This window comes from Streptomyces sp. NPDC058457, from assembly GCF_042720695.1.
In the GTDB taxonomy this organism is placed as follows: Bacteria; Actinomycetota; Actinomycetes; order Streptomycetales; family Streptomycetaceae; genus Streptomyces.
Window position 1 is genome coordinate 60,581 of record NZ_JBHXLU010000029.1, and the last position, 51,386, is coordinate 111,966.

Below are 51,386 nucleotides of genomic sequence, written 5' to 3' on the forward strand. Positions count from 1 at the left end.
GGTCAGCGTGGACTGGCCGGAGGAGGGCTGAGCGAGGGGGCTGGGGCCTATACGACCAGGGCGGCGGCGCACAGGGCGAGGGCGACCGTGCACAGCACCGCCCCGGTCGCCTGCCGGGGGGCCAGCGCCGTGGGGCGGTCGGTGGCCGCGAGGGCGCGGATACGGCGGTTGGCGATCAGGAGGAAGCCCAGCCACAGGGCGCAGCAGGCGGCGCAGGCGAACACGCCGGCGGCCGAGGTGCTGCCGTGCAGTGCGGTCTTCGCCGCGAGTACGCCGACGACGGTCGCCGAGAGGGTCGTACGGCGCCAGGCCAGCCGGGTCCGTTCCGGCTGGAGCCCCGGGTCGCGGGGCGGCTCCGTCATCCCTCCCACCCGACGAGCACGACGACGACCATCGCGACGGCGACCACGGCGACGACCACGCTCAGCAGTGCCGGGAACCGGGAGACCGGCAGATCCTCGCCGCGCCGCATCGCCCGCTCGCAGCGCATCCAGTGGTTCACGGCGCGCAGCGAGCAGAGCACGCCGGCGGCGAGGAGCGCGAGTGCGAGGCCGACGCGCCAGCCCCAGCGGAGGTCGGGCAGGAACTGGTCCACGGCGAAGCCGCCGCCGATGAGGGCGAGGGCGGTGCGCAGCCAGGCCAGGAAGGTCCGCTCGTTGGCGAGGGAGAAACGGTAGTCGGGGGTCTTGCCTTCCTGCCGCACGACCTCGGGGGAGAACCACAGGCGGACATTCCGTACGAGTTCGATCACGTGTAGGGAGCCTACCGGGGGCTGGGAGGCCGTTGTCGTTCGGCTGCGGGCGGGTGGGGGCCGGTCGCGGAGTTCCCCGCGCCCCTGACGGGGCGCTTCCCAGCCGTGCCCCGCATAGCCGCAGGCGCTGGTCGCGCCCACGCGGCGGAGCCGCAAATCAAATTCAGCCCCGCGCCCCTGAAGGGGCGCTGCCGTGCCGTGTCCTACATAGCTGCGGGCAGGCGTGCCGCAGGGCGGCACGGGTGGGCGCTGGGGGTCCCCCCGGCCGAAGGCTGGGGGAGGCACCCGGCAAGCGCCGGTGAGCGTCCCCACCCCCACCTCAGCCCCGATGCACCCGCAGCCGCTCCCACGCCGCCACCCCGTCCGGCACCCACTCCCACTCCCCGAGCCGGGACACCAGTTCCTCCTCGCTCAGGAAGGCGTGCCACGCGACCTCCTCCACCTGCGGCCGCACCGGCAGCTCGCAGCGCACCTCGTACACCGCCGACCACCAGCTCTGCCCGGCGCCGTCGTCGTACAGGAACTTGAAGAGGAACGCCGGCCGGGGGAGACCGCTCACGCCCAGTTCCTCCTCGGCCTCCCGCAGTGCCGCGTCGTCGTAGGACTCGCCCGCCCCCACCACGCCCCCGACGAACATGTCGTACAGGGAGGGGAAGACCAGCTTGGTCGCCGTGCGGCGGTGGACGAAGACGCGGCCGGTCGCGTCGCGGGCCTGGACGAAGACGCAGCGGTGGCGCAGGCCTCGGGCGTACGCCTCGCCGCGTGGGGACGTGCCGGTCACCTGGTCGTGCTCGTCGACGATGTCGAGGATCTCGTCAGCAGCGCTCATACCGCCATCCAAGCAGGCGGACGGCCGTCGGCGTCAGCGCGGCTGGAGGTCCAGCGAAGGCTCCTTCGGCGCCGCACCGCGCGGCATCGCGGGATGCAGCCCCAGCAGCACGATGCCCGCCACGATCGCCGCGAGCCCCGCCGCCTCCCAGGCCAGCGCCCCGGTGTCGGTGCGCAGCCGGTCCCCGAGGAAGCCGACCCCGCAGAGGATCCCGGCGAGCGGCTGGGCCGCGGTGAGCGCGGGCAGCGAGTTGCGCAGCTCCGCCGTCTCGAACGCGCTCTGGACGAGGATCAGCCCGGTGACCCCGAGGACCAGCACGCCGTACGGCTGCCAGCCGGTCAGCACCTCCATGATGCCGCCCTCGGAGAAGCGGGTGCCGGTGACCCGGGTCAGCGCGTCCTGGACGCCGTAGAGCAGGCCGACGGCCAGGGCGAGGAGGGTCGGTCCCGCGCTGAGGCGGGAGCGTTTGGCGTAGGTGGTGAGCAGCAGGGCTATGCCGACCATCACGCCGATGATCAGCCAGTGCCGCAGCGGGTTGGCGATGGCGTCACCGCCGCGTGGCTGGCCCGCCAGGATGAACGCGGTGACGCCGCCCGCGAGCAGGATGAGGCCCGCCCAGCCCTGGTGGCTGAGGGGATGCCTGGTCTGGTGCCGGGAGAGCGCGAGGGCGAACAGCAGGTTCGTCGCGAGCAGCGGCTCGACGAGGGAGATCTCGCCCTTGCCGAGGGCGATCGCGCCGAGGATCATGCCGGCCACCATGAGGCCGATGCCGCCGAGCCAGCGCGGCACCCTCATCAGGTCGAGCAGCAGCCGGGGCGAGAGGAAGTCGCTGAGCGGTGCCTTCTGGGCGACGTTCTGCTGGAGCACGAACCCGAAGCCCAGGCAACAGGCCGCGCTCACGGCGAGAACCAGAACCAGAACGGACACGCTGCGTACCTCGATCTGCGGCCGGGTTACGGAGTGCGTAGTGGCCGACTGTAGCGCTCCCGGGTGGGGATTGCTCCGGGGGTTCCCGGAACCGGGCGGTTGACTCGGTCACGCTGCCCGGGTCGATCACGCTGAGCGGGATCGGGGCGGCGGCGGGACCCTACGGCCATGGTCCGACGCCCGGGCGGCCGGCGCCATGGCGTACGCCACAGCCGGAACCCGAAGCCCCACGGCCACGGTACGCCAACCGGGCCCCGGCGCGCGTCAAGTTCCGCTTTGCGCAAGGTAGTTGAACGGAGTACCAGCCCCGTTCGGCTTGACGCAAAGTCTTGGCTGGGGGTTTGCTGTGCGTGATCGGCCGATGGCAGCCCGACAACCAGGAAGTTCCGCGGTGCCCCCAACCCCGCCCCTCTTAGGCCCGAACCCGGCCGTCTCGGACCCAGGCCCGGCCGTCGCCCGGGGTCCCCGCGCGGCAGCGCACACCAGGTGCGAACACTGTCCCGACGACGCCCTCGACGACGCCGAACTCATCTCCGCCCGGGCCGCGTTGGCCCAGGGCCGCTGGCAGTCCGCCCGCTCCCTGCTGCTCCATACGGGTGATGACTGGGACCGTCGCGGCCACCGGGCCACCGTCCTCGCCCGCGAGCCCTACGCCATCGCCTGGGCCCGCGAGTGGCTGCTCGCCGAGCCCGGCTCCGCCGGCGCCGCCACCCTGTACGCCCTGACCCTGGTCCGGCGCGCCCTGCGCGGCAAGGAGGACCCGGAGCGGGCCCGCGAGGCCTGCGCCGGCGCCGCCGCGCTCGCCCCCGCCGACCCCACCCCGTGGCTCGGCCTGCTCCTGCTGGCCCGCTACCTGGGTACCGACGAGGAGACGCGCCGGACCTTCGCCGAGGTGCGCCGCCGCCATCCCGAGCACCACCACGCCCACCACCTGATGGCGGCCCGGATCGCGGAGACCGAGACCGGGGGGACGTACGAACTGTGCGCCTTCGCGGAACGCGCCGCGGCCGAGGCCCCGGCCGACTCCCCGCTCGCCGTCCTGCCGGTCGTCGCCTACGCCGAACGCCACCGGGTGCTGGCCGCCACCGGCCGGGCCCCCGCCGACCCGGCCGCCGCCGGGCACTGGACCGAGCCGTCCGCGCTGCGTGCCCTGGGCGCCGCCTTCGACTGGTGGCTGGAGTGGGGGATCGAGGAGCACCCCCGCCGCCACATCGACCTCAACCACCTGGCCCACGCCACCTCCGGCGCCGGCCGGTACGCCGAGGCCGCCGCCCTGTTCCAGCGGATCGGCCGCCATGCCACCCCGGCCCCCTGGTCGTACCCGGACCGCGACCCGTGCGAGGCGTTCCGGGCGGCCCGGGAGCGGGCGCTGGGAGGTTGAGGGGAGGTTGATGAGAAGAGGTTGTGGATTCCTTACGGCCGCCGGATTTCGTGGCCGAGCCCGCTCCGATGGTGTTCGAATGAGTACGTGAACTCTGAACAATCCGAGGAGCCACGGCGCACCGAGGGGGGCAGCCCGGTCGGCCGCCGGGTGTTCCTCGGCACCATCGGCCTGGGCGCGCTCGGCCTGGTGACCGCGCCGGTGCTGCAACGCGTCACCGAGTCGGTCCTCGGCACCTTCTCCGGCAAGGACCCCACGGGCCTGACCGGACTGCTCCCGAACGGCGGCGGCTTCCGCTACTACTCGGTGACCGGGTCGGTGCCGGACAAGACCGCCGCCGACTACCAGCTGAAGATCGACGGGCTGGTCGACAAGCCGCGCACCTACACCCTGGCCGACCTGCGGGCCCTGCCGCAGACCAAGCTGGTCAAGGACGTCCAGTGCGTGACCGGCTGGCGGGTCCCCGACACGCCCTTCGAAGGCGTCCGGCTCTCCCATCTCCTGGACCTGGCGGGCGTCCGGGACACCGCCAAGGCGATCCACTTCACCTGCTTCGACGGCGCGTACACCGAGAGCCTCACCCTCGACCAGGCGCGCCGCCCGGACATCCTGGTCGCGCTGCGCATGCAGAACAAGGCCATCACCCACGACCACGGCGGCCCGGTCCGCCTCTATGTCGCCCCCATGTACTTCTACAAATCGGCCAAGTGGCTCTCCGGCATCACAGTCAGCGACAAGGTCGAACCGGGTTACTGGGAGAAGCTGGGCTACGACGTCGACGCCTGGGTCGGCCGCTCGAACGGACGTGACGATGAGCCTACGAGCTGAGGCCCCGGCCGCCACGGACCGGCTGCACCGCTTCACCCCTGCCGCGCGCTGGGTCCACCGCACCACGGCGCTGCTGATGGGTCTCTGCGTGGCGACGGCCGCCTGCCTCTACATCCCGCAGCTGGCGGTCCTCGTCGGCCGCCGTGAACTGGTCGTCCGCATCCACGAGTGCGCGGGCCTCGCCCTCCCCGTCCCGGTCCTCCTCGGTCTGGCCTCCCGCGCCTTCCGCAGGGACCTCGGCTTCCTGAACCGTTTCGGTCCGCACGACAAGATCTGGCTGCACGCCGCCCTGAGCCGCGACAAACGCCGCTCCTCCCGCCCGGCGGGCAAGTTCAACGCCGGCCAGAAGATCTACGCGAACTGGATCGCCGGCGCGACCCTCGTCATGCTCGGCACCGGCCTCCTCATGTGGTTCACCCACCTCACCCCGCTGATGTGGCGCACCTCGGCCACCTTCGTCCACGACTGGCTGGCCCTCACGATCGGCATCGTCCTGGCGGGCCACGTCGGCATGGCCCTCGGCGACCCGGAGGCAAGGCGCGGCCTGCGCACGGGCACGGTGAGCAGAGAGTGGGCCAAGCGCGAACACCCACTGTGGCGACCGTAGCGTCCTTGCGGGCCCGCCGAACGCACTCCGACGGCGCGTCCGGCACCCGCCGGACACCAGCGTCGTGGCTGACCGCCGTTGCGGCGGAGAGAACAGTGCGGGCCGCCGACTCAGCCCCACAATGGCCGTCGGAAGCACTCTGGCGGCGCGTCGGGCAGCGGTGAGAGCCGCCGTTCCCCTCATTCCGCCGCAACGGTGATCAGCCGAGACGGCGGAGTCCGGCGGTGCTGGGCGACGTACCGCCGGACTCCGGTCCCGTACCGTCCCTAGATCACCAAGGACAGCAGCAGGACCAGGCCGCCCGCGACCACCGAGATGATCGTCTCCATGACGGACCAGGTCTTGAGGGTCTGGCCGACGCTCAGGCCGAAGTACTCCTTCACGAGCCAGAATCCCGCGTCGTTGACATGGCTGAAGAACAGCGAGCCGGCGCCGATGGCCAGGACCAGGAGGGCCGTGTGGGCTGTCGACATGTCGGCCGCGAGAGGAGCCACCAGGCCCGCCGCGGAGACCGTGGCGACCGTCGCGGAGCCGGTCGCGAGACGGATCGCGACCGCGATCAGCCAGGCCAGCAGCAGGGCCGGGATCGACCAGTCCTTGGAGACGTCCAGGATCATCTGGCCGACACCGCAGTCGATCAGCGTCTGCTTGAAGCCGCCGCCCGCGCCGACGATGAGGAGGATGCCCGCGATGGGCATGAGGCCCTTCTCGACGGTCTGCGAGATCCGCTCCCGCGAGAACCCGGCCGGGCGGCCCAGCGTGAACATGCCGACGATCACGGCTGCGAGCAGGGCGATCAGTGGGGAGCCGATGACGTCGAAGACCCGCTGGACGGTGTGAGCCGGGTCGTCGACGACTATGTCGACCAGCGCCTTGGCCAGCATCAGGACGACCGGCAGCAGGATGGTGGCGAGGGTGGCGCCGAAGCCGGGGCGGTTCTCCAGTTCCTCGGACGGGCGCTGCGGGAGCATCCGGTCGGGGGCCCGGACGTCCACCCAGCGGGCCGCGACCTTCGAGAACAGCGGACCGGCGATGATCACGGTCGGGATCGCGACCAGGACGCCGAGGGCCAGGGTCACGCCCAGGTTCGCGTGGACCGCGTCGATCGCGACCAGCGGGCCCGGGTGCGGGGGCACCAGACCGTGCATCACCGACAGACCGGCGAGGGCCGGGATGCCGATGCGCATCAGGGAGTAGTTGCCGCGCTTGGCGACCATCAGCACCACCGGGATCAGCAGCACGATGCCGACCTCGAAGAACAGCGGCAGCCCGACCACGGAGGCGATCAGCACCATCGCCCACGGCATGGCACGCCCGCCGGCCTTGGCGAGGATCGTGTCGACGATCTGGTCGGCGCCGCCGGAGTCGGCCAGCAGCTTGCCCAGGATCGCCCCGAGCGCGATCAGGACACCCACACCGGCGACGGTGGCGCCGAGCCCGGTGGTGAAGCTGGTGATGACCTTGTCGAGCGGCGCCCCGGCGAACGCGCCGAGCGCGAGCGAGCCGATGGTCAGCGCCAGGAAGGCGTGGAGCTTGAACTTGGTGATGAGCAGGACGATGACGGCGAAGCCCAACAGGACGGCGATGCCCAGCCGGGCATGTCCGGCCGAGGTGATGGGCGCGACGGTGTCCGCTGCCAGCATCTCGACGCTGAGTCTGGTCACGGGGGTTCCTTGCAGTGATGGGGACAGGTAAGGGAGAGGGGGGTGGCTTACCGCGGGGTGAGGCCGGGCAGTGTGTCCAGCGCCCGTACGGCCCGTGCGGTGATCTCCTCGGGGGTGCCCGAGACGTCCACGGCGACGCCCGGCTCGTCCGCCGCCAGCGGCTGGAGCGTGGCGAACTGGGAGTCCAGCAGCGCGGTCGGCATGAAGTGGCCCTGCCGGTGCGACATCCGGTCCTCGATGAGCCGCCGGTCGCCGGTGAGGTGCAGGAACACGATGCCGGGGGCCGCGGCCCGCAGCCGGTCGCGGTAGGACCGCTTCAGCGCGGAGCTGCTGACCACCCCGCCCAGCCCCTCCCGCCCGTGCGCCCAGGAGCCGATGGCGTCCAGCCACGGCCACCGGTCGGCGTCGTCGAGCGGGTGTCCGGCCGACATCTTGGCGATGTTGGCAGGCGGGTGGAAGTCGTCGCCCTCGGCGTACGGGACGCCGAGCCGGGCGGCGAGCAGGGGACCGATCGTGGTCTTGCCCGTGCCGGCGACGCCCATCACCACGACGACGTGAGGGGTGTGCATCAGTGCCTCGCTGTGTCTTCCTCGGAAGGTGTCGGCCTCACTGAAACCCATTAGGTACGACGAATTCAAGAGTGTGTGACATATAAGTCTGACTTTTTGGCTGGGTGATCCACTCGGTACGCTGAGTGCATGAGCACACCGGGCCGGGGCCTGCACGGCCGAGTACTGGACGCCCTCGGCCCCGCCATCACCGCGGGTGAGTACCCGCCGGGCAGCGTTCTGCGCACGGACGAGCTGGCCCAGCACTTCGAGGTGTCACGCTCCGTGATGCGCGAGGCGGTCCGGGTCCTCGAATCCATGCACCTGGTCGAGTCCCGCCGCCGGGTGGGCGTCACCGTCCGCCCCAAGGCCGAGTGGAACGTCTACGACCCTCAGGTCATCCGCTGGCGCCTGGCCGGCGCCGACCGCCCGCACCAGCTGCGCTCGCTCACCGTGCTGCGCTCGGCGATCGAGCCGGTGGCGGCCGGCCTGGCGGCGCGGCACGCCACGGCCGCCCAGTGCGCCGAGCTCACCGAGTGCGCGCTCGGCATGGTGGCCCATTCGCGCGGCCACGAGCTGGAGGAGTACCTGTTCCACGACGTGGCCTTCCACCGGGTGATCCTGGTGGCGTCGGGCAACGAGATGTTCGCCCGGCTCGGCGACGTCGTGGCCGAGGTCCTCACGGGCCGTACCCACCACGAGGTGATGTTCGAGGACCCCGACCCGGCCGCCGTCACCCTCCATGTCCAGGTCGCGGAGGCGGTGCGGGAGGGCGACGCGCCCCGCGCGGAACGACTGACCCGCGAGATCACCACGGGCGCCCTCCAGGAACTGGACGTCCTGGCGCCCTAGTCCAGGAACTCCCCGTCCAAATACACCCAGGCGCCCTCGACCCGCTCGAACCGGCTGCGCTCGTGCAGCGAGCCGCCCCTGAAGGACGCCCGGAAGGTCACCGTGCCGGTGGTGTGGAAGGCCGAGCCGTCGGCCGTCGCCAGGATCTCCAGGCCGGTCCAGCGCATCCCGGGGTCGAGGTCGACCCGGGCCGGGCGGGTCCGGGGATGCCAGGTGCGCAACAGGTACGGCTCGTCACGCTTCACGAAGGCGCTGTAGCGCGAGCGCATCAGCGTCTCGGCCGTGGGCGCGGCCGCCTCGCCCCGGTGGAACCGGCCACAGCACCGCTCGTACGTCTCCGCGAGACCGCACGGGCAGGCGGCGGCAGGCTGCTGCCGGGAGGAGCGCTTCGGTGTCACGGACCCGCACCCTACGCCGACTCGGCGTTGGTGGGCGGCTGGGCCGGGCGTGCCGGGAGGGCCAGGGTGGGCAGTTCGGGCAGCGCCGTCCGGTGCACCCACGCGTCGAACAGCCCGTCCAGCGGCTCGTCCGCGAACCGGTTGACGTGGGCCGTGAACGTCGCGGTGGTCACGGACCCGCCCCGGTGCAGCCCCGCCCACGCGCGCAGCATGTGGAAGAACCGCTCGTCGCCGAGCGCGCAGCGGATCGCGTGGATCGTGACACCGCCGCGCTCGTAGAGGCGGTCGTCGAACATCGCCTTCCTGCCCGGGGCCGCGATCCGGATGTCCTTGGGCAGCCCGGAGAGCAACCGGTGTGCGAGGGCGGCCAGTTGCTGGGCGCTACGGCCCCCGGACCGCTCCGACCACAGCCACTCCGCGTACTTGGCGAGCCCCTCGTTCAGCCAGATGTGCCGCCAGTCGGCGATGGACACGCTGTTGCCGAACCACTGGTGGGCGAGTTCGTGCGCCACCAGGCGTTCCGAACCCCGCGCCCCGTCCACGTGGTTGACGCCGAACAGCGACAACCCCTGCGCCTCGACGGGGACATCGAACTCCTCGTCGGCGACGACCACGGCGTACTCGTCGAACGGGTAGGGCCCGAACAGCCGTTGGAACAGGTCCATCATCGCGGGCTGCCGCGCGAAGTCCCTGGAGAACTCGGGGAGCAGATGCGCCGGTATGTGCCCGTGCATCGGCACCCCGCCGAAGCCCGGGTCGCCGAGCAGCACGGTCTGGAACTTGCCGATCGCGAGGCTCACCAAATAGCTCGACGTCGGTGCCGCCTGCTCGTACACCCAGGTCGTAGTGGACGCCTTCGTGGTACGGGTGAGCAGCCGCCCCCCGGCCACCACCGAGTACGCCGACGGGCAGGTGATCGAGAGCAGGTACGACGCCTTGTCGGCCGGCCTGTCGTTGCACGGGAACCAGGAGGGCGCACCCGTCGGCTGGCTGGCCACCAGGGCGCCGTCCGTCAGCTCCTCCCAGCCGATCCCGCCCCAGGGGCTGTTCACCGGCTTCGGGTTGCCCGACCAGTGGATCTCCACGGTGAAGGCGGCCCCGGCGCGCAACGGCTTCGCGGGCTTGATCCGCAGCCTGCCGCCGCGGTGCGTCCAGTGCGGCTGGCGGCCGTCCACCCGGATCCGGCCGATCTTGAAGTCGGCCAGGTTCAGCTGGAACTCGGGCAGCGCGGCCCGGCCCGCGATCGCGTTGATCCGGGCCATGCCGGCCAGGCGGTTGGGGCCTGGCCGGTAGTCCAGCGTGAGCTCATAGCGATGCACCCGGTACCGGGGATCGCCGTTGTCCGGGAAGTACGGGTCCGGACCCGCTGACTGCTGCACTGCCACTTCCGCGTTCGCTCCCTGCGCTGTGCTCGAACCGTCTCTCGGTGCACCGATGCCCGCGGCCACCGAGCGGCCCGCGCTCAGGGACGCCATGCCTCGATCGGATTGCCGAGCCAGCGGGTGTCGTCGGGAACCGACTCCGCCGCCATGACGAGCGACGCGGGACCCAGGGTCGTACGGGCCCCGATCGTGCTGCCGGGCAGCACGATCCCGCCAGGACCCAGTGTGGCGCCCTCACGGAGAACCACAGTATCCGTCCGCAAGATCCGGTCGTGGAAGAGGTGAGTTTGCAGCACACAGCCGCGGTTCACGGTGGCCGCGTCCTCCAGGGTCACCAGATCGGTCTCCGGAAGCCAGTAGCTCTCCACCCAGACGCCCTTGCCGATGCGCGCGCCGAGGCCGCGCAGCCAGGCCGTCAGCACCGGGGTACCCGGCACCGAGCCGGCCAGCCACGGCACCGCCAGCACCTCGACGAAGGTGTCCGCCAGCTCGTTGCGCCACACGAACGAACTCCACAGCGGGTGCTCACCGCTGCGGTGCCGCCCGACCAGCGTCCACTTGGCCAGCACGGACACCAGGCCGGCGACCGCACCGGCACCGAGCAGCACCAGGCCGGACAGCAGCGGCGCCCAGACCCCCAGCGCGCACAGCGCGGCCACCGTCAGCCCGGCCAGCGCCACCGAGCACAGCACCGGCACGATCCGGCACGTCTCCACCAGGGCTCGCGCCCACAGCATCCGCGCCGGCGGCTCGTAGGTCCGGCTCTGGTCGCCGTCGGCCGCGCTGCGCGGCAGCTTCACCGGCGGCAGCCCCAGGTACGACGTGCCCTTCTTGGCCTTCTTCGGCGTCGCCGACAGCACCCCGACCAGACCGCCGTCCGGCACACTGCGGCCCGGCGCGGTCATCCCGGAGTTCCCGAGGAACGCCCGCCGCCCGATCTCCGCGCGCCCGATCCGCACATAGCCGCCGCCGAGCTCGTACGGCGCGGTCAGTGTGTCGTCGGCCAGGAACGCGCCCTCGCCGACCGTCGTCAGGCTCGGCAGCGCGAGCACGGTCGACACCTCGGCGCCCTTGCCGATCCGCATCCCGAGCAGCCGCAGCCACACCGGCGTGACCAGACCCGCGTACAGCGGGAACAGGGTCTCGCGGGAGCGGTCCATCAGCTGCGAGACCGTCCACGCCTGCCAGCCGATCCGGCTGTGCGTCGGATGCGTGCCGACCCGCAGGCGCAGGCTGAGCAGCCGTACGGAGACGAGAATCAGCAGGGCGTACGCGAGGCCGAACGCCAGCGTGGCCGGGACCAGCGCGACCGCCGCGCCCCGCAGGGCCTCGGCCAGGCCGTCCCCGGGGGTCACGAAACGCCCGGCGACCAGCAGCGCGGCTGCACCCGCCAGCACCGGAAGCGCACTGAGCCCGAGGCCCGTCAGGCCGTACATCACCCGCCAGTACGTGCCCCGCTGCGGCCGCTGCTTGGGCCAGTTCCGCTTGGCCTTGCCCAGCTTGACCGCGGGGGCGCCGGCCCAGCGCTGGCCGGTCGGGACCTGCCCGGTGACCGCGGAGCCGGGGGCCACCTCGGCGCGCTTGCCGACGCGGGCGCCCGGGAAGAGCATGCTGCGCGTCCCGACGACCGCGTGGGCGCCGATCCGGACCGGGCCGATCACCAGCCGGTCGCCGTCCAGCCAGGAGCCGGACAGGTCCACCTCGGACTCCACGGCGGCGCCCCGCCCGATCCTGAGCAGCCCGGTCACGGGCGGCAGCGAGTGCAGGTCCACCTCGGGACCGATCTTGGCGCCGAGCGCCCGCGCGTACCGCTCCAGCCAGGAGCCGGTCAGCGTGGTCGCCCCGGTGAACTCGGCCAGCCGCTCCGCCGCCCACAGCCGCAGGTGGACGGAGCCGCCGCGCGCGTATCTGCCGGGCTTCACGCCCCGCAGCAGCAGCCGGGCGCCACCGGCCGCGACCGCGATCCGGCCGGGCGGGGTGAACAGGACCAGGGCCCCGAGGCCGACCAGCCACCAGGGTGCGGTGGGCAGCCAGCCGTAACCGCTCAGCACATTGCCGAGGGCGGCCAGGACCACCGTCCAGCGCAGTCCGAGGAGCGTGAACAGGGGCAGCAGGAGCAGCAGCTGTACCGACTGGGCGCTGCGCGGGACGGGTGCGATCGTCCGTTCGGCGCCGTCGTCCTGCGCGGACTCCTCCAGGTGGCGGGCCAGCTTGCGCAGCACCGGCTGCTGGTAGATGTCGAGGACGGCCGCGCTCGGGTAGCGGGTGCGCAGCCGGGTGGTGAGCTGGGCGGCGGACAGGCTGCCGCCGCCGATCGCGAAGAAGTCGTCGGAGGCGCTGCCCACCGGGATGCCGAGGACCTCGGTCCACTGCTCGGCGAGCCAGGCCTCGGTGCCGTAGAGCTGTTCGGCCGGGCCGCCGGTCTCCAGGCCCTCCAGGGGCCAGGGCAGGGCATTGCGGTCGACCTTGCCGGAGGTGCGGGTGGGCAGCTCGGCGACCGGCGCCAGCAGCGGGACGAGGGCCGCGGGCAGCTCGGTGCGCAGCTTCTCGACGGCGGCCGCGTGGTCCCAGCCGTCCTGGGTGACGACATAGCCGACGAGGAGCTGGTTTCCGCTGCGGGCCGTCCGTACGGCCGCCGCGGCGCCCGCGACGCCGGGGAGCGCCTGGAGGGCCGCGTCGACCTCGCCCAGCTCGATACGGCGCCCGCCGAGCTTGATCTGCTCGTCGGCGCGGCCGAGGAAGACCAGCCCCTCACGGTCGGCGCGCACCAGGTCACCGCTGCGGTACGCGCGCGCCCAGCCCAGCGACTCCAGGGGCGCGTACTTCTCCGCGTCCTTCTCGGCGTCCAGGTACCGGGCGAGGCCGACCCCGCCGATCACCAGCTGGCCGCTCTCGCCCATGGCCACGGGCACGCCCGCGTCGTCCACGACGGCCAGCTCCCAGCCGTTCAGCGGCAGCCCGATGCGGATCGGCTCCCCGCCGGTCATCAGGGCCGCACAGGCGACGACGGTGGCCTCGGTGGGGCCGTAGGTGTTCCAGACCTCGCGGCCCTCGGTCACCAGGCGCTGCGCCAGCTCGGGCGGGCAGGCCTCGCCGCCGAAGATGAGGAGCCGGACGTCGTTGAGGGTCTCGGGCTCCCAGAGGGCGGCCAGGGTGGGCACGGTCGAGACGACGGTGATCTCCTGGTCGACCAGCCAGGGGCCGAGGTCGGCGCCGCTGCGCACCTGGGAGCGGGGCACGGGCACCAGGCAGGCGCCGTAGCGCCAGGCCAGCCACATCTCCTCGCAGGAGGCGTCGAAGGCCACCGAGAGGCCCGCCATGACCCGGTCGCCGGGCCCGATCGGCTCCTCGGTCAGGAACAGCGCGGCCTCGGCGTCCACGAAGGCGGCGGCGCTGCGGTGGGTGACGGCGACGCCCTTGGGCTTGCCGGTGGACCCGGAGGTGAAGATGATCCAGGCGTCGTGCTCGGTGCCGGGGCGGCCGGAGGGCCTTTCGGACGCGCGGCGGACGTCGATGTGCAGCCCCTCGCCGAGGACGGCCGCCACCTCCGCCTCGCCGAACACCAGTGCGGCCCGCTCGTCCGGGTCCTCGGCGTCGACCGGGACGTAGGCGGCGCCGGCCGCGAGCACGCCGAGAACGGCGACGTACAGGTCGTTGGTTCCGGACGGCACCCGGACGCCCACCCGGTCCCCGAGCCCGATGCCGGCCTCGGCGAGCCGCCGCCGCAGCCGCGCCACCTCGATGGCGAGCCCGCGGTAGGTGAGCTGGACGGTGCCGTCGTCGAGCGCGGGCTCATCGGGATGGGCCCGTACAGTTGCTTCGAACACGTCCACGAGGGTGCGCGGCGAGGCCGCCGCCCCGGCCGAGAAACGTGCGGTGTCCCCGAACTCCTCGCGGATCTCTTCGTCGAGCAGGCCGAGAGCGCTGCTCTCGTCAATGGCTGCCATCCGGTCCTCGCGTCTCGTTCCCGGAACCCTCCGGGGCGCCGGCGGGCCCGCAGGTGTGCCTGGGGTTGTCCGGCTCCGACTAGGTAACAAGCCGGAAATATTAGTACGACGCTAGGCTCCCGTTCATCTGACGGCCACCTGGAAGCAGCCGTTCGGAGCAGTCCATTGAATCTTAAGCGACCTCTGACCAGGGATTCTCCGTGGACGGCGAGAGATGGGCCACACAGCGTGAGGCAGGCCAACTCCATGTGTCCGGCGGCCTGTACGGCAACGGCCGGCGCCGCGGCAGGGAGGGGAGAGGGGGTGCCGCGGAACCGGCCGTCGCCGTGGGGGGCGGAGGAAACGTCACGAAGCGCCGGACCTCACACGGCGCTGACCTCGGCCCAGATGGACTTGCCCCAGGGCAGGTTGCCCACGCCCCAGCGGCCCGAGCAGAGCGCGTCGAGGATGAGCAGACCGCGCCCGCGGTCCCGTTCGACCGAGATGGGCCGCAGCCGGGGATGACGGCCCAGCGGGTCGTGCACCTCGACCCGGGTCCGGGAGCCGTCCGTGTCGATGAGGAGACGGACCGGGTCGTCCGGGTCGGTCTCGTAGCGCAGGGAGTTGGTGACCAGCTCGCAGGTGACCAGGGCGACCGCGTCGATGTGGTCACGGGAGGCGTCCGGGGTGTGGTGCGCGATGAAGTCGCTCACGAACAGCCGTGCTGCCTTGGCCGATTGGGGCTCGCTGGCCAGTAACAGGACCGGCGGTGGGGCGACTTGCAGCGCGCGGGGTTCGGTGGTGGTGCTCCGCTGGCGTTCGATCATGTGCATCCCCTCACGGGCATGTCCCAACGCAGGCACGGTAGTTCGCCATGCGAGTGCGGTCACTGTCGTATTTCCCGGATTCATGGTGCCTTCACGGCGCAGTCGATCGCAATACGTCCCACGAGATGTGAAAAATTGCGCATCGACGCGAGAGACTTGCGGCACAAGTCGTCAGTCGGTGGCGAGGGCCCGGGCGGCACGGGCAGACTGTCGGGCAGTTCACCGGACAGAAGGGGGAAGCCGTGAGCACGCCCACGGTGCGCCGGCGACGGCTCGGTGCGAAGTTGCGCGAGCTGCGCGGCGAACTCACCCTCGACGAGGTCGCCGAGCACTCCGAAGGCGCGTTCGTCTCCTCCAAGCTGTCCCGGATGGAGACCGGCAAGACGGCCCCCAAGGCAGCGGACATCCAGGCGCTGCTCCATCTGTACGGCGACCTCGGCCGCGACGTCAGTGACGAGCTGCGCGCGGCCCTGATCACGCTCACCAAGGAGGGCGGCCGGCGCGGCTGGTGGCACTCGTACCGGGGTGTCCTCACCCCGGTGTACGAGGACCTGATCAGCCTGGAGGCGGAGGCCGAGACGGTCTCCACCTGGCAGCTGGGCATGGTCCCCGGACTGCTCCAGACCGCCGAGTACGCCCGCGAGATCATCCGGGCGACCGCCATGTCCGAGGCGGTCGAGGCACGGGTCGACGCGCTCGTCGAGGTACGGCTGGCACGCCAGGCCGTCCTCACCCGGGACAGCGACCCGCTGGCACTCTGGGCGATCATCTCCGAACAGGCCCTGCGCTCCACCACCGAGGATCCCGCCCTGATGTACGAGCAGTTGGGGCGCCTGCTTACGATGGGGCGGCGTCCGAACATCAACATCCAGGTGTTGCGCTCGGACGCTCCCCTGCACGCCGGGCTCACCGGCACCTTCAGCATCCTGGGCTTCGGTCCGCACACCGATCTGGACGTCGTCCACCAGGAAGGGCTGACCTCCGCCCTGTACATCGAGGAACGTGATCGGGTCTCCACGCACCGGGCCGCGTGGCAACGCCTCACGTCTGCCGCCGAGTCCGTCGAGGCGTCGGTGGAACTGATCACCCAGATAAGGAAGAACGAATAAGGAATGAAGCACGCTGACGACGCGTCGACTCTGCCGGTGACCTGGTGGAAGTCCTCGGCGTCCGCATCACAGTCCGACTGCGTGGAATGCGGGATCGTCGACGGGGCGACGGTCGCCGTCCGCGACAGCAAGTGGCCCGACGGGCCCGCGCTCCTGCTGGACCGCACCGCGCTCCGCGCGTTCACCTCCGCCGTGGCTCACGGTGACGGCCGAATAGCCGGCCTCGACTGAGAGCGTGGCGCCCACCGGAAGGTGGTCGCCGACGGCACCCTGTGTCCAGAAAAACCAAGAAACCCCTGCTCAGCAGGGGTTTCTTCGTGGTGTCCGAGGGGGGACTTGAACCCCCACGCCCGATAAAGGGCACTAGCACCTCAAGCTAGCGCGTCTGCCATTCCGCCACCCGGACAAGGTGTCTGTCGTGCGAAGTCTTCCGTGTGGGTTTCCCTCGCGGCGACGAAGGAAACACTACCAGGCTTTCGGGAGCGGTCGATCACACCCTGTTTCCGGGCCTGCGGGCATGAACGGCGTGTGACGGGCCGGGACCGGCCTTGGGCCCGGAGCGGGAAGGGAGAGAGGATGGCGGGGACCGGGCGGCAGTGACAGCGGAAGGAAGCAGCGTGAGCGAGACGGGCACGGCCAGGGGCGTCACCGGCGAGGACGAGGTCGTCGACCTCTGCCGCGAGCTGATCCGGTTCGACACCAGCAACTACGGCGACCACTCCGGTCCCGGCGAGCGCAAGGCGGCCGAGTGGGTCGCCGAGAAGCTCGCCGAGGTCGGCCTGGAGCCGAAGATCTTCGAGTCCCACCCGGGCCGCGCCTCGACGGTGGCCCGCATCGAGGGCACGGATCCGTCCAGGCCCGCCCTTCTCATCCACGGCCACCTCGACGTCGTCCCGGCCAACGCCGACGACTGGACCCACCACCCCTTCTCCGGCGAGGTCGCGGACGGGTGCGTGTGGGGCCGGGGCGCCGTCGACATGAAGGACATGGACGCCATGACCCTGGCGGTCGTACGGGACCGGCTGCGCAGCGGCCGGAAGCCGCCCCGGGACATCGTGCTCGCCTTCCTCGCCGACGAGGAGGCCGGCGGCACCTGGGGCGCCCGGCATCTGGTCGACAACCACCCGGACCTCTTCGAGGGGGTCACCGAGGCGATCAGCGAGGTGGGCGGCTTCTCCTTCACGGTGAGCGAGCAGCGGCGGCTCTACCTCATCCAGACGGCCGAGAAGGGCATGCACTGGATGAAGCTGAAGGTGGCCGGCACCGCCGGGCACGGCTCGATGATCCACCGCGACAACGCGATCACCGAGCTGTCCGAGGCCGTCGCCCGGCTCGGCCGGCACAGGTTCCCGGTGCGGGTCACCAAGACCACCCGGGCCTTCCTCGACGAACTGGGCGACGCGCTCGGCACCGAGCTGGACCCGGAGGACATGGAGTCGACGCTGGCCCGGCTCGGCGGCATCGCCAAGCTGATCGGCGCGACCCTGAGCAACACCGCCAACCCGACCCAGCTGAACGCCGGTTACAAGGTCAACGTCATCCCCGGCGAGGCCACCGCGCACGTGGACGGGCGCTTCCTGCCCGGGCACGAGGAGGAGTTCCTCGCCGACCTCGACCGGATCCTCGGCCCGAACGTGGTCCGCGCGGACGTGCACTCCGACAAGGCGCTGGAGACCAGCTTCGACGGCGCCCTGGTGGAGGCCATGCAGTCCTCGCTGCTCGCCGAGGACCCGACCGCCAAGGCCATCCCCTACATGCTCTCCGGCGGCACCGACGCCAAGTCCTTCGACGACCTCGGCATCCGGGGCTTCGGCTTCGCGCCCCTCAAGCTGCCGCCGGAGCTGGACTTCGCGGGCATGTTCCACGGCGTGGACGAGCGGGTGCCGGTGGACGGGCTCCAGTTCGGCGTGCGTGTGCTCGACCGCTTCATCGACGCGTCGTAAAGCACGCGTCGTGAAGCAATGGCTTCAGGTAATCGGGCGGCTGTGCGAAGTCGACTGAGAAGAGTGAATGCGACGATAAGCTCGTAGCTCCATTACTCCCTCCTCGTTACTCCAGATGCGATCCGCTACTTGGAATCGCATTGCCAACAAGGAGGAATAATGCTCAAGAAGGTCGTCGCTGCTGCGGCTGCCACTGGTGGTCTGGTTCTCGCGGGTGCGGGCCTGGCCGTCGCCGACTCGGGTGCCCAGGGCGCTGCCGTGGGTTCCCCGGGTGTCGTCTCCGGCAACGTGATCCAGGTTCCCGTGCACGTCCCGGTGAACGTCTGCGGCAACACGATCTCCGTGATCGGGCTGCTGAACCCCGCCTTCGGCAACACCTGCATCAACAAGTGACGCCGACTCCCTGAGGGGCGTCTTTCCGTCGGCCCCGGAGCGCGCGCCATGCGCTCCGGGGCCGACCGGTTTTTCCGCAGGTTTTCCCTGCGGTGAATGCAAGGTCAGGATCCAAGGCAGGGGGGAATTCAGAAATGCGACAGGGCACCCGCAAGGGCCTTATGACAGTGGCCGCGGCGACCGGCGTGATCGCTGCGGCGGGCGGTTACGCCCACGCCGACTCGGGGGCCGTCGGCTCCGCCGCCGACTCGCCCGGCGCGCTCTCCGGCAACACGGTGCAGGCGCCGGTGCACGTGCCGGTGAACGTCTGCGGCAACACCGTGAACGTCGTCGGCGTCCTCAACCCGGCGATGGGCAACAAGTGTGCCAACCATGGCGGCGTGGGCGGTGCTTCGACGGGCTACGGCCACACCGGAGGCCACGGCGGTCACAGTGGCCACGGCGGTCACAGTGGCCACGGCGGTTCGCACGCCGGGGGACACACCGCAGGTTCGCCCGGTGTCGGCTCGGGCAACACCGTGCAGGCGCCGGTCGACGTTCCGGTCAACGTGTGCGGCAACAGCGTCAACGTCATCGGCGTGGGCAACACCGCCGTGGGCAACGAGTGCGCCAACGACGGGGGTTCCGGACACGTCGGACACCCAGGACACCCGGGGCACCCCGGGCATCCCGGCGGTGGTCACCCCACGCAGCCGCCCGGCCACGGCGGGCACGGCACGCCTCCCGGGCACGGCGGGCACGGGAGCACGCCGCCCGGGAAGCCGGGGAACCCCGGAACGCCGGGCCGGCCGGGGAACCCGGGGACTCCGGGACACCCGGGCAATCCGGGCCGGCACCCGGGCACGCCCCCCGCTCACTCGGGGAGCAGGACCGTCCCGACCGGTGCCCACGGCTCCACTCTCGTCGACCCGCTGGGCAGCGCCTCAGTGAGCGGGCCCGTCACCGCCGCGCAGCTCGCGCACACGGGCAGTGACCTGCCGCTGGGTCTCGCGCTCCCGGCCGGTGCCGGTGCGCTGCTCGCGGGCGCCGTGCTGTACCGCAGGGCGCGCGCCGCGGCGTAGCGCACGGACGGTGACGCACCGCGATCGGTGCGTGGAACGGGACGGGCCCCGTCGACGCGGGGCCCCTTCCGTCAGTCGGAGAGTCTCACCATGTGGCACGCACCTGGCGGATGATCCGCCGGCGCAACCGCACCTTGCGGCTGCCGTCGCGCATGAGGCTCAGTCGGTCCAACTCCCAGTGTCCGTACTCGGCATGGTCCGTCAGCAGACGTGTGGCGTCCTTGCGGGACACCCCGCGCGGTACGTACACGTCGACAAATTCGTATTCCGGCATCGCATCTATTGTGCGGGCTGGTGCCCTGTACGGATAGCGTCTGCACTATGTCTGATGCTGTGCAGCCCACCGCTGCCGAGGTACGCGCCGCCGCCGAGGCGGTCAAGACCGCGCTCGACCGCCATCTGGCCGCGGTCGAACGCAGGTCGGGGGAGGACGACCCGGCTGTCTACGAGGCGTTCAACCAGCTGGCCGCGGCCGCCGAGGTCTACGACGAGCTTCTCTACGACCGCTACGACGAGGTCACGCCCTTCGAGATCCCCGGTACGGACGACTCGCTGCCACCGTACGCGGGCCCCGAGGAACCGAACGCGATCAGTGTGCTGATCCGCCGCGACTACGCCGTGGCGGAACCACAGCGGCTGCTGGCCCAGGCCCAGCGGGTCGAGGCGGCGGAGTACGACGACGGTCCCGGCGCGGACGAGGACGCCGCCGGCACCATCCACGGGGCGCTGGGCGTTCTGTTCGGCGAGTTCGAGCCGGACGAGATCGCCTCCCGGCACAAGGAGTTCGGCCTGGAGGAGGGCGACTCCACACTGTGGGTGACCGCGGCGGACGAGCCGGCCGAGCCCGGCGAGTGGCTGGAGCTGCCCTTCGAGGGCGTCGATCCGCAGCGGGTGGTGTGCCGCTTCGACGTCAGCGCGGTCTTCGACGACGAGGACACGGAGGACGGCGAGGACGCCGGGGAGACCGACGAGCTGGACGACCTCGACCTGGACGAGGACGAGGATCTGGAGCCATTGGACGCAGAGCGCTGATCCGCCGGCCGGCGGTGCCCTCCGGGGGTTGAGACCGGACGGGCACCGCCGGCCGACGCCGTTGCAGCTGATCGCCGGCGCGGCGGGAACAAGTCCGGCGGTGGGACAGGGATCGCGCGGCGGGGTCGGCTCATGCCCGGACAGGGCCGCCGGCGGAGCCGGTCAGTTCGCTGCGGGGAACTGCGTCTTCAACAGCAGCGGCAGGCGGGTCGTCCGCGGCTTCGGCAGGGACTCGGCCACCGCCCTCGCCAGGGCCTGTTCCACGCCGTGGACCACCGACAGGTGGCGCTCCGCCCGGCTGAACGCCGTGTACACCCAGGGACGGCTCAGGGACTGGACCGCGTCTCCGGGCAGCACCACGACCGCCGCCGGCCAGCGGCTCCCCGCCGCCTGGTGGGCGGTCAGGGCCCAGCCGTGGCGGACTGACTGCTCCACCCGCTCCTTCGGTACGACCACCGGCGCACCCGCGCACGACAGGTGCAGCCCGTCGGCGTCGGCCTTCACCACCTGGCCCCAGGCCGTACGGCCAGGCGCGGGGGAGTGGACGATCCGGTCACCGGGGTCGAAGCCGCCGAAGCGGCCGGGGCCGGGATTGAGCCGTTCCTTGAGGGCGGCGTTGAGGGCGCGGGTGCCGGCCGCTCCGCCGTGGCCCGGGGCGATCACCACGGTCTGCTCGGCGGGGACGCCGATCGCGCGCGGAACGGAGTCGGCGACCAGCTGCACCGTCCGGTGCACCGCCTCGCCCGCGTCCCGCACCGGCACGATCACGACCTCCTTGCCGGGCGCCTCGACCTGGGTGAGCTCGCCGACGCCGATCCCGGAGACCAGTTCGCCGAGCGGACCGGGGTCGGGCGTGCGGGAGGCGATCTGCGGGCACGCGCGGGCCGCCAGCAGGTCTGCGAAGACCCGCCCGGGCCCCGCGGACCACAGCATCGCCGGATCCCCGCTCAGCACCAGTCGGGCCCCGTCGGGCAGCGCCTCCACGAGCATGGCCGCGCCCTCCACGTCCAGCTGGGGCGCGTCCAGCACGACGAGCAGGTCGAGGTCCAGGGCGCCGTCCGCGTCCCGGCCGGGGCCTGTGACGCCGGCGAGCAGGTCGGCGATGGTGCCGGCGGCGCCGTCGCCGCCCGGGAGGCGCCGGCTGCCGTCGGGGGCGTGGGCGGCCGCGAAGGCGCGCAGCCCGGCCGCACGGGCGGCGGTCACCAGGGCCGCGGGTTCGGCGCGGGCCGCCTCGCCGCCCGTGTGCAGCACCAGGCCGTGCCCGGCGACGGCACGCGCCAGCTCGGCCGCGCCGCCCGAGGCCGCCGCGGCGGCCGCCTCCCAGGACTCCGCGGCGTCCTTGGCAGGCGAGTTGACGAGCCGGGCCAGCGCGTCGGCGAGGCTCTCCTCGGCCAGCGCGTACCGCTCCAGGGCGACCAGGACCCGGACCGGCCGCTCCTCCTCGTCGTCCTCGGGCTCCGGGGCGCCCGGATCCAGGGCGTCCTGGAAGACCAGCGCCTCGCCCTCCGCGAGCGCGTCCTGCACGGCGGCCTCCGGGTCGGGCACCGCCCGCTGGGCCAGCGCGGCGGTCAGCGCGGGCATCTCCAGCGCGGTGTGCCCGGCCACGGCGGCCTGCTCGAGGAGCCAGCCGGTCACCGCCCGGCCGCGCCGCTCGTCGTCCGGACCGCACTCCGCGCCGAGCAGCGCCCGCGCGAACCCGTCGGCCTGGTCCGGCCGTACGCCGGTGACCCGGAGCAGCTGCCAGGGGTCCTCCCGCAGCAGCGTGTCCGCGCCCTCGCCGAGGGCGGCGGCGACCTGAGGGGCGAGCGACTCGGGCGCACCGCCGTCGGCCAGCACCCCGCGTACCGCCGTGACCGCCTCCGCGGCGGGCGCGGCGGGCATGGCGGGTGCGGCGGTGACAGGCGCCGACTCGGGCCTGCGGGCGGGCTCCGGTGCCGGGGCCCGGTGCGGGGCCGGCTCGGGGTCCGCGAACACGGTGGCCGCAGGCTTCTCGCCGCTCTCCACCGCCCGGATCGCCGCGAGCAGATCCGCGGCCGTCCCGCTGAGCTTGGTCCCGCTCTCGATGTGCCCCTTCTTGTCGGCCTTGCGCTGCGCGATCCGCTCCCGCTCGACCCGCTGAGCAGCCAACTCGGCCGCGGCCTCGGACAGCTGAGCCGCGCTGTCGCCCTCGGCGGCTTCACCGTTCCCCGCGTCCGGCACCCCACTTCCCGGTCCGCCCACGCCAGCCGCACCGGTGTCGCTGCCCGCCCCGGATCCGGTGGTCTCCGCGTCGTCGCCGCCGTCCGCTCCGTCGGTTCCGGGCGCGCCGGTCCCGGCAGCCGTCGTGTCGCTCGCTGCGGCCATGTCGGCGACGGGGCCGCCGGTTTCCGCCGTACCCCCGGCCGTCGTGTCCTCGTCGGCCTCGGGCTTGGCGCCCAGCCCCGGCTCCGTGCTCACAGCGTGCTCCAGTCGTGATCGGGATAGCGGTGCACGGGCGCCGACACGTCGTCGAGAGCCCGGCAGATCTCGTCAGGAAGAGTAAGCGCCTCCACTGACAATGCCCCGGCGAGCTGCTGCGCGTTGCGCGCGCCGACGATCGGCGCGGCCACCCCCGGCCGGTCCCGCACCCAGGCGAGCGCCACCTGGAGCGGGGTGACCGCGAGCCCGTCCGCCGCCGTCTGCACCGCGTCCACGATCCGGGTGGCGGTGTCGTCGAGGTACGGCTCGACGAACGGCGCCAGATGCTCGGAGGCACCGCGCGAGTCCGGGGGAGTGGAGTGCCGGTACTTCGCGGTCAGCACACCCCGGCCCAGCGGGGAGGACGGCAGCAGGCCGATGCCCAGGTCGAGGGCGGCGGGCAGCACCTCGCGCTCGATGCCCCGCTGGAGCAGCGAGTACTCCAGCTGCGTACTGGCCAGCCGGGTGCGCGCGCCCGGCGCCGTGAGCTGCCAGGTCGCCGCCTTCGCCAGCTGCCAGCCACAGAAGTTGGAGACCCCGGCGTACCGGGCCCGGCCGCTGCCGACCGCCAGGTCGAGGGCCTGGAGGGTCTCCTCCAGCGGGGTGTCCGGGTCGTAGGCGTGCACGTGCCAGACGTCGACGTAGTCGGTGCCGAGGCGGGCCAGGGAGGCGTCCAGCGCGGCGAGCAGATGACCGCGCGAGCCGTTGAAACGCCGGTCGGGGTCGGGGACGCTGCCCGCCTTCGTCGAGATGACCAGGTCCCGGCGTGGCACCAGCCCTTCTATGAGCTGCCCGAGCAGGTACTCGGCCTCGCCGTCGCCGTACACGTCAGCGGTGTCGACCAGGGTCCCGCCGGCCTCCCAGAACGCCTTCAGCATGTCCGCGGCGTCGTGCTCGTCGACGTCCCGGCCCCAGGTGAGGGTGCCGAGCCCGATCCGGGACACGCGCAGGCCGGTGCGGCCGAGATGCCTCTGCTCCATGCCCGCGAGATTACTGGCCAGAGCTGGTGCGTTGGGTTGCCTGTGGATAACCGATTTCCATGGCACGGAGGGGTGAGAACGGTTTCGCCGTGGGGACTTCGGCCGTCCCCGGACTGCAGGTCGTGTGTGGCTGGTCGCGCCCACGCGGCGGAGCCGCACATCGACGACGCCCCGCGCCCCTTCGGGGCGCTCCCGCGCTAAGGTCTCCGCAACAGCGACGTTACTGATCGGTAAGGGGAACGGCCATGCAGCTCGGGATCAACCTCGGCTACTGGGGTGCCGGGATGGACGGGGACAATCTGGCCGTGGCCCAGGAGGCCGAGCGGCTCGGGTACGCCGTGTGCTGGGCCGCCGAGGCCTACGGCTCCGACGCCGCCACCGTGCTCAGCTGGGTCGCCGCCCAGACCGAGCGCATCGACGTCGGCTCGGCCATCTTCCAGATCCCCGCCCGGCAGCCCGCCATGACCGCGATGACCGCCGCGACCCTCGACTCCCTCTCCGGCGGCCGCTTCCGGCTCGGCCTCGGCGTCTCCGGACCGCAGGTCTCCGAGGGCTGGTACGGCGTCAAGTTCGACAAGCCGCTCTCCCGCACCCGCGAGTACGTGGAGATCGTGCGGCGGGCGATGAGCCGGGAACGGCTGTCGTTCGAGGGCGAGCACTGGACGCTGCCGCTGCCGGGCGGCCCGGGCAAGCCGATCAAGCTGACCGTGCACCCGGAGCGCGAGCACATCCCGGTCTACATCGCCGCCATCGGCCCGAAGAACCTGGAGCAGACCGGCGAGATCGCCGACGGCGCGCTGCTGATCTTCCCCTCCGCCGAGCACCTGGAGGAGACGGCCGTGAAGTACCTGCGCGCGGGCCGGGAGAAGGCGGGCAGGACCCTCGACGGGTTCGACATCTGCCCGACGCTGCCGCTCGCCGTCGGCGACGACAAGGACGTGGCCACCCTCGCCGACACCTTCCGGCCCTACACCGCGCTGTACGTCGGCGGCATGGGCAGCCGCAAGCAGAACTTCTACAACCAGCTCGCCCAGCGGATGGGCTACGAGCGCGAGGCCGCCGAGATCCAGGACAAGTACCTGTCCGGGGACAAGAACGGGGCCGCTGCCGCCGTGCCGCAGGAGCTGATCGACCAGACCACACTGCTCGGTTCCGTGGACCGGATCGCGGACCGGATGAAGGCCTACGCGGCCGCCGGGGTCACCACGCTCTCCCTCGCGCCCGCCGGCTTCGCCCTGGACGAGCGGCTCGCCTCGCTGCGGGCCGGCGCCGAGGCCCTGGAGCGCGCCGGGCTCGCGTGAACACCTGAGAGGTGAGAGAAGTCCGCGGCCGTGGTGGGGGCTCGGGGGTCTTCCCCGCCACGGCCGTCACGCAGAACAACGCGCCGGTGCCCGCGCGGTTACGCCCTCGGTGTGACCCCGGTGCTCCTCCTTTCGGCCGAGTGCGCCCGCACATCTGTTGCAGCCAATCCGATGCGGCATTTGACTCGTTCTTTGCGGGTTTGGTGAGTCCTCCGGAGAGGTGCCCACGATGCTTTCGGCCAGGAGTCTGTTCCAGGAGATCCTCGACGACGACGAGTCCTTCCGGCTCTTCTGCTCCATCGCGGCCGGCGGAGAGTCCCAGGGCGGCTGGGAGAACGGGCGGATCGCCGCGCTGGTACCGCGGAGCGAACGCGACCTCGCCCCCAAGATCACCCGCCACGGCGCCGACGAGGACAAGCACGGGCGCATCTTCCACGCCCTGCTGAGGAAGCGCGGGCTGACGCCCGTCCCGGTGCCGGCCGACACCGACTACACGATGATCCTGGAACGGCACGGCATCGGGCTCGCCCACGACCGGCTCCGGACCGACCGGCCGCTCACCGTGCCGGACATCGTCACCTACCTCGCCCACAGCCGGGTCACCGAGCAGCGCGCCTCCGAACAGATGGAGCTGCTGCGCCGGTGCTTCGCCGACCACCCGGACGTGGGCCGCGCGGTGCGCATGATCTCCGGTGACGAGGACAACCACCTCGCCTACTGCCACGAGGAACTGCTGCGCTTCGCCGCCGCCGGACACGGCCGCGCCATCCAGCGGACGCTCCGCGTCTGCGCCCTCGCCGAGATCCGCATCTACCGGGACGTCAGCCTCGCCGTCGTGGCCCACATGGGCCGCATCCTCGGCTGGCCGAGAGCCAGGTGCGCGCTCCTCGCGGGCGGCATCCACGCGGTCTACGCCTACGAGCGCGCCATCGGCTGGCGCCGTATGGTCACCCTGCGGATGCCGGAGCGCAGGAACGCCCTGGGCGGCCCCGCGACCCCCGCCCCCGAGTTCGCCTGAGCCCAGAGGGCCGCGAGCGTTCCTCACATCCACCCGCGGCGTTTGAACAGCCGGTACAGCGCCAGCTCCAGGCAGGCCATGAACAGGATCACCGCCGGGTAGGACCCGATCCAGTGCAGCTCGGGCATGTGGTCGAAGTTCATGCCGTAGATCCCCGCGATCAGCGTGGGGACGGCGGCCATGGCCGCCCACGCGGAGATCTTCCGCATGTCGTCGTTCTGCCGCACGCTCATCTGCGCGAGATGGGCGCCGAGGACGTCCGACACCAGCCGGTCCAGCGCCTCCACGCCCTCGTTCACCCGCATCAGATGGTCGTTGACGTCCCGGAAGAACGGGCGGGCCGACTCCTGCACGAAGGGCACCGTCATACCGCTGCCGTACGGGCCCACCCCCGCCAGCTTCGTCATCGGCAGGGCCAGCGGCACCGTCGCCCGGCGGAACTCCAGGATCTGCCGCTTGAAGGTGTAGATCCGCGACGCGGTGTGCCGGGAGACGCCGCCGCTCGGCGAGAACACCTCAGCCTCCAGCTCCTCCAGGTCGTTCTGCAGCTCGGTCGAGACCTCCAGGTAGTGGTCCACGACCGCGTCGGAGATCGAGTACAGCACCCCCGTCGGCCCGTGCTTCAGCATCTCGTGCTGCTCCTCCAGATGCCGCCGGATGTCGCCGAGCGGCGAGGGCGTCCCGTGGCGCACGGTGACCACGAAGGAGTCCCCGATGAAGATCATCAGCTCGCCGGACGTCACCGTGTCGCTCTTCGGCTCGTACGTCACCGGCTTCAGGACGACGAACAGGGAGTCGTCGTACACCTCCAGTTTGGGCCGCTGGTGAGCCGTGAGGGCGTCCTCGACGGCCAGCGGATGCAGTCCGAACTCGTCGGTGACCAGGTCGAACTCGCGTTCCGTCGGCTCGTACAGGCCGATCCACAGAAAGCTGTCGCCACGCGCGCGTGCCTCCGCGAGGGCGTCGGAGAAGTCCTGCGGCGTCTCCGTCCGCTCCCCGTCCCGGTAGATGGCGCAATCGACGATCACGGAGCGTATTCTCCCGTCGCCCGCCCACCGGCGCACTTCGGCGTGCGCCTACCCTGGGCCGCATGCCCACGCTGATCCTCGTAAGGCACGGACGGTCCACCGCCAACACCTCGGGTGTGCTCGCGGGGTGGACGCCGGGCGTCGCCCTCGACGAACGCGGGGCCGCCCAGGCCGCCGCGCTGCCCGGCCGGCTCGCAGGGCTGCCCCTCGCCGAGATCGTCACCAGCCCGCTGCAACGCTGCCAGGAGACACTCCGCCCGCTGCTCGAGGCCCGCCCCGAGCTCACCGCGCACACCGACGAGCGGATCGGGGAGGCCCACTACGGCGACTGGTCGGGCCGCAAGCTCGCCGAGCTCAAGGACGAGCCGCTGATGGAGGTCGTCCAGGCGCATCCGTCGGCGGCCGCGTTCCCCGGCGGCGAGTCCATGCGGGCCATGCAGACCCGCGCCGCCGAGGCGGTACGCGAGTGGAACGCGCGCGTGGAGCGTGACCACGGCTCGGACGCCGTCTATCTCATGTGCTCGCACGGCGACATCATCAAGTCCCTGGTCGCGGACGCGCTCGGACTGCATCTCGACCTCTTCCAGCGGATCTCCGTCGAACCGTGTTCGATCACCGCGATCCGCTACACCCGCCTCAGGCCGTTTCTCGTTCGTCTCGGGGACACCGGGGATTTCGCCTCGCTCGCCCCTCGCGAGGTACCTCCCGGGGAAGACGCCCCGGTCGGTGGCGGCGCCGGCGCGCCGTGATCGTCAGCCGCAGTAGGGTGAAGCGATCCACGTAAGCGACCCCCGGTCGCGTCGTCGCCCTCCCGAAACCCACGCACTCTCGATTCCCATGGAGACAGGACGTGTCCCGTCAGGTGTTCCTCTACGATCCGCCGGACCGCTTCGTCGCGGGCACGGTGGGACTGCCCGGACGCCGTACGTTCTTCCTCCAGGCCACGGCCGGCCCCCGGACGACCAGCGTGGCCCTGGAGAAGACCCAGGTCGCCGCACTCGCCGAACGCATGGACGAACTCCTCGACGAGGTCGTGCGCCGCAGCGGCGGCAACGCCTCCGTCCCCGCCGTCACACCTGCCGAGATCAGCGACAGCGCCCCCCTTGACACCCCCATCGAGGAGGAGTTCCGCGTCGGCACCATGGCGCTCGCCTGGGACGGCGAGGAAGAGCGCATGATCGTCGAGGCCCAGGCCCTGGTGGAGCTGGACGCCGACTCCGAGGAGGACCTCGCCGAGGCCGAGGAACGGCTCCTGCAGGACGAGGAGAACGGGCCCCCGATGCTGCGGGTCCGGCTGACCGGCGCGCAGGCCAGGGCCTTCTGCAAGCGCGCCCTCGACGTCGTCAACGCCGGGCGGCCGCCGTGCCCGCTGTGCAGCCTCCCGCTCGACCCGGAAGGACACGTATGTCCGCGCCAGAACGGATACCGCCGCGGAGCGTGACCGCCGCCGAGCTGCTCGCCCACGGTGAGCTGAAGGTACGCGGCCGCATCCGCGACGCCTCCAACGCGGCGCTGTTCTGCACGGTCGCGCACGACGGCACGGAGGCGTCCTGCGTCTACAAGCCGGTCGCCGGGGAGCGCCCGCTGTGGGACTTCCCCGACGGCACCCTCGCGCAGCGCGAGGTGGCCGCCTACGAGGTCGCCGCGGCCACCGGCTGGGACCTGGTCCCGCCCACCGTGCTGCGCGACGGGCCGTACGGCGAGGGCATGGTCCAGCTGTGGATCGACGTCGATCCCGAAGGCGGCGAGCTGCTCGCCCTGGTGGACGCGGAGGAGCCCGAGCCCGGCTGGAAGGCCGTCGGCTTCGCCGAGGTCGGCGAGGGCAGGACCGCGCTGCTGGTGCACGCCGACGACGAACGGCTGCGTCGGCTCGCCGTCCTCGACGCCGTCATCAACAACGCCGACCGCAAGGGCGGCCATCTGCTGCCCACCGCCGACGGCCGGCTCTACGGCATCGACCACGGCGTCACCTTCAACGTCGACAACAAGCTGCGCACCCTGCTGTGGGGCTGGGCGGGGGAGGACCTGACCGGTGAGGCCGTCGAGGTCCTCACGGGGCTGCGCGAGGCCCTCGGCGGGCCGCTGGGGACCCGGCTGGCCGAACTGATCACCGCGGCCGAGCTGGACGCCACACGCGCGCGTGTCGAGACATTGCTCACCGCAGGCAGGCACCCGGAACCGAGCGGCGAGTGGCCGGCCATCCCCTGGCCGCCCGTATAGCGCCCACCAGCACATTCCGGGTCCGAGATCAAGAGCGCCTTCCCGGCCGTCCGGTTCGTATACCGAACTCGGGTCCGGTTACGCTCATGTACATGCATGCCTGGCCCGCTTCCGAGGTCCCCGCCCTGCCTGGTCAGGGCCGCGACCTGAGGATCCACGACACCGCGACCGGCGGTCTGGTCACCCTTGACCCCGGTCCCGTCGCCCGTATCTATGTCTGCGGCATCACGCCGTACGACGCGACCCACATGGGGCACGCGGCGACCTACAACGCGTTCGACCTGGTTCAGCGCGTGTGGCTCGACACCAAGCGGCAGGTGCACTACGTCCAGAACGTGACGGACGTCGACGACCCGCTCCTGGAGCGCGCGGAGCGCGACGGCGTCGACTGGGTCGCCCTCGCCGAGAAGGAGACGACCCTCTTCCGCGAGGACATGACCGCGCTCAGGATGCTGCCGCCGCGGCACTACATAGGCGCGGTCGAGGCCATACCCGGCATCGTGCCGCTGGTCGAGCGGCTGCGCGAGCTCGGTGCGGCCTACGAACTCGAAGGCGACGTCTACTTCTCCGTCGAGTCCGACCCCCACTTCGGCGAGGTCTCGAACCTCGACGCGGCCGCGATGCGGCTGCTGTCCGCCGAGCGCGGCGGCGACCCCGACCGCCCCGGCAAGAAGAACCCCCTCGACCCGATGCTGTGGATGGCCGCCCGTGAGGGCGAACCGAGCTGGGACGGCGGCTCCCTCGGCCGCGGCCGTCCCGGCTGGCACATCGAGTGCGTGGCGATCGCCCTCGATCACCTCGGCATGACCTTCGACGTCCAGGGCGGCGGCTCCGACCTGGCCTTCCCGCACCACGAGATGGGCGCCTCGCACGCCCAGGTGCTCACCGGCGAGTTCCCGATGGCCAAGGCGTACGTCCACGCCGGCATGGTGGCCCTCGACGGCGAGAAGATGTCCAAGTCCAAGGGCAACCTGGTCTTCGTCTCCCGGCTCCGCCAGGACGGCGTCGACCCGGCCGCCATCCGCCTCGCCCTGCTGTCCCACCACTACCGCGCCGACTGGGAGTGGACCGACCAGGTACTCCGGGACGCCCAGGAACGCCTCGGCCGCTGGCGCGCGGCGGTCTCCCGCCCGGACGGCCCGCCCGCCGAGTCCGTGGTGGAGGAGATCCGCGAGGCCCTGTCCAACGACCTGGACGCCCCGGCGGCACTGGCTGCGGTGGACCGCTGGGCAGCCGTACAGGAGGAACAGGGCGGCACGGACACAGGTGCACCGGGTGTCGTGTCGCGAGCCGTGGACGCCTTGCTGGGCGTCGCCCTTTAGAGAGACGCCGACCCCCGCGCCCCGTCAGGGGCGCGGGGAACTGCGCGCTCAGCCCCCACCGGCGCAGGGTTGGTACTCGACGCGCACCCCCCAACTGTCGAAACCCTGTCGATCCCCCAACGCGAGTGTGCTCAATGTGACCCATGTGGTGGGCTATTACGGTCAGTTGACCGAACAGACCGGCCAACTGCCGGTCCCCCATGCGGAAGGCACCCCGTGGCCCACCCCTTAAGCCGACGCCGACTGCTCACCCTCGGCACGGCAACCTTCGGCGCCCTGACCCTCGGCCCCCACGCGCAGGCGGCGGCGCCCACCTCCCTCGCCCTCCCCGCCGGCTGGCAGCCCGAGGGCATCACCATCGGCGCCGGCCCCTACGCCTACCTCGGCTCCCTCGCCGACGGCTCCCTCTACCGCGCCGACCTGCGCACCGGCACCGGCAAGGTGATCTCGACCGGCCCCGGCACCCCCGCCGTCGGCCTCAAACTCGACCCCCGCGGACGGCTGTTCGTGGCCGCGCGCAGCTTCGGTGCCCGCGTGGTCGACGCCCGCAGCGGCGAGACCCTCGCCTCCTACAGCCTCGCCACCGCCACCCCGAGCTTCGCCAACGACGTCGTGCTGACCCCGCGCGCCGCCTGGTTCACGGAGTCGTACCAGCCGGTGCTCTACGGCCTCCCGCTCGGCCGCAACGGCGAACTCCCGGCCGCCGGGGACGTCGTACGGCTGCCGCTGACCGGCGACTGGGTCCAGTCGACCGACGGTGCCATCAACGCCAACGGCATCGCCCGCACCCCCGACGGCTCCGCACTCCTCGTCGTCCAGGCCGGTGTCGGCCTGCTGCACCGCGTCGACCCGGCCACCGGGATCACCGAGTCCGTCGACCTCGGCGACGCGGCGCCGCTCACCAACGGCGACGGCCTGCTGGTCCGCGGCCGCACGCTGTACGCCGTACAGAACCGGCAGAACGCCGTCGACGTCTTCCGGCTGGCCGCGGACGGCCGCAGCGGTGTCTTCCAGCGCCGGATCACCGACCCGGCCTTCGACGTCCCGACCACCGTCGCCGCGTACGGCGGCCGGCTCTACCTGCCCAACGCGCGTTTCACGACCACGCCGACGTCCGAGACGCCGTACTCCGTCACCGTGGTCGGCGCCTGACGCCGAAAACCGGAAAAAAGGGGGGACGGTACGCACCACGCGTACCGTCCCTGTTCAGTCCTCGGAGGTGTCTTCGCCGTCCGGGCCCGGGTCCCCGGAGTCGCCGGTGTCCCCGGAATTCTCCGTGGTCCCGGGCGTGTCGGGCTTCGGCGGCCGTGGCGGCCGGGTCCGGCCGCTGGGGTTGTCCCGGAGGTACGACGCGCTGTCGCTGCCGTCCGCCGTGGCATGACCGCCGGGCGGGCTCCCGTCCCGGCGCCGCAGATAGCGCTCGAACTCACGCGCGATCGCCTCGCCCGACGCCTCCGGCAGCTCGGCGGTGTCCCGGGCCTCCTCCAGCGTCTGCACGTACTCGGCGACCTCGCTGTCCTCCGCGGCCAGCTGGTCCACCCCGACCTGCCAGGCGCGGGCGTCCTCGGGCAGCTCGCCCAGCGGGATCCGCAGGTCGAGCAGGTCCTCGAGGCGGTTGAGCAGGGCCAGCGTGGCCTTCGGGTTGGGCGGCTGCGAGACGTAGTGCGGGACCGCCGCCCACAGCGAGACCGCCGGGACGCCCGCGTGCGTGCACGCCTCCTGGAGGACGCCGACGATGCCCGTCGGGCCCTCGTACTTGGTCTCCTCCAGGTCCATCCGCTGGGCCAGGTCCGGGTCGGACGTCACCCCGCTGACCGGCACCGGACGCGTGTGCGGGGTGTCACCGAGCAGCGCGCCCAGGACGACCACCAGCTCGACACCCAGCTCGTGGGCGAAACCGAGCAGCTCGTTGCAGAACGAGCGCCAGCGCATGGACGGCTCGATGCCTCTGACCAGCACCAGGTCGCGCGGCTTCTCGCCGCCGACCCGGACCACCGACAGCCGTGTCGTCGGCCAGGTGATCTTGCGCACGCCGGCGTCCATCCACACCGTGGGGCGGTTCACCTGGAAGTCGTAGTAGTCCTCGGCGTCGAGCGCCGCGAACACCTCGCCCTTCCACTCCCGCTCCAGATGCGCGACCGCGGTGGAGGCGGCGTCGCCGGCGTCGTTCCAGCCTTCGAACGCGGCCACCATGACTGGGTCGATCAGCTCTGGAACCCCCTCCAGCTCGATCACCCAGCGCCTCCTTCCGACGTGCCCTCGCGTACGCCCCAACCTTACGGCGTGAGGCGGGGGCGCCCGCAGCCCCCTTGCACGGGGGAGTGAACGGATCACTGCCCCGTTCGCCACCTTCGAACACCCTCGGTTCCAGGGAGCCGGTGAAGCGCTTCACAGGCTGCTGCGCAGCCACTGCTCCACGCTCGCGATGTGCACGGTCGCCCAGGAGCGGGCCGCCTCCGCGTCCCGGTCGCGCAGTGCGGCCAGGATCGCCCGGTGCTCCCGCAGGGTCCGGGCGACCGCGTCCTCCTGGGTCAGACCGCGCCAGATCCGGGCCCTGGTGGTCGGCCCGGACAGCCCGTCAAGCAGCGAGCACAGCACCGAGTTCCCCGAGCTCTGCACGATGCCCCGGTGGAACTCCAGGTCGCAGGCGACCAGCTCCTCCACCGAGGGCGCGGTGCCGAGAGCGTCCAACTGGGCGGCCAGAGCGTCCAGTTGCTGCTCGCTGATCCGGGAGGCGGCCATCGCGGTGGCGGCCGGCTCCAGGATCCGGCGCACCGCCAGGAACTCCAGGACCGTGTCGTCGCGGTGGAAGTCGACGACGAAGCTCATCGCCTCAAGAAGCAACTGCGGATCGAGACTCGTGACATACGTGCCGTCGCCCTGCCGGACGTCCAGGATGCGGATCAGCGACAGGGCCCGCACCGCCTCCCGCAACGAGTTGCGGGACAGGCCCAGTTCGGCGGCGAGCTCGCTCTCCTTGGGCAACCGGTCGCCGGGGCGCAGCGCACCGGAGACGATCATGTCCTTGATCTTCTCGATCGCCTCGTCGGTGACTGCCATACCGGCCTCCCTGTCGCTCAGACATCCGATGTCTCAGCCCCATTATGCGGCCTGGTCAGGCTGTGTCAGCCGGGCGGCCCGCCGGTCACCGGAAGGGCCTGTCGTCCTGCTCGGGGATGGGAAAGGGGCGGCTCCCCAGGGGATGGGAGCCGCCCCTCTGTCGCCCGCCCCCGGTACGGCGGGGGCGGGTCTTCAGCGGTTGCCGGGACGGTCAGGGGAGGACCCGGCAACCGCCTGTTCCTCGGGTCACTTCTTGTCGAGCAGGTCCTGGACCTTGGCCCTGACGTCGTCGGTGGCCAGACCGCGGATCGTCAGGGTGGTGCGGCGGCGCAGCACGTCGTCCGTGGTCTCGGCCCACTCGTGGTCGCGGGCCCAGACGACCTGCGCCCAGATCTCCGGGGCGTCCGGGTGGACGCGCTCGGCGAGCAGCGGGTCCTCGTTGGCGATCCGGGCGATGTCGAAGGCCAGCGAACCGTAGTGGGTGGCCAGGTGCTTGGCCGTGTCGGCGGCCATCCGCGGGCCGGGGGCCGGGCTGTCCACCAGCAGGCGGTGGGCGACCGCACGGGGGTTGGCGACGCCGGGCAGCGGCAGCTTCTTCGGCAGCGAGGCGATCGGCTCGAAGTCGTCGCCGAGCGGGTGGCCCGGCAGCGCCTCCAGCTTCTCCATCACGGTGCGGCCGATGTGCCGGAAGGTGGTCCACTTGCCGCCCGCGACGGACAGCATGCCGCCCCTGCCCTCGGTGACCACGGTCTCGCGCTTGGCCTTCGCGGTGCTGCCGGGGCCGCCCGGCAGCACCCGCAGGCCGGCGAAGGAGTAGGTGATCAGGTCGCGCTGGAGCTGCTGGTCCCGGACGGAGAACGCGGCCTCGTCCAGGATCTGGGCTATGTCCTTCTCGGTGACGGAGACGTCCGCCGGGTCGCCCTCGTACTCCTCGTCGGTGGTGCCGAGCAGCAGCATGTCCTCCCAGGGGAGGGCGAAGGTGATCCGGTACTTGTCGATGGGGGTGGCGAGCGCGGCCTTCCACGGCGAGGTGCGCTTCAGGACCAGGTGCGCACCCTTGGAGAGGCGGATGGAGGGGGCCGCGTTCGGGTCCTCCATCCGGCGCAGGTGGTCGACCCAGGGGCCGGTCGCGTTGAGGACCAGGCGGGCGTTGACGCCGAACTCCTCGCCGGAGACCGCGTCCTTCAGGTCGGCGCCGGTCACCCGGCCCCGGGTGAAGCGCAGGCCGGTGACCTGGGCGTGGTTGAGGACGACCGCGCCCGACTCGACGGCCGCGCGGACCGTCATCAGCGCCATGCGCGCGTCGTTCATCTGGTCGTCGCCGTACACCGCGACGGCCTTGAGGTTCTCGGTGCGCAGCTCCGGCACGTCCCGCTGGGCCCGCGCGGGCGAGAGCAGGTGGCCGACGCCGTCACCGAACGCGGAGAGCGCGGAGTAGGCGAAGACGCCCGCACCGAGCTTCGCCGCGCCGTGCGGACCGCCCTTGTACACGGGGAGGTAGAACGTGAGCGGGTTCGCCAGGTGGGGGGCCACCTGGCGGGAGACCGCACGGCGCTCGAAGTGGTTCTCCGCCACCAGCTTCACCGCGCCGGTCTGCAGGTAGCGCAGACCGCCGTGGAGAAGCTTGGAGGAGGCGGAGGAGGTGGCGCCGGCGAAGTCGCCGGCGTCGACCAGTGCCACCCGCAGCCCGGACTGCGCGGCGTGCCAGGCGGTGGAGATGCCCAGGATGCCGCCGCCGATCACGAGAAGGTCGTACGACGCCTTGGAGAGCTGCTCCCTGGTCTCGGCGCGGCTCGGAAGCGAGCCGGAGGCCGGGTGCGTCCCCAGGGCAGGTACGGACTGCAGGGTGGACTGACTGGTCATGTGGGGTTCTTACTCCTCGTCAGAGCTCGATCGTGAGAGCGTGCGCGCTCTCGTCAGCTCTCGTCGTCGATCCAGCCCATGGTCCGGTCGACGGCCTTGAGCCAGTTCTTGTACTCACGGTCGCGGGTCTCCGCGTCCATGCGGGGGGTCCACTCGGCGGCCCGGCGCCAGTTGGCGCGCAGTTCGTCGGTGCCGGCCCAGAAGCCGACGGCCAGGCCGGCGGCGTAGGCCGCGCCGAGGCAGGTGGTCTCGGCGACCATCGGGCGCACCACGGGTGCGTCGAGGACGTCGGCGAGCTGCTGCATCAGCAGGTTGTTGGCGGTCATGCCACCGTCGACCTTGAGGGCCACCAGCTCGTCGCCGGAGTCCTTCACCATGGCGTCCGCGATCTCGCGGGTCTGCCAGGCGGTGGCCTCCAGGACGGCGCGGGCCAGGTGCGCCTTGGTGACGTACCGGGTCAGGCCGGCGATGACACCGCGGGCGTCGGAGCGCCAGTGCGGGGCGAACAGGCCGGAGAAGGCCGGCACGAAGTAGGCGCCGCCGTTGTCCTCGACCGAGAGCGCGAGCGTCTCGATCTCGGCGGCGGTGGAGATCAGGCCCATCTGGTCGCGCATCCACTGCACCAGCGAACCGGTGACGGCGATCGAGCCCTCCAGCGCGTACACGGTCGGCTGGTCGCCGATCTTGTAGCCGACCGTGGTCAGCAGGCCCGCGTAGGAGTTGATGACCTTGTCACCGGTGTTCATCACCATGAAGGTGCCGGTGCCGTAGGTGGACTTGACCTCACCCTCGGCGAAGCAGCACTGGCCGAACAGGGCCGCCTGCTGGTCGCCGAGCGCGGACGCCACCGGGATGCCGCCGAGCAGGTCCCCCAGCTTGCCGCCGGTGACCTCGCCGTAGACCTCCGCGGAGGAACGGATCTCGGGCAGGATCTGCAGCGGCACGCCGATCGACTCGGCGATCTTGTCGTCCCACTGCATGGTGTGCAGGTTCATGAGCAGGGTGCGGGAGGCGTTGGTGACGTCGGTGACGTGCTTGCCGCCGTTGACACCGCCGGTCAGGTTCCAGATGACCCAGGTGTCCATGGTGCCGAAGAGGATGTCGCCCGCCTCGGCGCGCTCCTTGAGGCCGTCGACGTTGTCGAGCAGCCAGCGGGCCTTGGGGCCGGCGAAGTAGGAGGCCAGCGGGAGGCCGGTCTCGCGGCGGAAGCGGTCCTGGCCGACGTTGCGGCCGAGCTCCTTGCAGAGGGCGTCGGTGCGGGTGTCCTGCCAGACGATGGCGTTGTGGACGGGCTCACCGGTGTTCTTGTCCCACAGCACGGTGGTCTCGCGCTGGTTGGTGATACCGATGGCCTTGATGTCGTCGCGGGTGATGCCGGCCTTCTGGATGGCCCCGGCGACGACTTCCTGGACGTTGGTCCAGATCTCGTTGGCGTTGTGCTCGACCCAGCCCGGCTTCGGGAAGATCTGCTCGTGCTCCTTCTGGTCGACCGAGACGATACGGCCGTCCTTGTCGAAGACGATGCAGCGGCTGGAGGTCGTGCCCTGGTCGATCGCGGCGATGAAGGGGCCTGCGGTGTGAGCGTCGGTCACTGTGTGCTCCTCAAAGATCCGTGGTGTGTGGCGGTACGTCTGCTGCTTCGGCGAAGCCTGCCTGCTCTAAGCGAAGGCGACGTTGTAGATGCCTGCGGCTATGGCTCCGCCGATCAGCGGGCCGACCACCGGGATCCAGGCGTAGCTCCAGTCGGAACCACCCTTGTTGGGCAGGGGGAGGAGCGCGTGCACGATGCGCGGGCCGAGGTCACGGGCCGGGTTGATGGCGTAGCCCGTCGGGCCGCCGAGCGAGAGACCGATGGAGACGACCACCAGCGCGGTGATCAGGCCGCCCAGCACGCCGAGGCCGTTGCCCTTGTCGTTGAGGCCCTGGGTGAGGACCGCGAGGATCAGCACGACGGTGCCGATGATCTCCGTGGCGAGGTTCTGCACCGCGTTCCGGATCTCCGGACCCGTGGAGAAGATGCCGAGGACCGGGCCGGCCCCCTTCTCCTGCGCCTCGACGGCCTTGGCCGTGGTGGCCTGCGCGCCCGGACCGCCGACGATCTCCTTGTCGGTGAGGTGGGCGTGGAACTGGCCGTAGTAGGCGACCCACACCAGAGCCGCGCCGATCATCGCGCCGAGCAGCTGTCCGGCGAAGTAGACCGGGACGTTGCTCCAGTCGCTGTTCTTGATGGCCAGGGCGACGGTGACGGCCGGGTTGAGGTGGGCACCGGACAGCGGTCCGGAGATGTAGACGGCCGTCAGGACGGCGAAGCCCCAACCGAAGGCGATGGCGAGCCAGCCGGCGTTGCGGGCCTTGGAGGCCTTGAGGGTCACGGCGGCGCAGACGCCGCCGCCGAGCAGGATGAGTATGGCGGTACCGATGGTCTCGCCGATGAAGATGTCGGAGCTGGACACCCGCGACTCCTTTGTCCTTCGTCCAGGGAAGCCGAACCCCGAGTCCCTTCGGGGTGTTGGCGCCCTCGGGGGTGAGAGCGATGCCGGCCTTTGGCGTTGTCACACTCTAGCGCGTATTGCCGGTAGGTGTTCGACAATGCCGACCGATGGACGGGAGTCTTGCTCCGGCGTTACGCGTGCGTCAAGAGTTCTGTTATCGAAAGCGCGATCGTTATTGATTGCTGTGGGTTATCGATGAGTCGGGTCGTCCGCCGGGTGTCCTTCGATAACTCCACTGATCTGCATATTTGCCCTGTTATGTCCATCTCAGGGTACGACTGAGGCCGGTCCGCCGACATGCGGACCGGCCTCGGTCGTCGATCAGGGGTGCGCGGTCAGAACCGGCCCGCGCCCAGGTCCCGCGAGACCGCGCGGGCGCAGTCCCGCACCGCCGCTATCAGGTCGGGCCGCAACTCCCCGTCCTTGCAGAGCCGCTCCACCGCACCCGTGATGCCCACCGCGCCCACCGGCATCCGGCGGCGGTCGTGGATCGGGGCCGCGACCGAGGCCACGCCCTCCCAGGTCTCCTCCACGTCCGCCGCGTACCCGCGCGCACGCGTGATGTCGAGGATGTGCTCGAAGGCGTCCAGGTCGCAGGTGGTGCGGTCCGTGAAGGGTTTGCGGTCGGCCTCCAGGGCCTCGCTGTGCGCCACCGGGTCGTAGGCCGACAGCACCTTGCCGAGGGCCGTGGAGTGCAGCGGCTGCATGGCGCCGATCTCCAGCACCTGCCGGCTGTCGTCGGGCCGGAAGACGTGGTGCACGATCAGCACGCCCTGCTGGTGGAACACGCCCAGGTAGACGCTCTCCCCGCTGGAGCGGGCCAGGTCGTCCGTCCACACGAGCGCCCGCGCCCGCAGCTCGTGGATGTCGAGGTAGGTGGTGCCGAGCCGGAGCAGCTCGGCACCCAGCTGGTAGCGCCCCGAGATCTCGTCCTGCTCGACGAATCCCTCCTGCTGGAGGGTGCGCAGTATGCCGTGGGCGGTGCCCTTGGCGAGGCCCAATGACGAGGCGATGTCCGACAGGCCGAGCCGTCGCTCGCCGCCCGCGAGCAGCCGCAGCATCGCGGCCGCCCGTTCGAGCGACTGGATGTTCCGTGCCATCGCCGTTCTGCCTCCGTCCCCTGTGACCTTCACCGTCACGACGCCGTAACCGTCGTTCGGCATTGCCGAACACTACCGGTCCATGCCGACTCCCCGCTAATGGTCGGTCGACATCCGTTACTTCACGCGCGGCCCGCGCTTGGGCATCCGGCCATACTCGTCCGCCCCGCACCATGACCGGTCAGCGGCCGAAACGCCATGGCCGGCGTCATACTGCCCGCCCGCCGGGTCACTCGTCCGCCACATGGACGCCCTGCCCATCCAAGCCCACTCCCGGTTACGCTGGCGCCGTGCGTCCATGCCCCGGCCCGCCCGGGGAAACCGCATAGCCGACAGCCGTCGCATCCAAGGGAGCCCTTCATGGCCTCGTTGCCGCCGTCCCCTTCCGCCGACAGCCGGACCCGTGTGTCCGCGCTCCGGGAGGCGCTCGCCACACGTGTGGTGGTCGCCGACGGAGCCATGGGCACCATGCTCCAGGCGCAGGATCCCACCCTGGAGGACTTCGAGAATCTCGAGGGCTGCAACGAGATCCTCAACGTCACCCGCCCCGACATCGTGCGCTCCGTCCACGAGGCGTACTTCGACGCCGGTGTGGACTGTGTGGAGACCAACACCTTCGGGGCCAACTACGCGGCGATGGCCGAGTACGACATTCCCGAGCGGGTCTTCGAACTGTCCGAGGCGGGCGCCCGCATCGCCCGGGAGACCGCCGACGGCTATCTCGCCCGTGACGGCCGCCAGCGCTGGGTCCTGGGCTCCATCGGCCCCGGCACCAAGCTGCCCACCCTCGGCCACGTCGGGTACACCACGATCCGTGACGCCTTCCAGCAGAACGCCGAGGGCCTGATCGCGGGCGGCGCGGACGCGCTGATCGTGGAGACCACCCAGGACCTCCTGCAGACCAAGGCGGCCGTGATCGGCGCCCACCGCGCCCGCGAGATCGCGGGACTGGACGTCCCGGTCATCGTCTCCGTCACCGTGGAGACCACCGGCACCATGCTGCTGGGCTCCGAGATCGGTGCCGCGCTCACCGCGCTGGAGCCGCTCGGCATCGACATGATCGGCATGAACTGCGCCACGGGCCCCGCCGAGATGAGCGAGCACCTGCGCTACCTCTCCCGGCACTCCCGGATCGCGCTGTCCTGCATGCCGAACGCGGGCCTGCCCGTCCTCGGCAAGGACGGCGCGAGCTACCCGCTCACCCCCGCGGAGCTGGCCGACGCCCACGAGACCTTCGTCCGCGACTACGGCCTCTCCCTCATCGGCGGCTGCTGCGGCACCACCCCCGAGCATCTGCGCCAGGTCGTCGAGCGGGTGCACGGCGTGCGGCCGCCCGAGCGCAGCCCGCGCCCCGAGCCCGGCGCCGCCTCCCTCTACCAGACCGTGCCGTTCCGTCAGGACACCTCGTACCTGGCCATCGGCGAGCGCACCAACGCCAACGGTTCGAAGAAGTTCCGCGAGGCCATGCTGGCGGCCCGCTGGGACGACTGTGTGGAGATGGCCCGCGAGCAGATCCGCGAGGGCGCCCACATGCTGGACCTCTGCGTGGACTACGTCGGCCGGGACGGCGTCGCCGACATGGAGGAGCTGGCCGGCCGGTTCGCCACCGCCTCCACCCTGCCGATCGTCCTCGACTCCACCGAGGTGGACGTCATCCAGGCCGGTCTGGAGAAGCTCGGCGGGCGCGCGGTCATCAACTCCGTCAACTACGAGGACGGCGACGGCCCCGAGTCCCGCTTCGCGAAGGTCACCCAGCTCGCCCGCGAGCACGGCGCCGCGCTGATCGCGCTGACCATCGACGAGGAGGGGCAGGCCCGCACCCCCCAGAAGAAGGTCGAGATCGCCGAACGGCTGATCGACGACCTCACCGGGAACTGGGGCATCCACGAGTCGGACATCCTCATCGACACCCTGACCTTCACCATCTGCACCGGTCAGGAGGAGTCCCGGGGAGACGGCATCGCCACCATCGAGGCGATCCGCGAACTCAAGCGCCGCCACCCGGACGTCCAGACCACCCTCGGCCTGTCCAACATCTCCTTCGGCCTCAACCCGGCCGCCCGCATCCTGCTCAACTCCGTCTTCCTCGACGAGTGCGTCAAGGCGGGCCTGGACTCGGCGATCGTGCACGCCTCGAAGATCCTGCCGATCGCCCGCTTCAGCGAGGAAGAGGTACAGACCGCCCTCGACCTCGTCCACGACCGCCGCACCGAGGGCTACGACCCGCTCCAGAAGCTCATGCAGCTCTTCGAGGGCGCCACCGCCAAGTCCCTGAAGGCCGGCCGGGCCGAGGAACTGGCCGCGCTCCCGCTGGAGGAGCGCCTCAAGCGGCGCATCATCGACGGCGAGAAGAACGGCCTGGAGGCCGACCTCGACGCGGCGCTGGAAGACCGCCCGGCCCTCGACATCGTCAACGAGACCCTGTTGGACGGCATGAAGGTCGTCGGCGAGCTGTTCGGCTCCGGCCAGATGCAGCTGCCGTTCGTCCTGCAGTCCGCCGAGGTGATGAAGACCGCCGTCGCCCATCTCGAACCGCACATGGAGAAGTCCGACGCGGAGGGCAAGGGCACCATCGTCCTTGCCACCGTGCGCGGCGACGTCCACGACATCGGCAAGAACCTCGTCGACATCATCCTGTCCAACAACGGCTACAACGTCGTCAACCTCGGCATCAAGCAGCCCGTCTCCGCGATCCTGGAGGCCGCCGACGAGCACCGGGCCGACGTCATCGGCATGTCCGGCCTGCTGGTCAAGTCCACGGTGATCATGAAGGAGAACCTGGAGGAGCTCAACCAGCGCGGACTTGCGGCCACCTACCCGGTCATCCTCGGCGGCGCCGCCCTCACCCGCGCCTACGTCGAGCAGGACCTGTACGAGCTCTACGGGGGCGAGGTCCGCTACGCCCGCGACGCCTTCGAGGGCCTGCGCCTGATGGACGCGCTCATCGGCGTCAAGCGCGGGGTGCCCGGCGCCAGCCTCCCGGAGCTGAAGCAGCGCCGGGTCCGGCCCACCGCCGCCGTCGAGGTCGAGGAGCGGCCCGAGGAGGGCCATGTCCGCTCCGACGTCGCCGTCGACAACCCGGTGCCCACCCCGCCGTTCTGGGAGACCCGCGTCATCAAGGGCATCCAGCTCAAGGAGTACGCGAGCTGGCTCGACGAGGGCGCCCTCTTCAAGGGCCAGTGGGGCCTCAAGCAGGCCCGCACCGGTGAGGGACCGTCGTACGAGGAACTCGTCGAGACCGAGGGCCGCCCCCGGCTGCGCGGCCTCCTGGACCAGCTCCAGACGGAGAACCTGCTGGAAGCCGCCGTGGTCTACGGCTACTTCCCCTGTGTCTCCAAGGACGACGACCTGATCATCCTGGACGAACAGGGCAACGAGCGCACCCGGTTCACCTTCCCCCGCCAGCGCCGCGGCCGCCGGCTGTGTCTCGCCGACTTCTTCCGCCCGGAGGAGTCGGGCCAGACGGACGTGGTCGGGCTCCAGGTCGTCACCGTCGGCTCCCGCATCGGCGAGCAGACCGCCCGGCTCTTCGAGTCCAACTCCTACCGCGACTACCTCGAACTGCACGGTCTCTCCGTCCAGCTGGCCGAGGCCCTCGCCGAGTACTGGCACGCACGCGTGCGCTCCGAACTCGGCTTCGCCGGTGAGGACCCCAGCGACATCGAAGACATGTTCGCCCTGAAGTACCGGGGTGCCCGCTTCTCCCTCGGCTACGGCGCCTGCCCCAACCTGGAGGACCGCGCCAAGATCGCCGAACTGCTCCGTCCCGAGCGCATCGGCGTCCATCTGTCCGAGGAGTTCCAGCTGCACCCCGAGCAGTCCACGGACGCGATCGTGATCCACCACCCGGAGGCGAAGTACTTCAACGCACGCTGAGCGGTACGCCGGCACCGAGACGTGTCCCACAGAGCACACTGATCGGATAAGTCGTACACTGGTCGGTCCACAGCAGGCCGGTTCCCCGCGCGGGAACCGGCCTGGTCGTCCCTCAAGGAGGTACGTGGATGACCAGCACGGTCCCCGCGCTCGGAACCCGTACGGCCGAAGGCTCCGCCCTCCAGGCGGTGCTCCTCGACATGGACGGCACCCTGGTGGACACCGAGGGCTTCTGGTGGGACGTCGAGGTCGAGATCTTCGCCCGCCTCGGCCACGCCCTCGACGAGTCCTGGCGCCATGTCGTGGTCGGCGGCCCCATGACCCGCAGCGCCGGGTTCCTCATCGAGGCCACCGGCGCCGCCATCACGCTCGCCGAGCTCAGCGTGCTGCTCAACGACGGCTTCGAGGAGCGCATCGGCGCCGCCCTGCCGCTGATGCCGGGCGCACAGCGGCTGCTGGCCGAGCTCTACGAGCAGCAGATTCCCACCGCCCTGGTCTCCGCCTCGCACCGGCGCATCATCGACCGGGTCCTGACCTCGCTGGGCCCCCGGCACTTCACCCTGTCCGTCGCCGGCGACGAGGTCTCGCGCACCAAGCCGTACCCGGACCCGTATCTGCTCGCCGCCGCCGGGCTGGGGGTGGATCCGGCCAGGTGCGCGGTCGTCGAGGACACCGCGACCGGCGTCGCCGCCGCCGAGGCCGCCGGCTGCCAGGTGGTCGCCGTCCCGTCGGTCGCGCCGATCGCCCCGGCCGAGCGGCGGACCGTCGTGACCTCCCTGGAGGAGGTCGACCTGGCTTTTCTGCGCGGCCTGATGGCGGTCTGATGACGGAAATGCGTCAGCCGTTCACCCAGCGTGCAAAGTCCATTGGTCGAAATCCCGGCACCGGTCATTCAACAGAATTCGCAACTGTTCAACCGGCTGAATTCCGATACCCCATCACAGAAATGCGCGTGTGACGTTCCCCACGCGGCACGCAGCTCGACAACGTTGCCTGATTGTGCAGCCCACCCCCGTTCGGGGGGAAACGGGGCGACCTTGTGTCCCGATTGGGGAGAGGCTGCACTAATCCTGCCGCTGTCGGGTTTTCGGTCTGTCCGCATCCGGTTCCCCTGCGTGATGGGACCTCAACTCACGCCGCTGCCAACCCTCCTGCGGGCGCGGACTAATCTCGTCGCGAGAACATCGCCGTAACCCCCGTGATCCGCTTCGACACCCCATGTATGCGGGATACACGGACACGAACAGCTCTGGAGAACTTCGAGCATGAACCGCAAGACTTTGGTGCTGCCGGCCGTTGTCGGCCTGCTCACTCCCGTGCTCGCCGCGTGCGGTGGATCCGGCAGCGGGAGCAGCAGTAGCGACGCGATCGTCGTGGGCACCACTGACCAGTTCACCGCCACGAAGGACGCTCCGGCGCCGGTCGACCCCGCGTACTCCTACGACGTTGGCGGCTGGAACATCCTGCGCCAGACGGTGCAGACCCTGATGTCCCAGCCCAAGGGCGAGGGCGACCCGGTCCCCGACGCGGCCGAGAGCTGCTCCTTCACCGACAGCGGCAGCGAGCGCTACGCCTGCAAGCTGCGTGAGGGCCTGAAGTTCTCCGACGGCAACGCCGTCACCGCCGCGGACGTCAAGTGGTCCATCGAGCGCGCCCTGCGCATCAAGTCCGACAGTGGTGTCTACGGCCTTCTCACGAACATCGACACCATCGAGACCCAGGGCGACCGCGAGGTCATCTTCCACCTCAAGACCGCCGACGCCACCTTCCCGTACAAGCTGTCCACTCCGGTCGCGGGCCTCGTGAACCCGAAGGACTACGAGAAGGACAAGCTCCGCGACGGCTTCTCCATCGACGGCTCCGGCCCCTACACCTTCAAGGCCGACGTCAAGAACGACGCGATCGTCTCCGCCACCTTCACCAAGAACCCGAACTACAAGGGCAGCTTGAAGGTGAACAACGAGCAGGTCGTCATGCGCTCGTACAAGGACGCCGACGCCATGGGCGAGGCGATCGACAAGGGCGACATCGACGTCATGACCCGCACCATGTCGCCGTCCCAGATCAAGAAGCTCGACGCCGGCGACGACTCCAACGTCGACCTCGTCGAGATGTCCGGTCTGGAGATCCGCTACCTCGGCTTCAACACCGACGCGCCGAGCGTCAAGTCCAAGGCCGTCCGCCAGGCCATGGCCCAGGTCATCAACCGTGACGAACTCGTCGCCAAGGTGTACGGCACCCAGGCCCAGCCGCTGTACTCGCTGGTCCCGGCCTCCATCACCGGCCACTCCAACTCGTTCTTCAACAAGTACGGCGACCCCAGCGTCTCCAAGGCCAAGAGCCTGCTGACCGCGGCGAACATCACCACCCCGGTGAAGCTCACCCTGCACTACACGACCGACCACTACGGTCCGGCCACCAAGCAGGAGTTCGAGGTCCTCAAGCAGCAGCTCAACGACAGCGGCCTGTTCGACGTCAGCATCGAGGGCACTGCCTGGTCGTCCTACCAGACCAACGAGCGCAAGGGCGACTACGACGTCTACGGCATGGGCTGGTTCCCCGACTTCCCGGACGCCGACAACTTCCTCGCGCCGTTCCTCGACAAGGACAACTTCCTCAAGTCGCCGTACGTCAACAACCGGATCATCAACACCCTGATCCCGGAGTCCCGCCGGGAGGCCGACCGGGCCAGCGCCTCCAGCAGCCTCACCGAGATCCAGAACGACGTCGCCGACGACGTCCCGGTGCTGCCGCTGTGGCAGGGCAAGCAGTACGTCGCCGCCCGCGACGACATCACGGGCGTCGCCTACGCCCTCAACTCCTCGGCCAGCCTCCAGCTGTGGGAGCTCGGCCGCGGCTCCAGCAGCTGACGTCCGGTCGGTCATACGACAGGAAGGGGCCCCTCTCCACGGAGAGGGGCCCCTTCCTGCCTACCCGCGTCCTTACTGCGCGCCGGGGCGCACCAGGCCGCTCTCGTACGCGTACACCGCAGCCTGCACCCGGTCCCGCAGCCCGAGCTTGGTCAGCACATGCCCCACATGGGTCTTCACGGTCGTCTCGCTGACGAACAGGTCGGCGGCGATCTCCGCGTTCGACAGCCCCCGCGCGACCAGCTTCAGCACCTCCACCTCACGGTCGGTGAGGGTGTGCAGAGTGTCCGGCACCGGCTCCTCGCCGGACGGCAGATGCGTCGCGTACTTGTCCAGCAGGCGGCGCGTGATGCTCGGCGCCAGCATCGCCTCGCCGTTCGCCACCACCCGGATCGCCTGCACCAGCTCGTTGGCCGGGGCGTCCTTCAGCAGGAAGCCGCTGGCGCCCGCGCGCAGCGCCTCCACCACGTACTCGTCGAGATCGAACGTGGTCAGCACCAGCACCTTCGCCGGGCCGTCCCGGCCGGGACCGGTGATCTGCCGGGTCGCCTCCACGCCGTCCATCCGCGGCATCCGGATGTCCATCAGCACGACATCGGGCTGGAGGGCGCGCACCTGGTCGAGGGCCTGCAGGCCGTCTCCGGCCTCGCCCACGACCGCGATGTCCTGCTCGGCCTCCAGAATCATCCGGAACCCGGTTCGCAGCAGCGGCTGGTCGTCGACCAGTAGGACGCGGATGGCCACGGTGAGTCTCCTTCGCTAGTCCGCGCCCATTCTGCCCTGCGGGAGGTCCTCGGACTCCGCCGGCCTCACCGGCAGCGGGTACGGCGGGGGAGTGCCGCCGAACTCGGGGCAGTGCGCCTGGTGGTCGCACCAGCCGCACAGCTTCGTCGGCCGCGGCCGCCACTCGCCCGACTCCGTCGCCTGCCGGATCGCCTCCCACAGCGCGAGCAGCTTGCGCTCCACCCGCTGGAGATCGGCGAGTACCGGGTCGTACGTCAGCACGTCACCGCTGCCGAGATAGACCAGCTGCAGCCGCCTCGGCACCACGTTCTTCAGCCGCCACACCACCAGGGCGTAGAACTTCATCTGGAACAGCGCGCCCTCGGCGTACTCCGGCCTCGGCGCCTTGCCCGTCTTGTAGTCGACGATCCGCACCTCGCCCGTCGGCGCCACGTCGACCCGGTCGATGATCCCGCGCAGCCGCAGCCCCGACTCCAGCTCGGTCTCCACGAACAGCTCCCGCTCCACGGGCTCCAGCCGGACCGGATCCTCCAGCGTGAACCAGCGCTCGACGAGCTGCTCCGCCTCGCCCAGCCAGCGCGCCAGTCGCTCGCCCTCCGGATCCTCCGCGAACAGCTCCCCGAGCTCCGGCCGGGACTCCCGCAGCCGGTCCCACTGCCCCGGGATCAGCGACTTGGCCCGCGGCGCCGTCCGCTCGGTCGCCGGCGCGTCGAAGAGCCGTTCAAGGACCGCGTGCACCAGGGTTCCCCGGGTCGCCGCCTCGCTCGGCTTCTCCGGGAGCCGGTCGATCACCCGGAACCGGTACAGCAGCGGACACTGCATGAAGTCACTGGCCCGCGAGGGCGACAGGGAGGCAGGCGGCCGGGCCGTCGGCCCCTCCGCCGCCGTGACCGGCCCTTCTCCCTGTGTGACGTCCGCGCCCCGAGCCTGCGCGGCGTCCTCGATGCTGCTGTCCATGACCACAGACCATACGGCCCGCCACTGACAGTCACCCAACCCGCGCGTCGGCCCGGCCAACACAGGGGGTGCCGGGGCGAAACACGCCACGACGGCCGCATACCATCGACCAGAGACGACGCATCTAACGAGGGGACACCGTGGACGTGAGCGGCGGCAGCGGGCAGCCCCGGTCGGACAACGCCGAACCGACCGAGCACCGCGCAGGTCCTACGGCCCCGCCCACCGACGGAGGCCCGGAGCCGAGCGACGCCCGCGCCACCGACCCCACCGACCAGACCGAACCGACGCGGGAGACATCCGGCGGGGAGCCTGCGCCACGAGCCCCGGAATCTCCGGAGGCGACGGTGACGCCCCAGACGCCGGAGGCCGAGGAAACGCCGGAACCAGCGTCCGCACCGCGCACCGACGGGCCCCGGGAACCCCGCGAGACCCACCCGGAGCCGGCCGCTGGCACCCCCTCGGCCGCCCGAGCCGGTCAGGACCCGGATGCCGAACCCGAGCCGGCCGTCGGCACCCCCTCGGCCGCCGGCACCCGCCCCGAGCCCGCCGACGGTCCCGAGTCCGCCCCCGAGGCCCGCAGGGACGCGCCCGCCGGTGCACCCGGTGAAGGCGACGGCCCGGCCCGGACACAGTCCGGTATGGCCAAGGGACAGCCGCCGCAGCGGCCCAAGGAACCCGGTGGCGGGCTGCTCATGGGGCGGCCCTTCGGCGTCCCCGTGTACGTCGCCCCCAGCTGGTTCGTCGTCGCCGCCCTGATCACCTGGGTCTTCGGCGGCCAGCTCGACCGCGTGCTGCCCGAACTCGGCGCCGCCCGCTACCTCGTCTCCCTCTTCTTCGCCATCGCCTTCTACGCCTCCGTCCTGGTCCACGAACTCGCCCACACGGTCGCCGCGATCCGCTTCAAGCTCCCCGTCCGCCGCATCCAGCTCCAGTTCTTCGGCGGCGTCTCCGAGATCGAGAAGGAGGCCGAGACCCCCGGACGGGAGTTCGTGCTGGCCTTCGTCGGCCCGCTGCTCTCCCTCGTCCTGTCCGGCCTCTTCTACCTCGCCATGCAGCCCGTCGAGCCCGGCACCGTCGCCGGCGTCCTGCTGGCCGGCCTGATGGTCTCCAACCTCATCGTCGCCGCCTTCAACCTCCTGCCCGGCCTGCCCCTCGACGGCGGCCGGATGCTCCGCGCCGTCGTCTGGAAGATCACCGGCAGGCCCATGAGCGGCACCGTCGCCGCCGCCTGGGTCGGCCGCGCCCTCGCCGTCTCCGTCCTCATCGGCCTCCCGCTGCTCAACCACTGGGGCGCCTTCGGCGGCGGCACCGAGAACAGCAACGGCATGGACGCCGTCACCGACGCCCTGCTCGCCGCCATCCTCGCCGCGATCATCTGGACCGGCGCCGGCAACAGCCTGCGCATGGCCCGGCTCCGCGAACACCTCCCGGAACTGCGCGCCCGCACCCTGACCCGCCGCGCCGTCCCGGTCGAGAACGACACCCCGCTCTCCGAGGCCCTGCGCCGTGCCAACGCCGCCGGCGCCCGCGCCCTCGTCGTCGTCGACGCCGACGGCAACCCCCTCTCCCTCGTCCGCGAGGCCGCGATCGTCGGCGTACCCGAACACCGCCGCCCCTGGGTCGCCGTCAGCGGCCTCGCCCAGGACCTCACCGACGGCATGCGCGTCTCCGCGGAACTCGCGGGCGAGGACCTCCTCGACGTCCTGCGCGCCACCCCTGCCACCGAGTACCTGGTGGTCGAGGAGACCGGCGAGATCTACGGCGTCCTGTCGGCGGCGGACGTCGAACGGGCCTTCGTCAGGGCCATGGCCCGGCCCAGCTGAGAACCGCCCTCCCGGGGCGGGCTCAGCCGCTCCCGGCCACCGCCCGTGCCCGCCGCTGCCGCCGCCGGACGGCGATCAGCACCGCCGACGCGACCGCCGTGAGCGCCACGGCGACCGGGGCCACGGCCTGCCACGGGATGTGGAGCAGGAGCGCGCCGAAGGCACAGCCGAGTCCGGCGACCAGCACGATGCCCAGCAGCCGGCGCCCCAGCGGGCGCCAGGTCCAGGGTTCGGGGTCGTCCGGCCGGACCAGCCGCACCAGGCCGAACCACGCGCCCAGCGCCGCCAGGAGGGCTGCCGTCACGCCGAGCCCGGCGAACATCTGCGGCTCGTCGCGCGGTTCGTCGGCGGTGGCCTGCTCGTCGTCGTACCGGACGAGCCGCATCACGGCCCCGCGCCAGACCACGGCGTCCACCCGGTCCCCGGTCCGCAGCTGCCGCAGCACCGGTCCCGGGTCGCCGAACGCGACCACGCCGTTCCAGTACGGAGTCCGAACAGACCTCGGCCGCCCGGTACGCGCGGTACTCCTGCACGGTGGTGGGCAGCATCACGGTGAACAGGTAGAAGCAGGCGTACGCCGCGACCACGGCCCCGATCAGCAGTGCGCAGCCCGACGCCTGCGACCAGCTTCTGGCCGGTCCGTCTCCGGCCCCGTCCGCCATGATCCGCCCCTCCCCGTCCGCCGGACCGTCCGGAGGACTTCCCGTCGGCCCGTCAGGCGTCACCCGGCATGGACACCGCGACTCCACGAGGCGGTTCCAGGCCGCCTTCACCGTGGTCGGTGCCCTCCGCAAACCCCGGTAGGCTGTTCACATGTCCGAACCGACCGGTGCCGCCCGCAGGCGCGGGCCCTTCAAGGTCGGGGACCAGGTACAGCTGACCGACCCCAAGGGCCGCCACTACACGTTCACGCTCGAAGCCGGGAAGAACTTCCACACCCACAAGGGCTCCTTCCCGCACGACGAACTGATCGGCGCTCCCGAGGGCAGCGTTGTCCGCACCACCGGCAACGTCGCCTACCTCGCGCTGCGCCCCCTGCTCCCCGACTACGTCCTGTCCATGCCCCGCGGGGCAGCAGTCGTCTACCCCAAGGACGCGGGGCAGATCCTCTCCTTCGCCGACATCTTCCCGGGCGCCCGCGTCGTCGAGGCCGGCGTCGGCTCCGGCTCGCTCAGCAGCTTCCTGCTGCGTGCCATCGGCGACCAGGGCATGCTGCACAGCTACGAGCGCCGCGCGGACTTCGCCGAGATCGCCCAGCAGAACGTAGAGCGCTACTTCGGCGGCCCGCACCCGGCCTGGCAGCTCACCGTGGGCGACCTCCAGGACAACCTCTCGGACACCGACGTCGACCGTGTCATCCTCGACATGCTCGCCCCCTGGGAGTGCCTGGAGGCCGTCTCCAAGGCACTCGTCCCCGGCGGCATCCTGTGCTGCTACGTCGCCACCACCACCCAGCTCGCCCGGACCGTCGAGTCCATCCGTGAGATCGGCTGCTTCAACGAGCCGACCTCCTGGGAGACGATGATCCGCAACTGGCACGTGGAGGGCCTTGCGGTCCGCCCCGACCACCGGATGATCGGCCACACCGGCTTCCTGCTCACCGCCCGCCGCCTCGCCGACGGCGTCGAGCCGCCCATGCGCCGCCGCCGCCCCGCCAAGGGCGCCTACGGCGAGGACTACGACGGCCCCAACGCCGACGGCGGCGCCGGCCGCTGAGCCCGCCCCCGCTGCCGCGTCAACGTAAGAGCGCCGCGGCCGAGTTCCCCGGACCCCACCCGAAATCAGCCGCCGCGCTCGTGCCGTGAAGCCCCACCAGACACGCGCGCACCCCCCCG

Annotated in this window: 46 protein-coding genes and 1 tRNA gene (1 of these 47 cut by a window edge); 23 read left to right on the forward strand and 24 right to left on the reverse strand. The window is 71.5% G+C overall.

Going from position 1 to position 51,386, the window contains the following annotated elements; all coding sequences use genetic code 11:
- A protein-coding gene (locus ACFWPS_RS23385) for an NADP-dependent oxidoreductase (RefSeq protein WP_383708064.1) crosses the window boundary here: on the forward strand, positions 1–31 show its 3' portion. It extends 911 nt beyond the left edge of the window; the window shows 31 of its 942 coding nt (coding positions 912–942); its start codon lies off the left edge, out of view; the stop codon is at positions 29–31.
- Positions 32–47: 16 nt separating this feature from the next.
- Here ACFWPS_RS23385 and ACFWPS_RS23390 read toward each other — a convergent pair whose 3' ends face one another.
- From ACFWPS_RS23390 to ACFWPS_RS23405, 4 genes are all read right to left on the reverse strand, one after another.
- Complete coding sequence (locus ACFWPS_RS23390; protein WP_383708066.1) at positions 48–362, reverse strand: DUF202 domain-containing protein; 315 nt, start codon at positions 360–362, stop codon at positions 48–50.
- Positions 359–751 carry a YidH family protein gene (locus ACFWPS_RS23395; RefSeq protein WP_383708068.1) on the reverse strand — a complete coding sequence of 131 codons (393 nt, stop codon included), beginning with the start codon at positions 749–751 and terminating at the stop codon, positions 359–361. The genes ACFWPS_RS23390 and ACFWPS_RS23395 overlap by 4 nt, the downstream gene beginning before the upstream one ends.
- A 319-nt stretch (positions 752–1,070) precedes the next feature.
- On the reverse strand, positions 1,071–1,580 hold the full coding sequence (locus ACFWPS_RS23400) for an NUDIX hydrolase (RefSeq protein ID WP_383708070.1): 510 nt from the start codon (positions 1,578–1,580) through the stop codon (positions 1,071–1,073).
- Positions 1,581–1,613: 33 nt separating this feature from the next.
- Positions 1,614–2,507: a DMT family transporter gene (locus ACFWPS_RS23405; RefSeq protein ID WP_383708072.1), complete on the reverse strand. Its 894-nt coding sequence runs from the start codon at positions 2,505–2,507 to the stop codon at positions 1,614–1,616.
- A 391-nt stretch (positions 2,508–2,898) separates the two neighbouring features.
- On the opposite strand from ACFWPS_RS23405, the gene ACFWPS_RS23410 reads away from it, so the two are divergent.
- The 3 genes from ACFWPS_RS23410 to ACFWPS_RS23420 all read left to right on the forward strand — a co-directional run bounded on the left by ACFWPS_RS23410 (position 2,899) and on the right by ACFWPS_RS23420 (position 5,323).
- Entirely contained in the window at positions 2,899–3,888 is a 990-nt protein-coding gene (locus tag ACFWPS_RS23410) for a hypothetical protein (RefSeq protein WP_383708074.1), read from the forward strand.
- A gap of 87 nt (positions 3,889–3,975) precedes the next feature.
- Entirely contained in the window at positions 3,976–4,716 is a 741-nt protein-coding gene (locus ACFWPS_RS23415) for a molybdopterin-dependent oxidoreductase (RefSeq protein ID WP_383708076.1), read from the forward strand.
- The gene (locus ACFWPS_RS23420) at positions 4,700–5,323 is read left to right on the forward strand and encodes a cytochrome b/b6 domain-containing protein (RefSeq protein ID WP_383708078.1); all 624 of its coding nucleotides are present in this window, start codon (positions 4,700–4,702) and stop codon (positions 5,321–5,323) included. The genes ACFWPS_RS23415 and ACFWPS_RS23420 overlap by 17 nt, the downstream gene beginning before the upstream one ends.
- 266 nt (positions 5,324–5,589) lie before the next feature.
- Here ACFWPS_RS23420 and ACFWPS_RS23425 read toward each other — a convergent pair whose 3' ends face one another.
- The gene (locus ACFWPS_RS23425; protein ID WP_383708080.1) at positions 5,590–6,987 is read right to left on the reverse strand and encodes a gluconate:H+ symporter; all 1,398 of its coding nucleotides are present in this window, start codon (positions 6,985–6,987) and stop codon (positions 5,590–5,592) included.
- Positions 6,988–7,034: 47 nt separating this feature from the next.
- Positions 7,035–7,556, reverse strand: a complete 522-nt coding sequence (locus tag ACFWPS_RS23430; RefSeq protein ID WP_383708082.1) for a gluconokinase — start codon at positions 7,554–7,556, stop codon at positions 7,035–7,037.
- 129 nt (positions 7,557–7,685) lie between these two features.
- On the opposite strand from ACFWPS_RS23430, the gene ACFWPS_RS23435 reads away from it, so the two are divergent.
- The gene (locus tag ACFWPS_RS23435) at positions 7,686–8,387 is read left to right on the forward strand and encodes a FadR/GntR family transcriptional regulator (protein WP_383708084.1); all 702 of its coding nucleotides are present in this window, start codon (positions 7,686–7,688) and stop codon (positions 8,385–8,387) included.
- Here ACFWPS_RS23435 and ACFWPS_RS23440 read toward each other — a convergent pair.
- The 4 genes from ACFWPS_RS23440 to ACFWPS_RS23455 all read right to left on the reverse strand — a co-directional run bounded on the left by ACFWPS_RS23440 (position 8,384) and on the right by ACFWPS_RS23455 (position 14,920).
- Positions 8,384–8,785 carry a YchJ family protein gene (locus ACFWPS_RS23440; protein WP_383708086.1) on the reverse strand — a complete coding sequence of 134 codons (402 nt, stop codon included), beginning with the start codon at positions 8,783–8,785 and terminating at the stop codon, positions 8,384–8,386. The genes ACFWPS_RS23435 and ACFWPS_RS23440 overlap by 4 nt on opposite strands.
- 11 nt (positions 8,786–8,796) lie before the next feature.
- A complete protein-coding gene (locus ACFWPS_RS23445; RefSeq protein ID WP_383708088.1) occupies positions 8,797–10,170 on the reverse strand; it encodes a M1 family metallopeptidase in 1,374 nt (457 codons plus the stop codon).
- A 77-nt stretch (positions 10,171–10,247) separates the two neighbouring features.
- Positions 10,248–14,114, reverse strand: a complete 3,867-nt coding sequence (locus ACFWPS_RS23450) for a Pls/PosA family non-ribosomal peptide synthetase (protein ID WP_383708091.1) — start codon at positions 14,112–14,114, stop codon at positions 10,248–10,250.
- Positions 14,115–14,476: 362 nt separating this feature from the next.
- Positions 14,477–14,920: an ATP-binding protein gene (locus ACFWPS_RS23455; protein WP_217550260.1), complete on the reverse strand. Its 444-nt coding sequence runs from the start codon at positions 14,918–14,920 to the stop codon at positions 14,477–14,479.
- 242 nt (positions 14,921–15,162) lie between these two features.
- Between ACFWPS_RS23455 and ACFWPS_RS23460 the strand changes: the two genes are divergently transcribed.
- Together ACFWPS_RS23460 and ACFWPS_RS23465 are read left to right on the forward strand one after the other, a co-directional pair.
- A complete protein-coding gene (locus ACFWPS_RS23460) occupies positions 15,163–16,029 on the forward strand; it encodes a helix-turn-helix transcriptional regulator (protein ID WP_089103361.1) in 867 nt (288 codons plus the stop codon).
- Between the two features lie 3 nt (positions 16,030–16,032).
- A complete protein-coding gene (locus tag ACFWPS_RS23465) occupies positions 16,033–16,260 on the forward strand; it encodes a DUF397 domain-containing protein (protein ID WP_383708093.1) in 228 nt (75 codons plus the stop codon).
- A gap of 87 nt (positions 16,261–16,347) precedes the next feature.
- Here ACFWPS_RS23465 and ACFWPS_RS23470 read toward each other — a convergent pair.
- Positions 16,348–16,435 (reverse strand) — tRNA-Leu (locus ACFWPS_RS23470).
- A gap of 211 nt (positions 16,436–16,646) precedes the next feature.
- Between ACFWPS_RS23470 and ACFWPS_RS23475 the strand changes: the two genes are divergently transcribed.
- The 3 genes from ACFWPS_RS23475 to ACFWPS_RS23485 all read left to right on the forward strand — a co-directional run bounded on the left by ACFWPS_RS23475 (position 16,647) and on the right by ACFWPS_RS23485 (position 19,426).
- Positions 16,647–17,972, forward strand: a complete 1,326-nt coding sequence (locus ACFWPS_RS23475; protein ID WP_383708095.1) for a M20/M25/M40 family metallo-hydrolase — start codon at positions 16,647–16,649, stop codon at positions 17,970–17,972.
- 159 nt (positions 17,973–18,131) lie between these two features.
- Positions 18,132–18,365, forward strand: coding sequence for a chaplin ChpH (chpH, locus tag ACFWPS_RS23480; protein WP_123978334.1), 234 nt, complete (start codon positions 18,132–18,134; stop codon positions 18,363–18,365).
- Positions 18,366–18,499: 134 nt separating this feature from the next.
- On the forward strand, positions 18,500–19,426 hold the full coding sequence (locus ACFWPS_RS23485) for a chaplin (RefSeq protein ID WP_383708097.1): 927 nt from the start codon (positions 18,500–18,502) through the stop codon (positions 19,424–19,426).
- Positions 19,427–19,511: 85 nt separating this feature from the next.
- Here ACFWPS_RS23485 and ACFWPS_RS23490 read toward each other — a convergent pair whose 3' ends face one another.
- Complete coding sequence (locus ACFWPS_RS23490; RefSeq protein ID WP_358650647.1) at positions 19,512–19,700, reverse strand: DUF5703 family protein; 189 nt, start codon at positions 19,698–19,700, stop codon at positions 19,512–19,514.
- A 47-nt stretch (positions 19,701–19,747) separates the two neighbouring features.
- Here ACFWPS_RS23490 and ACFWPS_RS23495 point away from each other — a divergent pair, with 47 nt between their 5' ends.
- Entirely contained in the window at positions 19,748–20,458 is a 711-nt protein-coding gene (locus tag ACFWPS_RS23495; RefSeq protein ID WP_383708099.1) for a hypothetical protein, read from the forward strand.
- Between the two features lie 162 nt (positions 20,459–20,620).
- On the opposite strand, the gene ACFWPS_RS23500 is transcribed toward ACFWPS_RS23495, so the two are convergent.
- Together ACFWPS_RS23500 and ACFWPS_RS23505 are read right to left on the reverse strand one after the other, a co-directional pair.
- Positions 20,621–22,894, reverse strand: coding sequence for a helix-hairpin-helix domain-containing protein (locus ACFWPS_RS23500; protein WP_383708101.1), 2,274 nt, complete (start codon positions 22,892–22,894; stop codon positions 20,621–20,623).
- Positions 22,891–23,874 carry an aldo/keto reductase gene (locus tag ACFWPS_RS23505; RefSeq protein ID WP_383708103.1) on the reverse strand — a complete coding sequence of 328 codons (984 nt, stop codon included), beginning with the start codon at positions 23,872–23,874 and terminating at the stop codon, positions 22,891–22,893. Before ACFWPS_RS23505 ends, ACFWPS_RS23500 begins: the two co-directional genes overlap by 4 nt.
- Before the next feature lie 245 nt (positions 23,875–24,119).
- On the opposite strand from ACFWPS_RS23505, the gene ACFWPS_RS23510 reads away from it, so the two are divergent.
- A complete protein-coding gene (locus tag ACFWPS_RS23510) occupies positions 24,120–25,175 on the forward strand; it encodes an LLM class F420-dependent oxidoreductase (RefSeq protein ID WP_361293261.1) in 1,056 nt (351 codons plus the stop codon).
- Positions 25,176–25,404: 229 nt separating this feature from the next.
- Positions 25,405–26,193: a ferritin-like domain-containing protein gene (locus ACFWPS_RS23515; RefSeq protein ID WP_383708105.1), complete on the forward strand. Its 789-nt coding sequence runs from the start codon at positions 25,405–25,407 to the stop codon at positions 26,191–26,193.
- 23 nt (positions 26,194–26,216) lie between these two features.
- On the opposite strand, the gene corA is transcribed toward ACFWPS_RS23515, so the two are convergent.
- A complete protein-coding gene (corA, locus tag ACFWPS_RS23520; protein ID WP_383708107.1) occupies positions 26,217–27,221 on the reverse strand; it encodes a magnesium/cobalt transporter CorA in 1,005 nt (334 codons plus the stop codon).
- A gap of 62 nt (positions 27,222–27,283) precedes the next feature.
- On the opposite strand from corA, the gene ACFWPS_RS23525 reads away from it, so the two are divergent.
- The 5 genes from ACFWPS_RS23525 to ACFWPS_RS23545 all read left to right on the forward strand — a co-directional run bounded on the left by ACFWPS_RS23525 (position 27,284) and on the right by ACFWPS_RS23545 (position 31,915).
- Complete coding sequence (locus ACFWPS_RS23525) at positions 27,284–27,970, forward strand: histidine phosphatase family protein (RefSeq protein WP_383708109.1); 687 nt, start codon at positions 27,284–27,286, stop codon at positions 27,968–27,970.
- Positions 27,971–28,071: 101 nt separating this feature from the next.
- Entirely contained in the window at positions 28,072–28,662 is a 591-nt protein-coding gene (locus tag ACFWPS_RS23530; RefSeq protein WP_383708110.1) for a DUF3090 domain-containing protein, read from the forward strand.
- Positions 28,626–29,441 (forward strand): SCO1664 family protein, encoded by an 816-nt coding sequence (locus tag ACFWPS_RS23535; protein ID WP_383708111.1) that lies wholly within the window; start codon positions 28,626–28,628, stop codon positions 29,439–29,441. Before ACFWPS_RS23530 ends, ACFWPS_RS23535 begins: the two co-directional genes overlap by 37 nt.
- 92 nt (positions 29,442–29,533) lie before the next feature.
- The gene (gene mshC, locus ACFWPS_RS23540; RefSeq protein WP_383708112.1) at positions 29,534–30,763 is read left to right on the forward strand and encodes a cysteine--1-D-myo-inosityl 2-amino-2-deoxy-alpha-D-glucopyranoside ligase; all 1,230 of its coding nucleotides are present in this window, start codon (positions 29,534–29,536) and stop codon (positions 30,761–30,763) included.
- Positions 30,764–30,979: 216 nt separating this feature from the next.
- Positions 30,980–31,915: an SMP-30/gluconolactonase/LRE family protein gene (locus ACFWPS_RS23545; protein WP_383708113.1), complete on the forward strand. Its 936-nt coding sequence runs from the start codon at positions 30,980–30,982 to the stop codon at positions 31,913–31,915.
- 54 nt (positions 31,916–31,969) lie between these two features.
- On the opposite strand, the gene ACFWPS_RS23550 is transcribed toward ACFWPS_RS23545, so the two are convergent.
- The 6 genes from ACFWPS_RS23550 to ACFWPS_RS23575 all read right to left on the reverse strand — a co-directional run bounded on the left by ACFWPS_RS23550 (position 31,970) and on the right by ACFWPS_RS23575 (position 39,278).
- Positions 31,970–32,998 carry a PAC2 family protein gene (locus ACFWPS_RS23550; protein WP_383708114.1) on the reverse strand — a complete coding sequence of 343 codons (1,029 nt, stop codon included), beginning with the start codon at positions 32,996–32,998 and terminating at the stop codon, positions 31,970–31,972.
- Between the two features lie 153 nt (positions 32,999–33,151).
- On the reverse strand, positions 33,152–33,823 hold the full coding sequence (locus ACFWPS_RS23555) for a FadR/GntR family transcriptional regulator (protein ID WP_089103061.1): 672 nt from the start codon (positions 33,821–33,823) through the stop codon (positions 33,152–33,154).
- Between the two features lie 246 nt (positions 33,824–34,069).
- Positions 34,070–35,686 carry an FAD-dependent oxidoreductase gene (locus tag ACFWPS_RS23560; RefSeq protein WP_383708115.1) on the reverse strand — a complete coding sequence of 539 codons (1,617 nt, stop codon included), beginning with the start codon at positions 35,684–35,686 and terminating at the stop codon, positions 34,070–34,072.
- Positions 35,687–35,739: 53 nt separating this feature from the next.
- On the reverse strand, positions 35,740–37,278 hold the full coding sequence (gene glpK / locus ACFWPS_RS23565; RefSeq protein ID WP_383708116.1) for a glycerol kinase GlpK: 1,539 nt from the start codon (positions 37,276–37,278) through the stop codon (positions 35,740–35,742).
- Between the two features lie 66 nt (positions 37,279–37,344).
- Positions 37,345–38,139, reverse strand: coding sequence for an MIP/aquaporin family protein (locus ACFWPS_RS23570; RefSeq protein WP_301650728.1), 795 nt, complete (start codon positions 38,137–38,139; stop codon positions 37,345–37,347).
- Positions 38,140–38,513: 374 nt separating this feature from the next.
- Positions 38,514–39,278 (reverse strand): IclR family transcriptional regulator, encoded by a 765-nt coding sequence (locus tag ACFWPS_RS23575; protein WP_383708126.1) that lies wholly within the window; start codon positions 39,276–39,278, stop codon positions 38,514–38,516.
- 360 nt (positions 39,279–39,638) lie between these two features.
- On the opposite strand from ACFWPS_RS23575, the gene metH reads away from it, so the two are divergent.
- From metH to ACFWPS_RS23590, 3 genes are all read left to right on the forward strand, one after another.
- Positions 39,639–43,154 (forward strand): methionine synthase, encoded by a 3,516-nt coding sequence (gene metH / locus ACFWPS_RS23580; RefSeq protein ID WP_383708117.1) that lies wholly within the window; start codon positions 39,639–39,641, stop codon positions 43,152–43,154.
- Positions 43,155–43,282: 128 nt separating this feature from the next.
- Entirely contained in the window at positions 43,283–43,978 is a 696-nt protein-coding gene (locus tag ACFWPS_RS23585; RefSeq protein ID WP_383708118.1) for an HAD family hydrolase, read from the forward strand.
- 441 nt (positions 43,979–44,419) lie between these two features.
- Positions 44,420–46,024 carry an ABC transporter substrate-binding protein gene (locus ACFWPS_RS23590; protein WP_383708119.1) on the forward strand — a complete coding sequence of 535 codons (1,605 nt, stop codon included), beginning with the start codon at positions 44,420–44,422 and terminating at the stop codon, positions 46,022–46,024.
- A 72-nt stretch (positions 46,025–46,096) separates the two neighbouring features.
- Here ACFWPS_RS23590 and ACFWPS_RS23595 read toward each other — a convergent pair whose 3' ends face one another.
- The gene (locus ACFWPS_RS23595) at positions 46,097–46,768 is read right to left on the reverse strand and encodes a response regulator transcription factor (protein ID WP_030608351.1); all 672 of its coding nucleotides are present in this window, start codon (positions 46,766–46,768) and stop codon (positions 46,097–46,099) included.
- 15 nt (positions 46,769–46,783) lie between these two features.
- A complete protein-coding gene (locus ACFWPS_RS23600) occupies positions 46,784–47,725 on the reverse strand; it encodes a RecB family exonuclease (RefSeq protein WP_383708120.1) in 942 nt (313 codons plus the stop codon).
- A gap of 140 nt (positions 47,726–47,865) precedes the next feature.
- On the opposite strand from ACFWPS_RS23600, the gene ACFWPS_RS23605 reads away from it, so the two are divergent.
- A complete protein-coding gene (locus tag ACFWPS_RS23605; RefSeq protein ID WP_383708121.1) occupies positions 47,866–49,551 on the forward strand; it encodes a site-2 protease family protein in 1,686 nt (561 codons plus the stop codon).
- A 22-nt stretch (positions 49,552–49,573) separates the two neighbouring features.
- Here ACFWPS_RS23605 and ACFWPS_RS23610 read toward each other — a convergent pair whose 3' ends face one another.
- Positions 49,574–50,023, reverse strand: coding sequence for a hypothetical protein (locus ACFWPS_RS23610; RefSeq protein WP_383708122.1), 450 nt, complete (start codon positions 50,021–50,023; stop codon positions 49,574–49,576).
- Between the two features lie 341 nt (positions 50,024–50,364).
- Between ACFWPS_RS23610 and ACFWPS_RS23615 the strand changes: the two genes are divergently transcribed.
- The gene (locus ACFWPS_RS23615) at positions 50,365–51,267 is read left to right on the forward strand and encodes a tRNA (adenine-N1)-methyltransferase (RefSeq protein WP_089103073.1); all 903 of its coding nucleotides are present in this window, start codon (positions 50,365–50,367) and stop codon (positions 51,265–51,267) included.
- Positions 51,268–51,386 lie beyond the last annotated feature (119 nt).

Coding starts and splice junctions, on each gene's coding strand:
- ACFWPS_RS23390 (WP_383708066.1), bottom strand. CDS start 362: ATGACGGAGCCGCCCCGCGACCCGGGGCTCCAGCCGGAACGGACCCGG.
- ACFWPS_RS23400 (WP_383708070.1), bottom strand. CDS start 1,580: ATGAGCGCTGCTGACGAGATCCTCGACATCGTCGACGAGCACGACCAG.
- ACFWPS_RS23420 (WP_383708078.1), top strand. CDS start 4,700: ATGAGCCTACGAGCTGAGGCCCCGGCCGCCACGGACCGGCTGCACCGC.
- ACFWPS_RS23430 (WP_383708082.1), bottom strand. CDS start 7,556: ATGCACACCCCTCACGTCGTCGTGGTGATGGGCGTCGCCGGCACGGGC.
- ACFWPS_RS23435 (WP_383708084.1), top strand. CDS start 7,686: ATGAGCACACCGGGCCGGGGCCTGCACGGCCGAGTACTGGACGCCCTC.
- ACFWPS_RS23450 (WP_383708091.1), bottom strand. CDS start 14,114: ATGGCAGCCATTGACGAGAGCAGCGCTCTCGGCCTGCTCGACGAAGAG.
- ACFWPS_RS23455 (WP_217550260.1), bottom strand. CDS start 14,920: ATGATCGAACGCCAGCGGAGCACCACCACCGAACCCCGCGCGCTGCAA.
- ACFWPS_RS23465 (WP_383708093.1), top strand. CDS start 16,033: ATGAAGCACGCTGACGACGCGTCGACTCTGCCGGTGACCTGGTGGAAG.
- chpH (WP_123978334.1), top strand. CDS start 18,132: ATGCTCAAGAAGGTCGTCGCTGCTGCGGCTGCCACTGGTGGTCTGGTT.
- ACFWPS_RS23485 (WP_383708097.1), top strand. CDS start 18,500: ATGCGACAGGGCACCCGCAAGGGCCTTATGACAGTGGCCGCGGCGACC.
- ACFWPS_RS23490 (WP_358650647.1), bottom strand. CDS start 19,700: ATGCCGGAATACGAATTTGTCGACGTGTACGTACCGCGCGGGGTGTCC.
- ACFWPS_RS23495 (WP_383708099.1), top strand. CDS start 19,748: ATGTCTGATGCTGTGCAGCCCACCGCTGCCGAGGTACGCGCCGCCGCC.
- ACFWPS_RS23505 (WP_383708103.1), bottom strand. CDS start 23,874: ATGGAGCAGAGGCATCTCGGCCGCACCGGCCTGCGCGTGTCCCGGATC.
- ACFWPS_RS23510 (WP_361293261.1), top strand. CDS start 24,120: ATGCAGCTCGGGATCAACCTCGGCTACTGGGGTGCCGGGATGGACGGG.
- ACFWPS_RS23515 (WP_383708105.1), top strand. CDS start 25,405: ATGCTTTCGGCCAGGAGTCTGTTCCAGGAGATCCTCGACGACGACGAG.
- ACFWPS_RS23525 (WP_383708109.1), top strand. CDS start 27,284: ATGCCCACGCTGATCCTCGTAAGGCACGGACGGTCCACCGCCAACACC.
- ACFWPS_RS23535 (WP_383708111.1), top strand. CDS start 28,626: ATGTCCGCGCCAGAACGGATACCGCCGCGGAGCGTGACCGCCGCCGAG.
- mshC (WP_383708112.1), top strand. CDS start 29,534: ATGCATGCCTGGCCCGCTTCCGAGGTCCCCGCCCTGCCTGGTCAGGGC.
- ACFWPS_RS23555 (WP_089103061.1), bottom strand. CDS start 33,823: ATGGCAGTCACCGACGAGGCGATCGAGAAGATCAAGGACATGATCGTC.
- ACFWPS_RS23560 (WP_383708115.1), bottom strand. CDS start 35,686: ATGACCAGTCAGTCCACCCTGCAGTCCGTACCTGCCCTGGGGACGCAC.
- ACFWPS_RS23575 (WP_383708126.1), bottom strand. CDS start 39,278: ATGGCACGGAACATCCAGTCGCTCGAACGGGCGGCCGCGATGCTGCGG.
- metH (WP_383708117.1), top strand. CDS start 39,639: ATGGCCTCGTTGCCGCCGTCCCCTTCCGCCGACAGCCGGACCCGTGTG.
- ACFWPS_RS23585 (WP_383708118.1), top strand. CDS start 43,283: ATGACCAGCACGGTCCCCGCGCTCGGAACCCGTACGGCCGAAGGCTCC.
- ACFWPS_RS23590 (WP_383708119.1), top strand. CDS start 44,420: ATGAACCGCAAGACTTTGGTGCTGCCGGCCGTTGTCGGCCTGCTCACT.
- ACFWPS_RS23600 (WP_383708120.1), bottom strand. CDS start 47,725: ATGGACAGCAGCATCGAGGACGCCGCGCAGGCTCGGGGCGCGGACGTC.
- ACFWPS_RS23615 (WP_089103073.1), top strand. CDS start 50,365: ATGTCCGAACCGACCGGTGCCGCCCGCAGGCGCGGGCCCTTCAAGGTC.